At 69.1% G+C, this 57,671-nt stretch carries 51 protein-coding genes and 1 tRNA gene (2 of these 52 only partly in view); 28 read left to right on the top strand and 24 right to left on the bottom strand.

The features are described 5' to 3' along the window. Positions 1-67, top strand: partial view of a histidinol-phosphate transaminase gene (gene hisC / locus VF557_07045; GenBank protein HEX8079949.1) — the 3' end only. The gene continues 1,022 nt to the left of window position 1, outside the view; the window shows 67 of its 1,089 coding nt (coding positions 1,023-1,089); the start codon falls outside the window, past its left edge; the stop codon is at positions 65-67. 40 nt (positions 68-107) lie between these two features. Next, the gene (locus tag VF557_07050; protein HEX8079950.1) at positions 108-455 is read left to right on the top strand and encodes a hypothetical protein; all 348 of its coding nucleotides are present in this window, start codon (positions 108-110) and stop codon (positions 453-455) included. A 72-nt stretch (positions 456-527) separates the two neighbouring features. On the opposite strand, the gene VF557_07055 is transcribed toward VF557_07050, so the two are convergent. Next, positions 528-1,973, bottom strand: coding sequence for an NAD-dependent malic enzyme (locus tag VF557_07055; GenBank protein HEX8079951.1), 1,446 nt, complete (start codon positions 1,971-1,973; stop codon positions 528-530). 238 nt (positions 1,974-2,211) lie between these two features. Here VF557_07055 and VF557_07060 point away from each other — a divergent pair, with 238 nt between their 5' ends. After that, entirely contained in the window at positions 2,212-7,035 is a 4,824-nt protein-coding gene (locus VF557_07060) for an NAD-glutamate dehydrogenase (protein HEX8079952.1), read from the top strand. Positions 7,036-7,062: 27 nt separating this feature from the next. Here VF557_07060 and VF557_07065 read toward each other — a convergent pair whose 3' ends face one another. The 3 genes from VF557_07065 to VF557_07075 form a co-directional block, all read right to left on the bottom strand. Next, positions 7,063-7,485, bottom strand: a complete 423-nt coding sequence (locus VF557_07065) for an ATP-binding protein (GenBank protein HEX8079953.1) — start codon at positions 7,483-7,485, stop codon at positions 7,063-7,065. Positions 7,486-7,603: 118 nt separating this feature from the next. Continuing rightward, positions 7,604-8,536: a glycerophosphodiester phosphodiesterase family protein gene (locus tag VF557_07070; protein HEX8079954.1), complete on the bottom strand. Its 933-nt coding sequence runs from the start codon at positions 8,534-8,536 to the stop codon at positions 7,604-7,606. 104 nt (positions 8,537-8,640) lie between these two features. Next, complete coding sequence (locus VF557_07075) at positions 8,641-9,528, bottom strand: DNA-formamidopyrimidine glycosylase family protein (protein ID HEX8079955.1); 888 nt, start codon at positions 9,526-9,528, stop codon at positions 8,641-8,643. Between the two features lie 389 nt (positions 9,529-9,917). On the opposite strand from VF557_07075, the gene VF557_07080 reads away from it, so the two are divergent. From VF557_07080 to VF557_07095, 4 genes are read left to right on the top strand one after another with little or no spacing between them, the layout of a single operon-like run. Continuing rightward, positions 9,918-11,468: a class I SAM-dependent DNA methyltransferase gene (locus tag VF557_07080; protein ID HEX8079956.1), complete on the top strand. Its 1,551-nt coding sequence runs from the start codon at positions 9,918-9,920 to the stop codon at positions 11,466-11,468. Beyond that, the gene (locus VF557_07085; GenBank protein HEX8079957.1) at positions 11,465-12,751 is read left to right on the top strand and encodes a restriction endonuclease subunit S; all 1,287 of its coding nucleotides are present in this window, start codon (positions 11,465-11,467) and stop codon (positions 12,749-12,751) included. The genes VF557_07080 and VF557_07085 overlap by 4 nt, the downstream gene beginning before the upstream one ends. Then, positions 12,752-16,072: a type I restriction endonuclease subunit R gene (locus VF557_07090; protein HEX8079958.1), complete on the top strand. Its 3,321-nt coding sequence runs from the start codon at positions 12,752-12,754 to the stop codon at positions 16,070-16,072. It abuts the gene before it with no gap. Next, positions 16,069-16,518 (top strand): hypothetical protein, encoded by a 450-nt coding sequence (locus VF557_07095; GenBank protein HEX8079959.1) that lies wholly within the window; start codon positions 16,069-16,071, stop codon positions 16,516-16,518. Before VF557_07090 ends, VF557_07095 begins: the two co-directional genes overlap by 4 nt. 200 nt (positions 16,519-16,718) lie before the next feature. Here the strand turns inward: VF557_07095 and VF557_07100 are convergent, their stop codons facing one another. After that, on the bottom strand, positions 16,719-17,870 hold the full coding sequence (locus tag VF557_07100; protein HEX8079960.1) for a methyltransferase: 1,152 nt from the start codon (positions 17,868-17,870) through the stop codon (positions 16,719-16,721). A gap of 127 nt (positions 17,871-17,997) precedes the next feature. Here VF557_07100 and VF557_07105 point away from each other — a divergent pair, with 127 nt between their 5' ends. Genes VF557_07105 through VF557_07115 form a run of 3 tightly spaced genes read left to right on the top strand, consistent with a single transcriptional unit; the run spans position 17,998 to position 20,068 of the window. Next, complete coding sequence (locus VF557_07105; GenBank protein ID HEX8079961.1) at positions 17,998-18,624, top strand: AIM24 family protein; 627 nt, start codon at positions 17,998-18,000, stop codon at positions 18,622-18,624. Then, positions 18,621-19,310, top strand: coding sequence for an AIM24 family protein (locus VF557_07110; protein HEX8079962.1), 690 nt, complete (start codon positions 18,621-18,623; stop codon positions 19,308-19,310). The genes VF557_07105 and VF557_07110 overlap by 4 nt, the downstream gene beginning before the upstream one ends. Further along, positions 19,307-20,068 (top strand): AIM24 family protein, encoded by a 762-nt coding sequence (locus VF557_07115; protein HEX8079963.1) that lies wholly within the window; start codon positions 19,307-19,309, stop codon positions 20,066-20,068. Before VF557_07110 ends, VF557_07115 begins: the two co-directional genes overlap by 4 nt. Positions 20,069-20,138: 70 nt before the next feature. Here VF557_07115 and msrA read toward each other — a convergent pair whose 3' ends face one another. Further along, complete coding sequence (gene msrA, locus VF557_07120; GenBank protein HEX8079964.1) at positions 20,139-20,801, bottom strand: peptide-methionine (S)-S-oxide reductase MsrA; 663 nt, start codon at positions 20,799-20,801, stop codon at positions 20,139-20,141. A 46-nt stretch (positions 20,802-20,847) separates the two neighbouring features. On the opposite strand from msrA, the gene VF557_07125 reads away from it, so the two are divergent. Further along, positions 20,848-21,273, top strand: a complete 426-nt coding sequence (locus VF557_07125; GenBank protein ID HEX8079965.1) for a DUF6191 domain-containing protein — start codon at positions 20,848-20,850, stop codon at positions 21,271-21,273. Between the two features lie 72 nt (positions 21,274-21,345). On the opposite strand, the gene VF557_07130 is transcribed toward VF557_07125, so the two are convergent. The 3 genes from VF557_07130 to VF557_07140 all read right to left on the bottom strand — a co-directional run bounded on the left by VF557_07130 (position 21,346) and on the right by VF557_07140 (position 26,075). Then, positions 21,346-23,016: an acyl-CoA dehydrogenase family protein gene (locus VF557_07130; GenBank protein HEX8079966.1), complete on the bottom strand. Its 1,671-nt coding sequence runs from the start codon at positions 23,014-23,016 to the stop codon at positions 21,346-21,348. A 166-nt stretch (positions 23,017-23,182) separates the two neighbouring features. Continuing rightward, positions 23,183-24,613 (bottom strand): trypsin-like peptidase domain-containing protein, encoded by a 1,431-nt coding sequence (locus VF557_07135; protein HEX8079967.1) that lies wholly within the window; start codon positions 24,611-24,613, stop codon positions 23,183-23,185. A gap of 145 nt (positions 24,614-24,758) precedes the next feature. Further along, positions 24,759-26,075 carry a GGDEF domain-containing protein gene (locus VF557_07140; protein ID HEX8079968.1) on the bottom strand — a complete coding sequence of 439 codons (1,317 nt, stop codon included), beginning with the start codon at positions 26,073-26,075 and terminating at the stop codon, positions 24,759-24,761. A 489-nt stretch (positions 26,076-26,564) separates the two neighbouring features. Between VF557_07140 and VF557_07145 the strand changes: the two genes are divergently transcribed. The 3 genes from VF557_07145 (at position 26,565) to VF557_07155 (ending at position 28,635) form a co-directional block, all read left to right on the top strand. Beyond that, positions 26,565-27,440 carry an alpha/beta fold hydrolase gene (locus VF557_07145; GenBank protein HEX8079969.1) on the top strand — a complete coding sequence of 292 codons (876 nt, stop codon included), beginning with the start codon at positions 26,565-26,567 and terminating at the stop codon, positions 27,438-27,440. A gap of 323 nt (positions 27,441-27,763) precedes the next feature. Then, positions 27,764-28,384, top strand: a complete 621-nt coding sequence (locus VF557_07150; GenBank protein HEX8079970.1) for a DNA starvation/stationary phase protection protein — start codon at positions 27,764-27,766, stop codon at positions 28,382-28,384. Continuing rightward, positions 28,381-28,635, top strand: coding sequence for a hypothetical protein (locus VF557_07155; GenBank protein HEX8079971.1), 255 nt, complete (start codon positions 28,381-28,383; stop codon positions 28,633-28,635). Before VF557_07150 ends, VF557_07155 begins: the two co-directional genes overlap by 4 nt. An 8-nt stretch (positions 28,636-28,643) precedes the next feature. Here VF557_07155 and dnaN read toward each other — a convergent pair whose 3' ends face one another. Further along, positions 28,644-29,777 carry a DNA polymerase III subunit beta gene (dnaN, locus tag VF557_07160; GenBank protein HEX8079972.1) on the bottom strand — a complete coding sequence of 378 codons (1,134 nt, stop codon included), beginning with the start codon at positions 29,775-29,777 and terminating at the stop codon, positions 28,644-28,646. A gap of 133 nt (positions 29,778-29,910) precedes the next feature. Next, complete coding sequence (locus VF557_07165; GenBank protein ID HEX8079973.1) at positions 29,911-31,284, bottom strand: amino acid permease; 1,374 nt, start codon at positions 31,282-31,284, stop codon at positions 29,911-29,913. Positions 31,285-31,478: 194 nt separating this feature from the next. Here VF557_07165 and uvrA point away from each other — a divergent pair, with 194 nt between their 5' ends. Continuing rightward, a complete protein-coding gene (gene uvrA, locus VF557_07170; protein ID HEX8079974.1) occupies positions 31,479-33,938 on the top strand; it encodes an excinuclease ABC subunit UvrA in 2,460 nt (819 codons plus the stop codon). 39 nt (positions 33,939-33,977) lie between these two features. Here uvrA and VF557_07175 read toward each other — a convergent pair whose 3' ends face one another. Genes VF557_07175 through VF557_07185 form a run of 3 tightly spaced genes read right to left on the bottom strand, consistent with a single transcriptional unit; the run spans position 33,978 to position 37,397 of the window. Further along, complete coding sequence (locus VF557_07175) at positions 33,978-34,679, bottom strand: TrkA family potassium uptake protein (protein ID HEX8079975.1); 702 nt, start codon at positions 34,677-34,679, stop codon at positions 33,978-33,980. After that, complete coding sequence (locus tag VF557_07180; protein ID HEX8079976.1) at positions 34,672-36,039, bottom strand: potassium transporter TrkG; 1,368 nt, start codon at positions 36,037-36,039, stop codon at positions 34,672-34,674. Before VF557_07180 ends, VF557_07175 begins: the two co-directional genes overlap by 8 nt. After that, complete coding sequence (locus VF557_07185) at positions 36,036-37,397, bottom strand: ATP-grasp domain-containing protein (GenBank protein ID HEX8079977.1); 1,362 nt, start codon at positions 37,395-37,397, stop codon at positions 36,036-36,038. Before VF557_07185 ends, VF557_07180 begins: the two co-directional genes overlap by 4 nt. A 101-nt stretch (positions 37,398-37,498) precedes the next feature. On the opposite strand from VF557_07185, the gene VF557_07190 reads away from it, so the two are divergent. Beyond that, positions 37,499-38,650 carry a winged helix DNA-binding domain-containing protein gene (locus VF557_07190; GenBank protein ID HEX8079978.1) on the top strand — a complete coding sequence of 384 codons (1,152 nt, stop codon included), beginning with the start codon at positions 37,499-37,501 and terminating at the stop codon, positions 38,648-38,650. A gap of 65 nt (positions 38,651-38,715) precedes the next feature. Continuing rightward, positions 38,716-39,897 (top strand): acyl-CoA dehydrogenase family protein, encoded by a 1,182-nt coding sequence (locus tag VF557_07195; GenBank protein HEX8079979.1) that lies wholly within the window; start codon positions 38,716-38,718, stop codon positions 39,895-39,897. A gap of 254 nt (positions 39,898-40,151) precedes the next feature. On the opposite strand, the gene VF557_07200 is transcribed toward VF557_07195, so the two are convergent. From VF557_07200 to VF557_07215, 4 genes are all read right to left on the bottom strand, one after another. Next, positions 40,152-40,634: a GNAT family N-acetyltransferase gene (locus tag VF557_07200; protein HEX8079980.1), complete on the bottom strand. Its 483-nt coding sequence runs from the start codon at positions 40,632-40,634 to the stop codon at positions 40,152-40,154. 15 nt (positions 40,635-40,649) lie between these two features. After that, positions 40,650-41,090 carry a hypothetical protein gene (locus tag VF557_07205; GenBank protein ID HEX8079981.1) on the bottom strand — a complete coding sequence of 147 codons (441 nt, stop codon included), beginning with the start codon at positions 41,088-41,090 and terminating at the stop codon, positions 40,650-40,652. Between the two features lie 169 nt (positions 41,091-41,259). Then, entirely contained in the window at positions 41,260-41,508 is a 249-nt protein-coding gene (locus VF557_07210; protein HEX8079982.1) for a hypothetical protein, read from the bottom strand. A 157-nt stretch (positions 41,509-41,665) separates the two neighbouring features. Beyond that, positions 41,666-42,424: a DUF3800 domain-containing protein gene (locus VF557_07215; protein HEX8079983.1), complete on the bottom strand. Its 759-nt coding sequence runs from the start codon at positions 42,422-42,424 to the stop codon at positions 41,666-41,668. Between the two features lie 218 nt (positions 42,425-42,642). Between VF557_07215 and VF557_07220 the strand changes: the two genes are divergently transcribed. After that, entirely contained in the window at positions 42,643-42,813 is a 171-nt protein-coding gene (locus VF557_07220) for a hypothetical protein (protein ID HEX8079984.1), read from the top strand. Between the two features lie 183 nt (positions 42,814-42,996). Here the strand turns inward: VF557_07220 and VF557_07225 are convergent. After that, positions 42,997-43,082, bottom strand: a tRNA-Leu gene (locus VF557_07225). Positions 43,083-43,261: 179 nt separating this feature from the next. On the opposite strand from VF557_07225, the gene VF557_07230 reads away from it, so the two are divergent. The 6 genes from VF557_07230 to pknB all read left to right on the top strand — a co-directional run bounded on the left by VF557_07230 (position 43,262) and on the right by pknB (position 51,029). Then, positions 43,262-44,185 (top strand): DUF3662 and FHA domain-containing protein, encoded by a 924-nt coding sequence (locus VF557_07230; GenBank protein ID HEX8079985.1) that lies wholly within the window; start codon positions 43,262-43,264, stop codon positions 44,183-44,185. Between the two features lie 23 nt (positions 44,186-44,208). After that, positions 44,209-44,658: an FHA domain-containing protein gene (locus VF557_07235; GenBank protein ID HEX8079986.1), complete on the top strand. Its 450-nt coding sequence runs from the start codon at positions 44,209-44,211 to the stop codon at positions 44,656-44,658. 25 nt (positions 44,659-44,683) lie between these two features. Then, the gene (locus VF557_07240) at positions 44,684-46,075 is read left to right on the top strand and encodes a PP2C family serine/threonine-protein phosphatase (GenBank protein ID HEX8079987.1); all 1,392 of its coding nucleotides are present in this window, start codon (positions 44,684-44,686) and stop codon (positions 46,073-46,075) included. Positions 46,076-46,106: 31 nt separating this feature from the next. Then, a complete protein-coding gene (locus VF557_07245; GenBank protein HEX8079988.1) occupies positions 46,107-47,510 on the top strand; it encodes an FtsW/RodA/SpoVE family cell cycle protein in 1,404 nt (467 codons plus the stop codon). Further along, complete coding sequence (locus tag VF557_07250) at positions 47,507-48,997, top strand: penicillin-binding protein 2 (protein ID HEX8079989.1); 1,491 nt, start codon at positions 47,507-47,509, stop codon at positions 48,995-48,997. The genes VF557_07245 and VF557_07250 overlap by 4 nt, the downstream gene beginning before the upstream one ends. A 136-nt stretch (positions 48,998-49,133) precedes the next feature. After that, positions 49,134-51,029: a Stk1 family PASTA domain-containing Ser/Thr kinase gene (pknB, locus tag VF557_07255; GenBank protein HEX8079990.1), complete on the top strand. Its 1,896-nt coding sequence runs from the start codon at positions 49,134-49,136 to the stop codon at positions 51,027-51,029. Between the two features lie 195 nt (positions 51,030-51,224). Here pknB and VF557_07260 read toward each other — a convergent pair whose 3' ends face one another. The 4 genes from VF557_07260 to VF557_07275 form a co-directional block, all read right to left on the bottom strand. Then, complete coding sequence (locus VF557_07260) at positions 51,225-52,739, bottom strand: DUF222 domain-containing protein (protein HEX8079991.1); 1,515 nt, start codon at positions 52,737-52,739, stop codon at positions 51,225-51,227. 202 nt (positions 52,740-52,941) lie between these two features. Next, complete coding sequence (locus VF557_07265; GenBank protein ID HEX8079992.1) at positions 52,942-54,108, bottom strand: acyl-CoA dehydrogenase family protein; 1,167 nt, start codon at positions 54,106-54,108, stop codon at positions 52,942-52,944. 153 nt (positions 54,109-54,261) lie between these two features. Next, complete coding sequence (locus VF557_07270; GenBank protein ID HEX8079993.1) at positions 54,262-54,432, bottom strand: hypothetical protein; 171 nt, start codon at positions 54,430-54,432, stop codon at positions 54,262-54,264. 72 nt (positions 54,433-54,504) lie between these two features. Continuing rightward, positions 54,505-54,777 (bottom strand): DUF2630 family protein, encoded by a 273-nt coding sequence (locus VF557_07275; protein HEX8079994.1) that lies wholly within the window; start codon positions 54,775-54,777, stop codon positions 54,505-54,507. Between the two features lie 165 nt (positions 54,778-54,942). Here VF557_07275 and paaI point away from each other — a divergent pair, with 165 nt between their 5' ends. After that, positions 54,943-55,401: a hydroxyphenylacetyl-CoA thioesterase PaaI gene (gene paaI / locus VF557_07280; protein ID HEX8079995.1), complete on the top strand. Its 459-nt coding sequence runs from the start codon at positions 54,943-54,945 to the stop codon at positions 55,399-55,401. Between the two features lie 98 nt (positions 55,402-55,499). On the opposite strand, the gene VF557_07285 is transcribed toward paaI, so the two are convergent. Beyond that, positions 55,500-55,904: a hypothetical protein gene (locus VF557_07285; GenBank protein HEX8079996.1), complete on the bottom strand. Its 405-nt coding sequence runs from the start codon at positions 55,902-55,904 to the stop codon at positions 55,500-55,502. Between the two features lie 141 nt (positions 55,905-56,045). On the opposite strand from VF557_07285, the gene VF557_07290 reads away from it, so the two are divergent. From VF557_07290 to VF557_07300, 3 genes are all read left to right on the top strand, one after another. Beyond that, positions 56,046-56,441 (top strand): hypothetical protein, encoded by a 396-nt coding sequence (locus VF557_07290; protein HEX8079997.1) that lies wholly within the window; start codon positions 56,046-56,048, stop codon positions 56,439-56,441. Positions 56,442-56,516: 75 nt separating this feature from the next. Beyond that, positions 56,517-57,233, top strand: coding sequence for a response regulator transcription factor (locus VF557_07295; protein HEX8079998.1), 717 nt, complete (start codon positions 56,517-56,519; stop codon positions 57,231-57,233). Further along, a protein-coding gene (locus VF557_07300; GenBank protein ID HEX8079999.1) for a GAF domain-containing sensor histidine kinase crosses the window boundary here: on the top strand, positions 57,230-57,671 show its start. Its footprint extends 797 nt past the window's final position; only the first 442 of its 1,239 coding nucleotides appear in the window; it begins with the start codon at positions 57,230-57,232; its stop codon lies beyond the right edge, outside the window. Before VF557_07295 ends, VF557_07300 begins: the two co-directional genes overlap by 4 nt.

Genomic DNA, 57,671 nt, shown 5'->3' on the forward strand with positions numbered 1-57,671 from the left:
AACCGCCGCCGAGAACGACAAGTTCCTGGCCGCTGCCATGGAGCTGCGCGGGTCACCCGCCGGCTGAGGTACCGCTGCAGTCACCGTCCAAGATTCTTGGATGTGCTTTGCATTTCTATGCGGTGCGGGCCCGGGGCGTCCAGCTACGCCGGCAGCTGGCGCAGCGCTTCGCCGACACCGACTCGGTCGGCGACATCCGCGGCCGGGGGCTGTTCGTGGGGGTGGAGTTCGTCACCGATCGCCAGACCCACGCGCCGCGCACCGGCGGCGGCGCGCTGTCGGCGGCGATCAAGGGCGAGGGCTTCAAACAGGGGCTGCTGCTCTACCCCGGCTACGGCACCGTGGACGGCAAGCTAGGCAACCACGTGCTGTTCGCGCCGCCGTTCATCGCCACCGAGTCCGATATCTCGGAGATGGTGAGCCGCTTCGGCGACGTGGTGGACGCCTGCCTGTAGAACGTCGCGGACGCGTATGCATTTCGACCGCCCCGGCGATCACAACGCATACGCGTCGCAGCAGACGAGCGCTCACTCCATGCCGCGGTCGCCCCGAGCCCGTTCCCGCGGCTTGGCCGCCTCCCGGACGGCTGCCGCCACCGCGGTGGGCACCGACGGGTCGAACACCGACGGCACGATGTAGGCGGGGTTGAGCTGCTCGTCGCTGACGCAGTGGGCCAGCGCCGAGGCCGCCCGCAGCAGCATGTCGGTGCTCACCTGGCTGGCCTGGGAGTCGAGCAGGCCGCGGAACACCCCGGGAAACGCCAGCACGTTGTTGATCTGGTTCGGGTAGTCCGAGCGGCCGGTGGCCAGGATGGTGGCGTACTGGCGGGCGGCGTCGATGTCGGTCTCCGGATCGGGGTTGGCCAGCGCGAAGACCACCGGGTCCTCGGCCATGTCGGCGATCCACTCGGCCGGCAGCACGCCCGGCGCGGACACCCCGATGAACACGTCGGCCCCGCGCAGTGCGTCGTGCAGGTCACCGGTGACGCCTTCGGGGTTGGTCCGGTGCGCCAGCGCCAGCTTGGACGGGTTCAGGCTCTGGTCGGTCGGTGACAGCACCCCCTCGCGGTCCCAGACCAGCACGTGGCGCACCCCGGCGGCCAGCAGCAGGTCCACGATCGCGGTGCCGGCCGCGCCGCCGCCGGCGACCACCACCCGGATCGAGCCGAGCCCCTTGTGGACGCAGCGCAGCGCGTTGGTGAGCGCGGCCAGCACCACGATCGCGGTGCCGTGCTGGTCGTCGTGGAAGACCGGGATGTCGAGCAGTTCGCGCAGCCGGGCCTCGATCTCGAAGCAGCGCGGCGCGGAGATGTCCTCGAGGTTGATGCCGCCGAAGCCGGGCGCGATCAGCCGGACGGTCTGCACGATCTCCTCGACGTCCTGGGTGTCCAGGCAGATCGGCCAGGCGTCGATGTCGGCGAACCGCTTGAACAGCGCCGCCTTGCCCTCCATCACGGGCAGCGCGGCGCCCGGGCCGATGTTGCCCAGCCCCAGCACCGCCGAGCCGTCGGTGACCACCGCGACCGAGTTGCCCTTGATGGTCAGCTTCGAGACGTCCTCCGGGTGGGCGGCCAGTGCCAGGGAGACCCGGCCGACGCCCGGCGTGTAGGCCATCGACAGGTCATCGCGGGTTCTCAGGGGCACCTTGGACTCGACCGAGATCTTGCCGCCCAGGTGCAGCAAAAAGGTGCGGTCCGAGACCCGGTGCACCTCCACCCCCGGCAACGCCCGCAGCGAGGCCACGATCTGCTCGGAGTGCTCGCCGTTGACCGCCGAGCAGGTGACGTCGATGGTGATCCGGTCATGCCGGGACTCCGAGACGTCCACCGCCGTCACCAGCCCGCCGGCCTCGGACACCGCGGTGGCCAGCCGGCCCACGACCGAGGAGTCCGGGACCGCGTACAGCCGGACCGTGATCGAGTAGGACGCCGAGGTCGGCGCGGGACGGGGTCGGGCGGAATCAGGCATGGCCATGGCGGTCATCGTCTCAAACGCTGCGGCGGACACGACGACAGCTACCGCCCTGAGGTGGCGTGGCGCCCCCTAGGCTGGGCAGGCTCGACGGATCACGCACAGGATCACGCGCGGAGAGGCGGCAGGTGATGGTCTCAGGGAACCGGCGCGCTCGCTGTGGTCCAATTAAGTCAGGGCGCGATGCCAGGGGCAGGCATCCGGCCCGAGTCAATGCCCGTCACAACGAGGTGACATCGCGATGACCGAGCTTTCCGCGGACGCGGGACCGACCGATGACGCGGGACCGACCGATCCCGCCACCGGACCGCCGGATGAGGACGTGTTCCTGCGTCGCTACCTGATGCGGGCCCCGGTGCAGCTTCCCGGCCGGCCGGCCCGCGCGCTGACCGAGCTGGCCCGCCAGCACTTCCAGGCGGCGCGCACCCGCGAGCCGGGTGAGACGGTGGTCTGGATCGCCGATCTGGACGGCGAGGGGACCAGCATCGACCTGGTCACCGAGGACGCGCCGTACCTGGTGGACTCGACCCGGGCCGAGCTGGAGCGCACCGGCCACATCATCGAGCACTTCCTGCATCCCCAGATCGTGGTGTGCCGCGACGCCGACGGGGTGATCGTCCAGGTGCTGGACCTCGAGGACACCGCCGAGGTTCCCGAGGGCGCGAGCGCCGAGTCCTGGATGCACATCGAGACCACCCTGATCCCGGACTCCGAGCACGACCGGGTGGCCGCGGACCTGCGCCGGGTGATCACCGACGTGCACAACGCGGTGGCCGACGCCCCGGACCTGTACCGGTTGATCCGCGAGCTGGCCGACCGGATCGAGGCCGACCCGGGCGAGTTCGACCGGGACACCTCGTGCGAGGCCGGCGAGCTGCTGCGCTGGCTGGCCGACGGCAACTTCATGATCCTGGGCCACGCGGCCTACTCGGCCAACGAGCTGACCAACCCGTCCCGGTCTTCCACCTCGACCAGCACCGAGCGCGGCGTGCTGCGCGGCGCGGCCAGCATCTCGCCGCTGGAGCTGCTGCCGGCCTACCGGTCCGGGGCGCCCCTGGTGATCTTCAAGTCCCCGATGGTCTCGACGGTGCGCCGCTCGACCCGCTATGACTGCGTCACGGTGATCGCCCCGGCCCGCGACGGCGAGGCCCCGAAGATCCACGTCTTCCTCGGCCTGATCACCGACGAGACCGACGGCACGGTGGGCCGGGTGCCGGTGGTCCGGCGCCGGATCGCCGAGGTGCTGCACCGCTCCGGCGCCCGGGCCAACAGCCACACCGGCCGGCAGCTGCTGGCCGCGCTGCGCACGCTGCCCCGCGACGAGCTGCTCGAGGCGCCCGCGCCGGACCTGCTCAAGCTCTCGCAGCTGGTGGTGGACCGGGCCGAGCGCGGGGGCATCGGGGTGTTCGCCCGGGTGCACCTCAACCGCGACTTCGTCACCGTCCTGGTCTACTTCCCCGGCGACCGGCTGGGCCCGGAGACCCGGCGCAAGGTGCGCGAGGTGGTGCTGACGTACTGGCCCGGCAAGATCATCGGCCGCGACGACCGGATCGTGGAGCTCGGGCTGGCCCGGATGCAGTTCCTGATCGCGCTGCGGGCCGGCGAGGAGGTTCCCAACCCGGATCGGGCGGCGGTCGAGTCCAAGGTCGCTCAGGTGACCCGCCGGTGGAGTGACGATCTGGCCGACCTGCTCACCGTCGGCGTCGGCGAGCAGGAGGCCGACCGGTTGCTGCGCCGCTACTCCGGGGCGTTTCCCGAGGCGTACAAGGAGGATTTCGGCGCCTCCACGGCCGTGCTCGACCTGCGCCGGCTGGAGGGGCTGCCCGACGTCGACGGCCTGAGCTTCGAGGTCTACACCCCCGCCGCCGACGATCCGGCCGACCGCCGGCTGAAGATCTTCCGGACCGGCGCCCCGCTGTCGCTGGGCCGCACGTTGCCGATGCTGGAGCTGATGGGCATCGAGGTGCTCGACGAGCGGCCCTACGAGGTCGAGCGTGTCGACGGGACGACGTCCTGGATCTATGACTTCGGGCTCAAGCTCGGTGAGGGGGTGGACTTCTCACCCGAGCGCTCGGCGGCCGTGATCGACACCCTGCGGGTGCTCTGGGCCGGCGGCGTCGAGCAGGACGGCTTCAACGCCCTGGTGGTGCGAGCAGGGCTGACCTGGCAGCAGGTCACCGTGCTGCGGGCCTACGCCAAGTACCTGCGCCAGGCCGGCACCACCTTCAGCCAGGGCTACGTCGAGGAGGCCCTGAGCCAGCACCACGCGATCGCCGCGCTGCTGGTGGAGCTGTTCGACGCCCGGTTCAACCCTGAGCGCGAGGACCCGGCCGACCCGTCGGGCGCCAAGCTCCAGGACGGCATCCGGGCCGAGCTCGACCTGGCGCTGGCCGAGGTGTCCAGCCTGGACCAGGACCGCATCCTGCGCTCGCTGCTCAACCTGATCACCGCCACCCTGCGCACCAACTACTACCGCCGCGACGAGGCGGGCGCGGGCCCCGCGACCTTCGCGGTCAAGCTCGACCCGCAGGCCATCGGCGAGCTTCCCGAGCCGCGTCCGAAGTACGAGATCTGGGTCTACTCGCCCCGGGTCGAGGGCGTGCACCTGCGGTTCGGGTCGGTGGCCCGGGGTGGCCTGCGCTGGTCTGACCGCCGCGAGGACTTCCGCACCGAGGTGCTCGGCCTGGTCAAGGCGCAGATGGTGAAGAACACCGTGATCGTGCCGGTCGGCTCCAAGGGCGGCTTCGTCGCCAAGCGGCTGCCCGACCCGGCGGTGGACCGGGACGCGTGGCTGGCCGAGGGCATCGCCTGCTACAAGAGCTTCATCACCTCGCTGCTGGAGCTGACCGACAACTTCCGCCGGGATTCCGAGGGCAACCAGTACGTCGCCAAGCCGCCGGCCACCCGCTGCTACGACGGCGATGACCCCTACCTGGTGGTGGCCGCCGACAAGGGCACCGCCACCTTCTCCGACATCGCCAACGGGATCGCGATCGAGCGCGGCTTCTGGCTCGGCGACGCCTTCGCCTCCGGCGGCTCGGTGGGCTATGACCACAAGGCGATGGGCATCACCGCCAGGGGCGCCTGGGAGTCGGTGAAGTACCATTTCCGCGAGTTCGGCACCGACACCCAGGCCGAGGACTTCACCGTGGTCGGCATCGGTGACATGTCCGGTGACGTGTTCGGCAACGGGATGCTGCTCTCGCGCCACATCCGGCTGGTGGCCGCCTTCGACCACCGGCACATCTTCCTCGACCCGGACCCCGACCCGGGTGCCTCCTTCGACGAGCGCGCCCGGCTGTTCGCACTGCCCCGCTCCAGCTGGGCCGACTACAACGCCGAACTGCTCTCGGCCGGCGGCGGGGTGTTTCCCCGCACCCAGAAGAACATCGAGGTCTCGGCCGAGGCCGCCGCGGCGCTGGGCATCGCGGCGGGTGCGGTCACGATGACCCCGACCGCGCTGATCCACGCGATCCTGACCGCCCCGGTGGACCTGCTGTGGAACGGCGGCATCGGAACCTACGTCAAGGCCTCCACCGAGTCCGACGCCGACGCCGGCGACAAGGCCAACGACGCCCTGCGGGCCGACGGCAACCAGCTGCGGGCCCGGGTGGTCGGTGAGGGCGGCAACCTTGGGTTCACCCAGCGCGGCCGGATCGAGTTCGCCCGCTCGGGCGGCCGGATCAACACCGACGCCATCGACAACTCCGCCGGCGTGGACACCTCCGACCACGAGGTGAACATCAAGATCCTGCTCGACCACGCGGTGCAGGCCAAGCAGATCGACGTGGCGCACCGCAACAGCCTGCTCGCCTCGGTCACCGACGAGGTCGCGGCGCTGGTGCTGCGGGACAACTACGAGCAGAACGTCCTGCTCGGCATCGCCCGGCACGGCGCCAAGTCGCTGGTGTCGGTGCACCGGCGGCTGATCAAGGAGCTGGAGAAGGCCGGCGAGCTGCACCGCGACCTGGAGGCGCTGCCCACCGACAAGGAGTTGGCCGCCCGGGAGGCTGAGGGCGTCGGCCTGACCTCACCCGAGCTGGCGGTGCTGACCGCCTACGTCAAGATCTCCCTTGCCGAGCGGCTGGGCGCCTCCACTCTGCCCGACGAGCCCTGGTTCCAGCGGGCGCTGCGGACCTACTTCCCGCGCGCGATCGCCGAGCAGTTCGCCGACAACCTGGCCGCGCACCCGCTGCACCGCGAGATCATCACCACCTGGGTGGTCAACGACCTGGTCAACCGGGGCGGCTCCAGCTTCGTGTTCCGGGCGCAGGAGGAGACCGCGGCCGACGCCGCCCAGATCGCGCGGGCCTACACGGTGGTCCGGGAGGTGTTCGGCCTGGAGAAGATCTGGGCCGACCTGGAGGCGCTGGACAACCAGGTCAGCACCGACGCCCAGCACATCGGCTACCGCGAGGTGCGCCGGACGATGGACCGCGCGGTGCGCTGGCTGGTGGACGTCCGCTTCCCGATCAGCGACGTGACCGCTGAGATCGAGCGGTTCGGCCCCACCGTGGCCGCGCTGACACCGAAGGTTCCCGAACTGCTGCGCGGCCGGGAGCGGGAGAACCTCTACGCCGAGGTCGACCGGCTGGTCGGGCACGGGCTGCCCCGCGATCTGGCGCTGCAGATCACCTACCTGCTCACCTCGTTCCTGCTGCTGGACGTGGTCGAGATCGCCGTGGCCAACAACCGGCCGGCCGCCGAGGTGGCCGACCTGCACTTCGCGCTGTCAGAGCGGTTGAGCGTCGATGACATCCTCTCCGCCGTCACCGCCCTGCCTCGCGATGACCGGTGGTCAGCGCTGGCCCGGGCGGCGATCCGGCATGACGTCTACGCGGCGCTGGCCGCCGTCACCACCTCGGTGCTCAAGGACACCGACCCGTCGCTGCTGGCCACCGAGCGGCTGACCAACTGGGCCGAACGCAACCCGGAGCGGATGGAGCGGGCCACGGCCACCTTCGCCGAGGCGCTGTCGCGGGACCGGGTGGACCTGGCGACGCTGTCGGTGGTGCTGCGGGTGATGCGCGGCTTGCCGTCCTCGGCGGTCAAGTCAGCGCACTGAGCGGCTCGGCTAACCGAACGGCTCGGCTTACCGAGCGGCGCAGGCGGGCGTGCTGGCGCGAGCCCAGACGGTGGTGGCGCCGTCGTCATCGGTCGCCACCCCCCAGCTGTCGGCCAGCTCGGCCACGATCCGCAGGCCGCGGCCCGCGGTGTCCCGGGCACCGGCCTGCCGGGCCGAGACGCCGCCGGTCAGGCTGTCGGGGTCTGACATGCCGCCGCCGTCGGTCACCGAGATCTGGTAGCCCTCGGCGTCGAGGACCCAGCTGACGGCGAGCTGTCCGGACGGCAGCGGCGAGGCATGGCGGACCGCGTTGCCGACCAGCTCGCTGGCGATCAGCGCCGCGTCCAGGGCCGGCTCGCCGGTCAGGCCCGCGTCGTCGAAGGCGGCCAGCACGCTCCGGCGGGCGAGCGCGGCGCTGCTCGGGGTATGGCCGAGCCACAGCGTCGACACCCTGGAACCACTCCCACAGCCGGGGCAGCGGGATGGGTCCGCGCTGCCGATGTCAGGTTTGTACCCAGCCGCGCGTCCCGGTAAACCTTGACCGCGCTTGCCCAGGTACGCCAGGCGATCAGCCCTCGTCGGGCCGCAGCTGGGCCAGCACTGCCGCCGGGCGGTTGGTGATGATCGCGTCCACTCCGAGCCGGCGGACCAGCTCGACGTCCTCCGGGTGGTCCACCGTCCAGCAGAACACCCGGTTGCCGGCCTGGTGGGCCCGCTCGACGTAGTCCGGCTCCGAGCGCAGCACCCGGATTCCCGGCCCGCTGATGTGCACCCCGGCCGGCAGCGTGCCGTCCCGGCGCAGCGGCGGTATCCGGCGCTCGTCGGCCAGCAGGGTCAGCGGCACCGACGGCGCCAGCAGCCGGATCCGGCGCAGGGCGGTCGGAGCGAAGCTCATGATCGTCACCGGCTCGTCGGCCTTCAGCTCGCCGTCGGGCCCGGCGTCAGCCCGGGCCGCTTGGTTGCCGGCCCCGGCCCAGCCGAAGCGGCGTAGCAGCCGCACCAGCTCCTGCTCCACCAGCCCGCCGTAGCGGGTCGGATGCTTGGTCTCGATCAGCAGCCGCAGCGGCCGGCCGGCGTCGGCGACCACGCCCAGCAGTTTCTCCAGGGTCAGCACCGCGGAGCTGCCCGGCATCTCGTGATCGGGGGCGACCCCGGCCAGGTAGGGCGAGTCGGCCACCAGCTCGTCGGCCGAGCTGGGCAGCTCGTCGTGCCAGGACAGGAAGTCCAGCTCCTGCAGGCCCGCGAGGTCCAGCTCGCTGACGATGCCGCTGCCGTTGGACGTGCGGTTGACGGTGCGGTCGTGCACGCAGACCAGGTGACCGTCGCGGGTCAGCCGGACGTCGCATTCCAGGCCGTCCACGCCGGTGTCGATCGCCGCCAGGTAGGCGGGCAGGGTGTGCTCGGCGACACCGTCGGAGGCGCCGCGGTGGGCGATCACCAGCGGGTTCGGGTTCGGCCCCAGGGCCGGACGGCCGCGGGAGCGCGACAGCGGGCGTGCCATGGCGTCAGACCTGGCTCGGTCCGAGTTCACTCACGGTGCCTAGTCTGCCCTCATCGCTTCGGCTAGGGCACCCCGCCTCGCCGCAAAACTTCCTTACAGCGTGCTCACTTCACCAGCCGGGACAGCCGCCGATCGGCCAGGTTCTTGCCGCCGGTCTGGCAGGTCGGGCAGTACTGAAGCGACTTGTCGGCGAAGGACACCTCGCGCACCGTGTCACCGCACACCGGGCACGGCAGCCCGGTGCGGGCGTGCACCGCCAGGCCGCTGCGCTTCTCCGACTTCAGGGTGGCGGCCCGTTGGCCCACCGACCGGGCCACCGCGTCGGTCAGGGTGGCACGCATGGCGCTGTAGAGGGCGCTGACCTGGGACTCGGTCAGCCGGGCGGCGATCGCGAACGGCGAGATCCTGGCCGCGTGCAGGATCTCGTCGGAGTAGGCGTTGCCGATGCCGGCCAGCACCGACTGGCTGGTCAGCACCCCCTTGATCTGGGCGCGCTCGCCGGCCAGTAGGGCGGCAAAGGCATCGAGGTCGATCTGCATCGCGTCGGGCCCCAGCCGGGCGATGCCGGGCACCTCCAGCGGATCGCGCACCAGGTAGACCGCCAGCCGTTTCTGGGTGCCGGCCTCGGTCAGGTCGAAGCCGGCCGGCGGGGCATCGGGATCCTCGTCGGAGTCGACCCCCGGCGCCAGGTGCAGCCGGAAGGCCAGCGGCCCGCGGCCCGGCTTGGGCGGCGCCGGTGACAGCTTCTCGCGCCACTGCAGCCAGCCCGCGCGGGACAGGTGGGTGACCAGGTGCAGGCCGTCCACCTCGAGGTCGAGGAACTTGCCGTACCGGCCGGCGCCGGTGACGGTCAACCCGTTCAGCGCGGTCAGCGGCGGGTCGAAGGTCTTGATGACGCTGAACGCGGCCACGTCGGAGCGAACCACGGTCCGCTCGACGGCGTGCTCGCGCAGGAACGCGGCCAGCGCCTCGATCTCCGGTAGCTCCGGCATGCGCCTCAGCCTACTGGGGCGGGTCCGGGTCGCTGATGGATTCGACGTAGCGGGTCGTCGCCTTCGCCGGCAGGCGGCCGGCCCGCGGAGTCGAGGTGAAGGTGGTTGTAGCGCCATTCTGGGCCACCGTGCGGCAGGTCGTCGTCGGATTAGCCCAGCGTCGTCTCTCCAGCCCCGGGTTGGAAGCGTCGGAAGCCGGGACGGTGGTCTGCCTGCCGAGGACGTCGTAGGTGCACTGCCAGACCCCGAGGCACCGGCCGGCGCTGTCGTAGCTCCAGGGGAGAGGGCGTATGGAAAGAAATCGGGGAACCGGGCGCTGCCCTCGGCACACCGGGCCAGGTGGCGATAACCTTCCCATGTCGATCAATCCTATGTGCGAGAGGCCGCGAGTGAAGAGCACTGACCTGGCTGCCGTACGACGGACCCTGTGGGCTGCCGCGGACGAGTTGCGGGCCAACTCGAAGCTCACCGCGGTCCAGTACCGTCAGCCGGTCCTCGGCCTTATCTTCCTCGCTTACGCCGAGCACCGCTTCGAGGAAGTTCGGCCGGGGCTCGAGGCGCAGGTAACCGCCCGTCGGCCGGTGACTCCGGGTGACTATCGCGCCAAGTCTGTACTGTTTGTCCCCGAGTTGGCGCGTCTGTCGAATCTGGTGAACCTGCCTGAGGGTGAAGATGTCGGCAAGGCCGTTGACGGAGCGATCAAGGCGATCGAGAACGCGAACCCGGACCTGAAAGACATCCTCCCTCGCGGATACCAGCGCCTCGACCGCTCGACCCTCATCGAACTGCTTCGGCTCTTCGCACCACTGCCCCGTCAGCTCTCCGGCGACGCCTTCGGCCTGATCTACGAGGACTTCCTGTCGAATTTCGCCTCGCAGGAAGGTCGACTGGGGGGCGAGTTCTTCACGCCATACTCCATCGTTCGGCTGATCGTAGACGTGATTGAGCCCTTCCATGGCCGCGTGCTCGACCCGGCCTGCGGGTCTGGCGGCATGTTCGTCCAATGCGCGAAGTTCGTCGAGCGGCACCACGAGTCGGCTACCAAAGCGCTCTCGATCTTCGGCACGGAGAAGACCGAGGAGACCGTGCCGCTGGCGAAGATGAACCTCGCGATGCACGGCCTGTCCGGCGACATCCGCCTGGCGAATACCTACTACGAAGATCCGCACAGCGTCACCGGCACGTTCGACTTCGTTATGGCGAACCCACCCTTCAATGTGGATAAGGTCGACAAGACCAAGCTCGGCGCACTCGAACGGTTCCCGTTCGGCCTTCCGAAGTCGGACAACGCGAATTACCTCTGGATTCAGCAGTTCTACTCAGCGCTGAACGGCACCGGTCGGGCCGGCTTCGTCATGGCGAATTCAGCCGGGGACGCAGGGCACTCCGAACGCGACATCCGTAGGAAACTCATCGAGTCCGGCGCGGTCGACGTGATGATCGCGATCGGCACTAACTTCTTCTACACCGTGACCCTGCCGGTGACCCTGTGGTTCCTCGACCGCGGCAAGGCCGGCGCCGAGCGCGAGGATCAGGTGCTGTTCATCGACGCCCGGCACTGGTACCGGCAGGTCGACCGTGCGCACCGCGACTTCATGCCCGAGCACATCGAGTTCCTCGCCAACATCGTGCGCCTCTACCGAGGCGAGGAGGTTGAGACGATCGACGGCAGCGAGACGCTGCTCAAGGAGAACTTCCCGGACGGGAAGTACGCCGATGTTGCCGGGCTTTGCAAGGTATCGACCCGTGTCGAGATCGAGCACCAAGGCTGGAGCCTCAACCCTGGCCGCTACACCGGCACCGCCGCCATCAAGGACGACGGCGAGAACTTCAACGAGAAACTCGCTGAACTTTACGAAGAATTCTCGCGCCTGTCCGATGAAGCCGACCTCATGCGAGCCAAGGTCGACACCGCGATCCAAGGGATCCTCGACGCATGACCGAGTGGTCCAATGTCACGGTGGCGGAGATAGCAAGCTCTGATCCGCACGCTCTTGCTACGGGCCCATTTGGATCTGCTATAAGCGCGAAAAACTTTGTCAGCGACGGGGTGCCGGTGATCCGCGGGTCGAATCTGAGCCTAGACGTCGGCGTCCGCTTGAACGATGAGGGCCTCGCCTTTCTGACTGCGGCCAAGGCTGCGGAGTTCAAGCGGAGCTTCGCCCGAAAAGGTGATCTGGTCTTTACTTGCTGGGGGACAGTCGGCCAGATTGGGCTGGTCGACAAGCGATCTCGATATGATGCATATGTCGTGTCGAACAAGCAAATGAAACTTACGCCCGACCCGAAAAGGGTCGACTCGACATTCCTCTATTACCTATTGTCGAGCCCCGAATTGGTTCGCGCGGTGACTGGCCAGGCGATAGGAGCGGCCGTTCCCGGCTTCAATCTGGGTCAGCTCAAGGAGGTCCGCGTCCGGCTGCCTTCGCTCAGGACTCAGCAACACATTTCAAGAATTCTCGGCCTGATCGACGACCTGATCGAGAACAACCAGCGGCGCGTTGAGGTGTTGGAGGAGATGGCGCGGGCGATCTACCGCGAGTGGTTCGTCCACTTCCGCTTCCCCGGCAACGAGGACGTCGATTTCGTCGACTCCGTTCTTGGGCCCATCCCCGACGGATGGGTGCTCGGCACACTTGGCGTCCTCGCCGTAGAGATCAGAAACGCGGTATCCCCGTCCGCCGCCACAGCAGAGCTTCCGTACGTACCGATCGATGAAATCGACCGCCGATCGGTTACGTTGAAGGCATTTCGCCCTGGCAGAGAGGCCGCGAGCAGTCTCAGACTGTTCACCGCCGGCGACGTTCTGTTCGGTGCGATGCGTGCCTACTTCCACAAGGTCTGTATTGCGCCATTTGACGGCGTCACGCGGTCAACATGCTTCGTCCTGCGCCCGGACCCAGAGCGATACCACTACGCGGTCATGACGCTAGCCGATGATGGGACGGTCGCATACGCCGCGAGCCATTCATCAGGCAGCACGATCCCATATGCGAAGTGGTCGAAGGTGCTGAGTGAAATGGCGGTGGTCCTGCCACCAGTGTCAATCGCTCAGAGCTTCGGCGATGCTGTCGAGCCACTTTTGACGCTTGCGCAGATGCTCGCTATGCAGTCCGCACATCTCGCGAGTATTCGCGACGCTTTGTTGCCGAGGCTTGTGACCGGGCAGATCGACGTCTCGTCCCTCGATCTAGATGCGCTGCTTGAGGGTGCGGTGGCGTAGATGGCCGGTGCGTACACCGAAGCGGGGTTGGTTGAGGGGCCAAGCCTGGAGCTGCTAGAAGAGCTCGGGTGGACGCACGTCAGCGCCTTCGGCGAGACCTTCGGTCCGGCCGGCACCCTTGGCCGAGACTCGGCTCGCGACGTCTTTCTCATGCACCGTCTCCGTGACGCGTTACGCGACCTCAACCCGCTCGTCCCTGAGGCCGTTCGCGAAGAAGCGCTCACCGCGATAACCCGGGACCGATCCCTCATAGACCGCGTGCGCGCGAACCGCGAAGTTTATGACCTCCTCCGTGACGGTTTCAAGGGTGAGTGGGAGGAGAGCGGTGATCGGCAGTACGCGACGGTGGCGTACATCGACTTCCGGGACTCGACCAAGAACGACTGGGTCGCCGCCAGTCAGATCTGGATCACCGGTGACTTGCACAAGCGTCGCCCCGACACTGTCTTATTCGTCAACGGCATCCCTCTTGTGCTGTTGGAGTTCAAGGAACCCAACAAGCCGGTGAAGCACGCATACGACGACAACCTCACTGACTACCGCGACACCATCCCGGCACTGTTTATCCCCAACGGCCTCGTGTTGCTCTCCAACGGCAGCGAGGCGAAGGTCGGCTCCTCGTTCGCGCCGTGGGAGTTCTTCTCCGACTGGAAGGTCATCGACGCCGCAGGCAATCGCGGCGTCATCGCCCTGGACACGGCACTGCGGGGCACCTGCACGCCGCACGTACTGCTGGACCTCATCGAGAACTTCCTCGCCTACATCGAGCGGCCCGGCGGTCTCATCAAGGCGGTGGCTCGTAGCCACCAGTATCACGGCGTCAACGCCGCGATCGACAACCTGTACAAGGTGCGCTCCACCGGCGACAAGCGCCTCGGTGTTTTCTGGCACACCCAGGGCTCCGGCAAGTCCCTGTCCATGCTGTGGTTCACCCAAAAGGTGCTCCGGCAGATTGCCGGCAAGTGGACCTTCGTCATGGTCACCGACCGCAAGGAACTGGACGACCAATTGCACGGGGAGTTCGCCGACGCGGGCGCGATCGCCAAGGAGGCCCAGGTACACGCCGGCTCAATCGCGAACCTCCGTGAGCTGCTCTCCGCTGACCACCGGTATGTGTTCACGCTCATCCAGAAGTTCCAGACCACCCGCGACGAAGCGCTGATGCCGGTGCTGTCTGCTCGGGACGACGTCATCGTCATCACGGATGAGGCACACCGTAGCCAGTACGACACTCTCGCGCTGAACATGCGTCGGGCGCTGCCCAACGCCTCGTTCATGGGCTTCACCGGCACGCCCCTGGTTGCGGGTGAGGAACTCACCAAGCAGCAGTTCGGTGACTACGTCAGCGTCTACAACTTCCGCGCGGCCATTGAGGACGGCTCGACCGTCCCGCTGTACTACGAGAACCGCATCCCCGAGCTGCAGCTGGTCAACGCTGACTTCGCCGACGAACTCGAGTCGCTGCTCGAGACGGCTGAGGTCGACGAGGAAGCCGAGGGCGAGCTCGCCAAGAAGTTCGGCAAGCAGTACACCCTGCTCACGCGACCTGAGCGCCTACAGAAGATCGCGAAGGACCTCGTCGCCCACTTCGTCGGCCGAGGCTTCACCGGCAAGGCCATGTACGTCGGCCTCGACAAGGCCGCCGCCGTGCGCATGCACGACCTGGTGAAGGATGCCTGGGCAGAGCACCTCGCCGAGCTGCGCACCCAGCACGACGCGCTGCCCGAGCTGGAGCGGCCATGGCTGGCCAGTCGCATCGAACTGATGGAGACGACCGACATGGCGGTCGTCGTCTCCCAGAGCCAGAACGAACTCAGTCACCTCGACGCGCTCGGCCTGGACATCCGACCTCACCGCGCCAGGATGAACACCGAAGACCTCGCCGAGAAGTTCAAGGACCCGGACGATCGGCTGCGTCTGGTCTTCGTCTGCGCCATGTGGATGACCGGATTTGATGCCCCCAGCGTGTCGACCATCTACCTCGACCGGCCGATGCGCAATCACAGCCTCATGCAGACCATCGCCCGAGCCAACCGCGTCTTCCCAGAGAAGGACAACGGACTCATCGTCGACTACGTAGGCGTGTTCCGGAACCTTGAAAAAGCTCTGGCGATCTACGGCGCCGCGAACACTGGTGTGGATGTCGGCTCGCCCATCGAGATCATCGACGAGCTTGTCGCCGCCCTGGGCGAAGCCGTGAACCAACTCTTCACCTTCTGCGCGGCGCAAGGTGTCGACCTGCCCACCATGCGCGACGCACAAGGCTTCCAGCACGTCGCGCTGCGCGACGCCGCAGTGGAAGCGCTACTGGTGGATGAGGAGACCCGCACGACCTTCATGGCTGGCGCTCGGCACGTACGCAAGCTGTTCAAGGCGCTACTCCCGGACCCCACGGCCGCGGCACAGCAGCGCACCGTAGCCGCGATCCGGGTCGTGGCCGAGCGCATCGCCGATGTCACCCGAACACCGAAGGCGGACATCGCAGAAGTCGCCGACGCCGTCGAGAAGCTGCTCGACCGATCAGTCGGGGCCGAGGAGTACGTCATCCGCGCAGCTGCGGACGGGAGCAACCCGGATCCGCTGATCGACCTGTCCCAGATCGACTTCGACGGGCTGGCGAAGAAGTTCGCTGGCCGTAAGCGCGCCGAAACCGACCGCCTCGCCCAGCTGCTGAAGCAGCGGGCGATCGGCGCAGCGACTCGCAACCCCACCCGGTACGACCTCGTGGAACGCATCGAGGCCCTGATCGCCGACTACAACGCCGGAAGCATCAACATCGACGAGTATTTGCGTCGCCTCATCGAGCTGTCGAAGACGCTCACCGACGAGGAGCAGCGCGCCGGCCGCGAGGGACTCACCGAGGAAGAGCTGGCCATCTTTGACCTGCTCACCAAACCTGACCCGGTCCTCACCGACGAGCAAGCCGAGACCGTACGGGGAAGCGCGAAGAAGCTACTCACTCACCTGCACGACAAGCTCGTCCTCGACTGGCGCCGCAAGGCCGACGCCTCCGCCAACGTCCTCGTCACCATCAAGCGTTCGCTGGATGAGGACCTGCCCGCTGACCCGTACCCGCCGACCGTCTTCGACCTCAAGGTCGAGGCGGTCTACAACCACGTCCTCACCGCTTACGGCGACGATGGATCGAGCGTCTACTCGATGCGCGCATTGCCGGCCGGGGACGGGACGCAGTCCGGGGTCCCTGCCGGGCCTCTCGACGTGAACCGGATCTCCGTTGCAGTGGTCGAGCGGATCCGCAGCGATCCGCAGTTCGCGGCGCGGGTAGCCGCCGAGCTCGACGCACCGGGCAGTGACTCATGAGCGCGGGTCGCGAAGCCGCGAACCCGGGCGCCAAGCCTCAGACGGTGAAGGTTTCTGAAATGTCACCGCCCGCGGCTCGGTGTGAGCACGACCTGCTTCCTGGGCAATGCGCACCCTGCTCCGAGGTCCGGGCACGCCGGAAGTCGCTGGCCACGCCCGAAGGGCGGGCCGCGACGCCGCAGATGCGTCGCCTGATCGAGGCACTGCTTGTGCAGCGGCGCGGGACCGGGAAGTCGAAGTCCGTCCGCAAGGTGGAGGCCGCAAGCGTCCGCGAGGCGGAGGCACTGCTGAGCAAGGCCGATCGTCGGCTGGCCCGGCAGATCGCCACGGAGCGGCAACCCCGACTGCGTCCGACGCGCGCTCAACTTGTGCATGAGGACAAGCTTGCGGGCATTCACCGGCCGTGGGTGTCGCCGCAGAACGTTGGGCGCGGTAAGCGCAGCTAGGCAGGAGGCGTCAACACAGACGCGTCCCACCTTCCCTAAGACCGACCCGCATTCGGACGTTCCAGGAACAAGGGTGGCCGCATTCCAAGAGTTGGTTGACCGCGTCTCCGAGTCGTCCATCCACTCGGATTCGGCAACGAGGGGACCTGTCCGGGGTAGGCCAGCTCGCCGCCTAGAGCGAACAAGCTCGGCTGACCTACTCAGCGCCGGACCGACACCGTCACGGTGAACTTGGTATCGCGATGCGCCTGCCGGGTGCTGCCGATGTGGCGTTCCAGGCTGCGCCGGTGGTCCAGGTGCGAGTTGTACACGGTCCACAACTGTCCGCCGGGACGCAGCACCCGCCCGGCTGCTCGGAACAGCTTGAGTGCCGCGGCCGGGTTGACGGTGGCGCCCACGTGGAACGGCGGGTTGCAGACGATCAGGTCGGCGCTGGCGTCGGCGAGCCCGCTCATCGCGTCCTCGCGCCGGACGCTGACCCGGTCGGCCACCTCGTTGGCCAGCATCGTCGCCCGCGCCGAGGCCACCGCCGCGGCGGACTCGTCGGTGGCGATCACCCGAAGCCCCGGGCGGGCCTTGGCCAGCGCCGCCGCCAGGATCCCGGTGCCGCAGCCGAGGTCGACCGCCGTGTCGGCTTCGGGCGCCATCCGATCCAGCATCGCCAGCAACTGCCGGGTGCCGAGGTCGAGCTTGGTGTCGGCGAAGACCGCCCCGTGCGCGCACACCCACAGGCCGGCTTCGGCCAGGAACTCCCGGCGCGGAAAGCCTGATCCGGCCACCTCCCGGCGCGGTTCGCGCGCGGTGATCACCCGCGACTTCTGTCGCGCCAAGCCCGCCCGGACGTCGCCGAAGCAGGCCCGCAGCACGTCGTTCATGCTCAGGCTCAGGTGCTTGACCCGCCCGCCCAGGTAGACCGTCACGTCCGGGTCGGCGTGCCGGGCGATCAGCTCGACGGCCTCGCGCAGCGCGTCGATGCTCTTGGGCGCCTGGATCAGCACCACCTCGGCGGCGCTGAACAGCTCTGCCGCCTCGAACAGCGCTGCGTCCAGCGGCAGCTGGTGGTACCGGCCGGTCAGTCCCAGCCGTTGCGCGTTGCCGGCCAGGGCCAGCTCACCCGACAGCGGATCCTGGTGCACCCGCAACCGGTCCAGGCCGTGCTGGGCGGCCGCGCCCAGGGTCAGCGCGCCGTAATGGTCGTTGACCAGCACCACCGAGCCCGGCGTGGCGGTCCGCAGCCGGGGCGCGGCCTCGTCCAGCAGCAGCCGGTCGGTGGCGTCGACGGCGAACAGGTTGGCCGCCTCCACATCGGGGTGGCGGCGAAGCGAGTCGAAATCGAAGTCCGGACCGGTCACCGGGCGAGCATGTCACCCCGGCCCTGGCCGTTCTTAGGCACCGGGAGCCGCTGGGCTGCTAGCGTCGCTGGCGTCGAGGCGGGGGCTCACCGACGGGCCCGTCGACCGGGCACCAGGGGGAGTGTCGATGAGTCAGCTGAGAACCAACGGGCGACGGGTGCTGGAGGCCCACCTGCAGAACACCGGCATCCGCGCGATCAGCGGGTCGATGGTGGCCTATGACGGGCAGGTGCAGTTCAAGAGCGCCGGCATGGGCGGCGGCGAGGGCATGATGGCCGGCCTGAAGCGCAAGGCCACCGGCGAGTCGCTGTCCCTGATGGAGTGCACCGGGTCGGGGGTGGTCTACTTCGCCCTCGACGCCCAGGACATCACGCTGGTCGAGCTGAACAACGAGACGCTGCAGATCGAGTCGCGCCAGCTGCTGGCCCTGGTGGGCCAGCTGCGGATGGACGTCAAGTTCGCCGGAGTCCGCGGCGCGGCCACCGGGCAGGGGCTGTTCACCACGACGGTGACCGGGACCGGCCAGGTGGCGATCCTGTCGGCCGGCGGCCCGCTGATCGGCCTCGAGGTCTCCGCCCAGTACCCCCTGGTGGTCGACCCGGACGCCTTCGTCGCGGCCCGCGGTCAGTTGAACCAGTCCTTCATCACCGATATCTCCTGGGCCTCGGTGGTGGGTGAGGGCAGCGGCGAGCCGTACTCCCTGCGCTGGGAAGGCCAGGGTGTGGTCTACATCCAGCCCGCGGAGCGACCATGACATTCGAGAAGGTCAATTCCAAGGTGGTCAGGATCAACCTGGCCGCCAGCGGCGACGTGCTGGCCCGCAAGGGCGCGATGCTCTTCTACACCGGTGACGTCCGGTTCACCCCGCACGGCCCGGGCGGCGCGGCCGGTGGCGGCGCCATGGGAGCCATGGGCGGGCTGGTCGGCATGGCCGGACGGGCCATGGCCGGCGAGCACCAGATCATGATGGTCGCCACCGGCAACGGCGAGGTCCATTACGGCCGGGCCGGGCTGCACGTGACTGTGGTGCCGCTGCGCGGTGACCGGCTGGTGGTCGAGTCCAGCCGGCTGCTGGCCCACACGGCGAACCTGCAGTCCGCGGTGGTGCCGCTGTCCTCGGGCGGCTCGGGCGGCGGCGGGCTGCGCGGCATGGTCCGCGGCGCCGTCACCGGCCAGGGCCTGTTCACCACCCAGCTCTCCGGCCAGGGCGCGGTGGTGCTGCTCAGCCACGGCGGCACCATCGAGCTCCCGGTCCGGGCCGGCGGCGGCACGTTCGTCGACCCGCAGGCCTACGTGGGTCACGTGGGCAACGTCGAGGTCAAGCTCGCGGCCAAGGTCGGCTGGCGCGACGCGGTGGGTAAGGGAGGCGGGGAGGCCATGCAACTGCAGCTGAGCGGTGACGGCGTCGTCTACGTCCAGGCATCGGAGCAGAAGCTATGACGATCGCGGTGCACAGCGCGATGTCGCTGCCTGACAACGACAACGTGCCGGACAACCCGTACGCGTACTCGCTGGAGATCACCCAGCCCTGGTTCATGACCAAGGGCGCCATGATCGCCTTCTACGGCTCGCTGAAGTTCGTGGCCGTGCGCGGTCGCGGCCTGAGTGGGCACATCTTCCAGATGGTCACCGCCCAGTTCTCCTCGCCGCTGTACGCCCAGGACTGGGTGGTGGCCGAGGGCCACGGCAAGCTGGTGCTCGGAGACCGGGGCTACGAGATCAACTCCTACGACCTGGACGACGGCAACCTCACCATCAAGGCCTCGAACCTGCTGGCCTTCGAGGGCAGCCTGGCGCTGCAGCAGTCGATCGTGCCCGGCTTTCTGACCCTGGTCGGGACGGGCAAGTTCCTCGCCTCGTCCTCCGGGGCGGTGATGTTCGCCGAGCCGCCGCTGCGGGTCGACCCCGAGGCGCTGCTCGGCTGGGCGGACTGCCCGGCCCCGAGCCACCGCTATGACGCGGGCTGGATGGCGGGCTTCCTCGGCTCGGCGATGGCCATGATGGGCGCCTCCTCGGGTGAGGAACGCCAGTTCGACTTCACCGGCGCCGGAACGGTCCTCATCCAGTCCAGCGAGGCGGTGCGGTCTGACCGCGACATCCTGCAACTGGTCGAGAGCCAGCTACCGCTGGTGGGCCCGACCGGCCTGCAGCGGCTGCAGCAGTCCATCCAGCAGCGCCTGGCGCAGCAGAGCACCTAGCCGGACGCAACCTCCCGCCCGAACCGCGACCCGGGCTCAGGAGGACGGCGTGCTCAGGAGGACAGCGTGCTCAGGAGGACGGCGCGAACAGCCCGACCGGGCAGCTCACGCCGGTGGCGAACACCGGGCAGTAGCCGTTCGGGTTCTTGGCCAGGTACTGCTGGTGGTAGTCCTCGGCGTAGTAGAACTGGCGCAGCGGGGCGATCTCGGTGGTGATCGCGCCGTAGCCGGCCTCGGCCAGCCGCTGGCCGAACGCCTTGGCCGCCGCCTCGGCCTGCTCGCGCTGGGAGTCGCTGGTGTAGAAGATCGCCGAGCGGTACTGGCTGCCGATGTCGTTGCCCTGCCGCATCCCCTGGGTCGGGTCGTGGTTCTCGAAGAACACGCTTAGCAGTTCCGGGTAACTGATCCGGGCCGGGTCGAAGATCACCCGGACCACCTCGGCGTGGCCGGTGAGTCCGGTGCAGGTCTCCTCATACGTCGGGTGCTCGGTGTAGCCACCGGCATAGCCGACCGCGGTGGACCAGACGTTCTCGTGCTGCCAGAAGTCCTTCTCCGCGCCCCAGAAGCAACCCATGCCGAACACCGCGGTCTGCAGGCCGTCCTGCTCGAACGGCTCGCGGATCCGGCGGCCGGTGACGTGGTGGGTCTCAGGGACGCTGAACCGGTAGTCGGTCCGGCCGGGCAGGGCGGTCTCGGCGGTGACCATCCCGGTTCTGGGGCGCAGGAAACTCATTCCTCAAGGCTACGTCGGGCGCGCAAGCGACGCGTAGTCTGAAACCATGACGCAGTGGGGAATTGACACCCTTTTCAATCCAGGCAAGCGCCACATGGATGAGGAGAAGCGCCGGCTGCAGTCAACCCGCGAAGAAATCGGGGACTCCTCCGGCGGCCGTCGGATCGATCTCGAATCCGGCACTGTGACGATTCCTCGGCGCGGCAAGGGCGGGCCGGCCGACGCCGCGTCTGAGTCAGGCGAGGCCGAGGCAGGCGAGGCCGACACCGCGCCCGAGGCAGGTGAGGCCGAGCTCGACGAGGCCGAGCTCGACGAGGCCGAGGGCAATGCCGAGCCAGCCGAAGCCGAGCCGAACGTGAATGAAGCCGAGCCGACCGCGGACGAGGCAGTAGCGGAGTCCGACGCAGCCGAGGCCGAGCCCAAGACCTTCGGGACCGGGGCACAGGCAGCCGGGATTGATCTGAGGCACTAACCACCGTTACGTCACATTTGTGACCTAACTCACTACCGCTTCGCCAGCCGGGAGCCAGGATCCGTGGCCCGGTCAGCGCCGGCCGCCGCCTCGATTCGGATCGCAGTATTCGAGCACCGCCTCGATCACGGGCCGACCCAGGCCGGCGCCTGCCGAGCCGAACACGCCGGGTCCGGAGCCGCTGGATCGGCTGGCCAGGAACGCCTCGGCGACCGCGGCGGCGCCCGGGTCCGCGTCAGGTGACCCTGCCGCCCTGACCAGCAGGCTGGCCTGCAACGTGCGGGCCAGCAACCCGGCCAGGCCGCGGGCCGAGCGGGCATCGGCGTCCGGGTCCGCGCCCAATCCGGCTAACCGCTCGGCCAGCTGGTCGGTGGCCGCGTCGAGCCGGCGGTCAGCCCCGGCGGACAGCGCCAGCTCGTCCTGCAGCGCCTGCACCGAGTCGGGCTCGCGGCTCGCCGCGCGCACCACATCCAGCGCGATGACGTTGCCCGAGCCCTCCCAGATCGAGTTCAGCGGCGACTCGCGAAAGTACCTCGGCAGCGGGGACTCCTCGACGTAACCGGCGCCGCCCAGGCACTCCAGGGCCTCGCCGACCACCATCGGAGTGCGCTTGCAGACCCAGAACTTCGCCGCGGCCAGGGCCAGCCGCAACAGCGGCGTCTCGGCACGGTCTACCGCCGTGGCCAGTCGCAGGAACAGCGCCGCCGCGGCCTGCGCCTCGACCGCGAGATCGGCCACCACCTCTTGCATCAGCGGCTGGTCGGACAGCCTGGCGCCGAAGGCGTCCCGGCCGGCGATGTGGTGCATGGCCTGGGTCAGGGCGGCTCGCTGCACTGCCGCCGAGCCGATCACGCAGTCCAGCCGGGTCATGCCGACCATCTCCAGGATGGTGCGCACGCCGCGTCCCTCAACGCCCACCAGCCAGCCGGTGCTGGCCTCGAACTCCACCTCGGACGAGGCGTTGGACCGGTTGCCGAGCTTGTCCTTCAGCCGTTGCAGCGCGAAGACGTTGCGGCTGCCGTCGGGCAGCACGCGGGGCACCAGAAAGCAGCTCAAGCCGGATTCGGCCTGCGCCAGCACCAGGAACAGGTCGCACATCGGCGCCGAGCAGAACCATTTGTGGCCAGTGATCGAGTAGCTGCCGTCGGCGTTGGGCACTGCCCGGGTGGTGTTGGCCCGGACGTCGGAGCCACCCTGCTTCTCGGTCATCGCCATGCCGGCCAGCAGGCCGGACTTGGCGGCCGGCGCCCGCAACCCGAAGTCATAGCTCAGGCTGGTCAGCCCGGGCTCGTACTCGGCCGCCAGCTCGGGGCTGTGCCGCAGCGCGGGCAGCACCGCGTAGGTCATCGAGATGGGGCAGCCGTGGCCCTGCTCGAGCTGGCCCCACACGTAGAAGCCGGCCGCCCGGACCAGGTGGGCGTTCGGGCTGGGATCTGTCCAGGGCGCGGCGTGCAGGCCGTTGGCGACGGCCACGCCCATCAGCTGGTGCCAGGACGGGTGGAACTCCACCTCGTCGATGCGGTTGCCGTACCGATCGTGGCTGCGCAGCACCGGGGGGTACAGGTTGGCCAGCCGCGCCCAGTCCTGCGCCTCGGGGCTGCCGGCCTGCCGGCCCAGCAGGCTCAGCCGGCGCAGTTGACCGGCATCGGCCCCGGACAGCGCCGCCGACAGCGCGCGGTCGTCGTCGAAGAGGTTGACCCCGTCCCACGGCGCGGGGACGTTGAGGACCTGGTGGGTGGGCACGGGCCGAGGTTACCCGCCGGTAGCCTGCGGCGTCACGACTGCTGAGCGCTCAGAAATTGGCCGCAGCCGGGCCGCGAGAATCTCGCGGCCCGGCTGCTGGGAACGACGCCCGGGCCTGGTCGGCCTGGGTTGTGCCTCAGGTGGACCGGGGGCGGGCGTCGGTGGCTCAGCTGGTCGTGGAACCCAGTGTGACCTCGATCTCGGCAGTCTTGCCACCGCGAATGTAAGTGATCTTGACCCGCTCGCCCGGCGCGTGGTTGCGGACCGCCGCGATCAGCGAGTCGGCGGTGGTGACCCGCTGACCGTCGAGGGAGGTGACGATGTCGCCCTTCTTCAAACCGGCCTTGGCCGCCGCTCCGCCGTCGGTCACCGCGCGCAGCGGCACGCCAGGCTGGGACTGGGTGGTGTTCTGCATCCCGCCGACCTCGACGCCCAGCACGGCGCGGGTGGCCTTGCCGGTGGCGATCAGCTCGCTGGCGATCCGGCTGGCCTCGTCGGAGGGGATCGCGAAGCCGATGCCGATGTTGCCGGCCTGCTGGCCGGGGATCTGCAGGCCGCGGGAGTTCTCGGTGGCGATTGCGGCGTTGATGCCGACCACCGAGCCGTTGAGGTCGACCAGCGGGCCGCCGGAGTTGCCGGGGTTGATCGCCGCGTCGGTCTGGATCGCCGCGAACACCGCCTCACCGTTGTCACCGGCGCGCACCGGCCGGGACAGGTTGCTGACGATGCCGGCGGTCACCGTGTCGGACAGGCCCAGCGGCGCGCCGACCGCGACCACGCTCTGCCCCACGCTCAGCGAGCTGGACTTGGCGAAGGTCGCCGCGGGCAGGTTGCTGAGGCCCTCGACCTTGATCACGGCCAGGTCGTCAGCGGGGTCCCGGCCGACGATCTTGGCCGGGGCGGTGCGCCCGTCGGCCAGCATGACCTGGATCCTGCCGGTCCCGTTCGCGGTGGAGACCACGTGGTCGTTGGTGAGGATGTAGCCGTCCGGGCGGATGATGACGCCCGAGCCGGTGCCGGACTCCTGGCCGCTGGTGACCCCGATGGTCACCACGCTGGGCCGGATCTTGGCCGCAGCAGCCCCGATCGTGCCATCCAGCTGGGCGGCCGGCGCGCCGGTGGCGTTGGTGATCCGCAGGCCGGTGTTCACCGAGGCGCTGTCGTCGCGGTCGGCCAGCGCGACCACCCCGCCGCCGACGCCGCCACCGAGCAGGGCGGCGAGCAGGGCGGTTACCAGCAGCGACCGGCCGCGCCGGCGGCGGCCGGTGGGCTCGGCCGGTGGCGGGCCGTCCAGGCGAGGCAGTTGCTGGGTGTGCTGGACCGGCTGGTAACCCTGCGGCGGGGGTGGGTAGCCGTGGTGGGCGAAGTCGCCACCGCCGTACGGAGTGGGCGGCTGAAAGGCGGGCGCCGGCGGGTAGTACGCCTGCTGGTAGCCGCCGGCCTGCGGCGACTGGCCGGGCTGGTAACTGTGGGTCGGCTGCGTTGCGGGCTCGACCCGCTGCGCGGCGGGCTCGACCCGCTCCGGCGCGCGCTCCGGCTCGGGCGCGGCCGAGTTCTCGCCAGCTGAAGGCGGTGGCGGGTACTCGTGGGAGCTCATGCCCACACTCTGGGTCGTGTCGCTGTGCGATGGCTGTGAGGGTGTGCAGCTTGCGATATGACTGCCTGCAGGACGCTCAGCCAGGCAGGCTCAGCCTCAACCAGGCAGGCTCAGCCAGGCAGGCAGGCTCAGCCAGGCAGCCCGCTCAGCCCGGCCCGGCACAGTCAGGCAGGCTCGGCGGCAGCCCGATCCGGTCGCGGCCGGACTGCTTGGCCAGGTAGAGCGCGTTGTCGGCCTGCTCCATCAGCTCGGTGAGGAGCTGGCCGTGCTGGGGGTAGGCCGCGATCCCGATCGAGGCGGTGAGCCAGATCCGCTGGCCGGCAGCGGTCGAGTTGATGACCAGGCCGCGGATCCGGCTCAGGATCCGCTCGGACACCTGGCAGGCCTCGTCCATGCCGAGGTCGTCGAGGAATATCACGAACTCCTCGCCGCCGAACCGGGCGACGGCGTCATAACCGCGCAGCTCGCGTTTGAGGGCGTCGCCGATGGCTTTGAGCGCGGCGTCGCCGGCCAGGTGGCCCGCGGTGTCGTTGACCCTCTTGAAATGATCCAGGTCCATCAGCAGGACGGCGCACGGGGTGCTTTCCCGCTGGGCGCGCAGCAGTTCCCGCTGGGACAACTCCTGCCAGGCCGCCGCGTTCAACAGCCCGGTCTTGGAGTCGGTGGTCGCCGCGACTTCCAGCTGGGAGACCAGCGAGCTGCGCTGCAGCAGCAACATCAGGATCAGCACGGTAGGCGTCAGCCAGGCCAGTCGCAGGATGATCTCGGCGGTCATCACGCCGAGCACCAGGGTCGCGGCCTCCAGCCCCAACTCCTCCTTGGCCGGCAGCAGCCCGGCCAGCGACTGGGCGCCGGAGGCCAGGTAGATCACCATGACCACCAGCCCGGTGTTGATCAAAAAAAAGGTCACGGCGGCGGTCGAGACGGCCACCGCGGTCAGCGCGCCGGGCGCGAGCTCCTCGATCCGGGGCTGGATCGAGGTGGCCACCACCTTGGCGGCCAGGGCGGCGATCACCACGGTGGCGCCGGTGTAGGTGAGCCGGTAGACGACCGCCTTCTGCTGCCGCCGGCGCATCGCCGCCACCAGGAACAGGCCCCATGCCAGGGCCGCGGTGTACCCGATCGGCAGGATCAGCACCCCGGCGAACGCCCACACCGACTGCAGGCCGATCAGCACCGCTCCACCTACGAGGTAGCGGCGCATCCGCTGCATCCGGTAGGTGATCTCGGAGTAGGCGATGCTGAGCAGCAGCAGGGCGACCAGTCGTGCCGTCGCCGTCGCGGTCAGGCACTCGCGGTAACTCACGGCCAGGCTCAGCGCGGTGGCGACCACCGTGATCAGCTCGACGCCGACGATCAGCGCCAGTGCCCTGGGCGGCACCGTCCACAATCGCCAGCCCCTCAGCCAGCCGAGCCGGCCGCGCGCCAGCCCGTCCGCCGGGTCGAGGCTGGGGGCTGACATGGCGCCGATCGAGCTCCAAACGTCTGGAGGAGGAGGGATGAGACGACTCGACAGTGTGTGGCCGCACCGTGGCGTCATACGTTTAACGCAGCTCAGTAGTAGCAAAAAGTATGCCGCAAGATTGTCGGACTGAATTGTCACAATGCTGTCACTGTCAGCAACCAACGGCGGCACGTACCTGGTCTTGTCAGGTTCCACAATATGCGAAACCCACCCAGATCGACCAAGATGTCTACCAGTAAGATCCAGACGCCTGGCGTCGTAGATTCGCGCGGTGAATGACCTCATTCGTCGCGCGCCAGCAGCTGAACCCACAGCTGACAAGGGAGGTGCTCACCATGCTGCACGCCGAATGGCCGTAACCTCCCACCGGTCCTGACAAGACCACCTCTCAACCAGCGCCGGCGCCGCGTCGATCCAAGCGGCGCCGGTCATGCTGGCTTGTGCCGGCTGTGCTGCTTGTGACCGCGCGTGAAGGGGTGATGCCGTATGACTCCCAGCTGGGTGAAGGCGACCGACGGCTTGGAACTGGCGGTGTACGAGGCAGGCGATCCCGGCGCTGCCACCATCGTCGCGATTCACGGCTACCCCGACAACGCCTCGATCTGGAACGGGGTTGTCGAGCTGTTGCGCGAGAAGTACCACGTCGTCAGCTACGACGTGCGCGGCGCCGGCCGATCAGGCACCCCTGGCAGCCGCGCCGGTTACCGCCTCGACCAGCTCGAAGCCGACTTCAACTCGGTCATCGAGGCCGTCAGCCCGGATCGTCCGGTGCACCTGCTGGCTCATGACTGGGGATCGATCCAGGGCTGGCAGTGCGTCACCAGCACACGGCTGCAGGACCGGATCGCCAGCTACACCTCCATCTCAGGGCCGGGCCTGGAGCAGGCCGGCCGCTGGCTGCGCTCCAAGCTGCGGCCCTCACCGCGCGAGCTGGCGACCCTGTTCCAGCAGCTGGGCCGCTCGTTCTACCTGCCGCTCTTCCAGGTTCCCGGGCTGCCCGAACTGGGCTGGCGCAGCGGGGTGCTGGACCGGCTGATGGGCCAGCGGCGGTCGGCCGCCGACGAGCGGTCACTGGCCGACCGGATCAACGGACTGGAGCTCTACCGGGCCAACAGGCGTCCACAGCGCTCGCCCTCGGCACGCGCGCGCGCCGGCATGCCGGTCCAGGTGCTGGCGCCGACCGGTGATCCGTTCGTCAGCGTGTCGCTGCAGACCGAGGCCCCGGTGCCCTACGCCAGCGACCTGCGCATTCACACGGTGGCGGGTGGGCACTGGATCATGCGGCGCCATCCCGAGGTGGTGGCCCAGGCCTGCGCCCAGCTGGTAGACGAGGTGGAGCGCGGCGACCGCCGGCAGGGCTGAGCCCTAGCTCGACTCATAGTGCGACGACACCAGGGTGCGACGCCGGGCCGGTGCGCGTCGCGGGGGGCTTGACGTAGGTCGCGGCTCCGGCGCCGCACACCCCTTCAACGGTTGACTGCACGGTTTGGTGCCTGGATCCGCTCGCTTTAAAAATGCCGAACAGCTCGGTACGGTCGGGACATCGGCTCAACCCGGCAGCCGAGCGACCCGCGCCGATGCGCCGACCGCGGCAGTGGCCGAACCGTGAACGGACTTCGCGAGCGTCCAGCGCTGTCAGGGGCCGAGTGCGTCACCGTAAGACAACTCGAAGGACGTGCCAGCACATGTCGACCGACTCTTCCCCCGCCGCACGCCAGCGGACCGCCTACACGATTCCCGGCATCGCCCAGGGCGACGCCGATGACCTGGTGGCCCTGCTGCAGGACCGGCTGCACGCGTTGAACGACCTCGCGCTGACCCTCAAGCACATCCACTGGAACGTGGTGGGCACCCACTTCATCGCGGTGCACACCATGCTGGACCCGCAGGTCGACGCGGTGCGGTTGATGGTGGACGACACCGCCGAGCGGATCGCCACGCTGGGCGGCTCGCCGATCGGCACCCCGGGCGCGCTGGTCGCCGGGCGCAGCTGGGATGACTACTCACTCGGCCGGGCCACCGCGCTGGAGCACCTGGCCGCCCTGGACCTCGTCTACGGCGGCGTCATCGAAAGCCACCGCAAGGCCATCGAGGCCACCGAGGAGCCGGATCCGGTCAGCCAGGACATGCTCATCGGCCAGGCCAGGTTGCTGGAGCAGTACCAGTGGTTCGTCCGGGCGCACCTGGAGTCCGCGGACGGCCGGCTCACCACCGCCGGCGCCCACACCGAGCAGCAGGCGGCCGACTCCGCGCCGGCCGACGCCGTGCAGTCGGCCATCGACCCGGCGCAGGGACAGCCCTCATGACCGATCCGATCGCACCCAGCCCGACGGTGCCCCCGATCGATCCGGGCCCGACGGTGCCCCCGATCTCGCCGGAGCCGAGCCCCACGGAGCCCGAGCCGGTTCCGGGGCCGACCCCGCCGCAGCCGATGCCTGGGCCCGGTCCGGAGCCAGGCCCGCCGGCGCCGAGCCCGGCGCCCAGCCCGCCGGAGCCCGGCCCGCTGCCGGATCCGGGCCCGCTGCCGGATCCCAGCGGGCCCGGCCTGGTCGGTTAACCGGCCGATCAGCCTTCGGGCATCCGCACCGACATCACGACGTAGCGGAAGCCGGGGATGACCTCGCCGTTGTCGTCGGCCGGCAGCATCATCACCGGCTTGTGGGTCGAGACGAAGGACAGGATCACGTTCGGGGAGCCGACCGCGCCCAGGCCGTCGAGCATGAACTGCGGGTTGATGGCGATCTTGAGGGTCTCGCCCTCGAGCTTGGCCTCGGTGGCTTCCCGGGCCCGGGCCGAACCCAGCCCGCCGGCCTCGATCACCAGCTCGTCCTCATTGACCTGCAACCGCAGCGGGTTGCCGCGGTCGGTGACCAGCGCGATCCGGTGCACCACGTCGGTCAGGTCCTTGGTGGCGATGGTCAACCGGCTGTTGTGGCTGGTCGGGAAGATCGCCCGCACGTTGGGGTAGGGCCCGGACATGATCCGGGAGGTGGTCTGGCGCGACTGCGAGCCGAGCCCGACCAGGGACTGGTCGGTGGACACCGGGTCCAGGTGCAGCTGCACGTCACCGCCGGCGGCGCCCAGCGCCCGAGCCGTGTCCGACAGCGCCTTGGCCGGGATCAGCGCGCTCATCTCGAGGTCGGGACGCTCGGGCTGCCAGGCCAGCTCGGTCATCGCCAGCCGGTAGCGGTCGGTCGCCGACATGGTGATCCGGTCACCGGCCATCTCGACCTGCACGCCGGTGAGCATCGGCAGCGTCTCGTCGCGGCCGGCGGCGATCGTGACCCGGCTGACCGCGGTGCTGAACTCGGCGGCCTTGATGGTGCCGGCCAGCTCGGGCATCGGGGGGAGGCGCGGGTAGTCCTCCAGCGGCAGGGTGGGCAGCGTGAACTGGGCGCCGCCGCAGGTCAGCTCGACGCTGTCACCGACCAGTTCGACGTCCACCGGCTTGGCCGGCAGTGCCTTGGTGATCTCGGCCAGCAACCGGCCGGCGACCACCGCCGAGCCCTCCTCGAAGAGCTGGATGTCCAGGTCGCACCGGGTCGAGACCTCGTAGTCGAAGCCGGACAGCTGCAGCTGGCCCTCCTTGGCCTGCAGCAGCAGGCCGGCCAACACCGGCACCGGCAGGCGGGTCGGGATGCTGCGGGCGGTCCAGGCGACGGCCTCGGCGAACTCTTGCCGCTGTAGTCGAAACTTCATCCGTGGCCTCCTAGGCACTCAACGCAAGTCTGCACCGCGGCACATCGAGCACCTGCGTCAGGGCATGGTAATCCCAACCGGGCGACGGCAAGCGCTCGGCTCAGTCCTGCTCGGCGCTAGTCCTGCTGGGCGCTCAGTCGGCCTGCTCGGTGCCGGTGCCCACCGCCGGGACGGGCTCCGGCCAGTCAGCGGGGCCGTCACCGGCAGCGCCGGCCGCCGCGGCCGGTTCGGTGGCGGTGCCGGCGGCCGGTTCCGCGGCTGCCCGCCGCTTGGACCCGCTGGTCGCCGTGTACAGCGTCGCGGCCAGCGCCAGGCCCACCGGCAGGGCGAGGAAGAAGCCGGAGAACAGCAGCACCACTGCCATGGCGAGAGCGGCGAAGATCGCGCCCCACCACATCGGCCGGCCGTTGGGAAGCAACTTGAAGCCCGCGGCCAGGCCCGCCACGGTCACGGCGAGCAGGCACGCCGAGGTGGCCAGGATGATCTGGCCGAGGTCGGCCCCGAGCAGGCCGGCCACGATCGTCACGGCGGTGGCGCTCAGCGCGATCACGGCCAGGCTGCGGCGCGGCACCTCGCCGGGGGCGCCTCCCTTGGCCAGCCACACCGGCAGCGCGCCGTCCCGGGCCAGCGCCGCGCCCAGCCGGGACGTCCCGGCCAGGTAGGAGTTCAACGCGCCGAAGGTGAGCACGGCGGCCAGCGTCGCCGTCACGGCCGAGGCCGCGTCGCCGAAGCTGAGCTTCAGCAACTCCGCCAGCGGCACCGTGGTGTCGGCTAGCCGCGGGCCCAGCACCAGCACGCAGGTCAGCGCCAGCCCGACGTACAGGACTCCGATGGACACCAGGGTCAGGGCGGTCACCCGGCGCAGGTCGCGCTGGGGGTTGCGGAACTCACCCGACAGGTGAGTGACCGCTTCCCAGCCGGCGAAGGAGAAGAACAGCAGGCTGGCGGCCTGGCCGATCGCGGGGTAGCCGTGCGGGGCGAACGGCGTCAGGTTCTCCGAGTCCGCGCTGCGCAGCGCTGCCACGCAGGCCACCAGCAGCATCACCGCCAGCAGCCCGACCAGGATCAGCTGGATCCGGGCCGACACCTGCAGCCCGAACACGTTGGTCGCGAAGGCGGCGGCCAGCAGCAGGGCCGAGGCGATCACGGCGGTGGTGGTGCCGCCGCCGAGGGCGTCGGCGATGTAGAGCCCACCGACGTACGCGGTCGCCGGCCCGCCCACCGGCCAGGCGAAGTAGAACCAGTAGCCCACCACGGCCGAGGCCCGCCGGCCGAAGGCCTTGTAGACGAAGGTCGCGATGCCGCCGCCGTCGGGGTAGCGCGAGCCCAGTGCCGCGAAGGTGGCCGCGACCGGCACGCACAGCAACAGCAGCAGTCCCCAGGCCAGCACCGACGCGGGGCCCGCCACCTCGGCGGCCAGTGCCGGCAGCGCGAGCAGGCCGGCGCCGAGGATGGCGCCGACGTAGATCGCGGTGCCCTGGGCCACGCCGATTCGTCCTGTGCTCACGTTTTCTCCTCGCTTGAGATAGGCGGTAATTGTGTACCGCACGGGAGCGCAGTGGGAACCCCTGCAGTCACCTGAATAAATATTCCGCAGTCAGGTCTATTGCCGCCCTGCATTCCTCCGGTCCGCGGTGACAGTGATGGCGCACCAGGGCCGAGCGCTCAGCGGCCCGGCGGGGGTACTGCGAAGATCGACGGATGCGCAGGACTGGTGATGCGGTGATCCGCGTGCGGGGCGCGCGGGTGCACAACCTGCGCGCCGTCGACGTCGACATCCCGCGCGATGCCTTGGTGGTGGTGACCGGCGTCTCCGGCTCGGGCAAGTCGTCATTGGCGTTCGGAACGGTGTACGCCGAGGCGCAGGCCCGCTACCTGGAATCGGTCGCCCCGTACGCGCGCAGGCTGATCGACCAGATCGCACTTCCGGACGTCGGTGAGATCACCGGGTTGCCGCCGGCGGTCGCGCTGCAGCAGGCACGCGGCACACCGCAGTCGCGGTCCACGGTCGGCACCGTCACCGCGCTGTCCAACTCGTTGCGGATGCTGTTCTCCCGGGCCGGTGATTACCCCACCGGCGCGGACCGGCTCGATTCCGACGCCTTCTCGTCCAACACCCCGGCCGGCGCCTGCCCGCACTGCCACGGCCTGGGACGGGTGCATGAGGTCACCGAGGCCTCGCTGGTGCCGGATCAGAGCTTGTCCATCCGGCACAAGGCAGTGGCCGCCTGGCCCGGCGCGTGGCAGGGCAAGAGCTACCGCGACATCCTCGCCGCCCTCGGCTACGACGTGGACCGGCCCTGGCGCGAGCTCCCGCAGGCGGAACGCGACTGGATCCTGTTCACCGACGAGCAACCCGTCGTCACCGTCCATGCCGAGCGGGAGGCGCACCGGATCCAGCGGCCGTACCAGGGCACCTACCAGAGCGCCCGGCGCTACGTGCTGCACACCCTGGCCAACTCTCAGAGCGCGACGCTGCGCCGCAAAGCCCTGCAGCACGTCGAGATCCGCCCCTGCCCGGTCTGCGGCGGCGCCGGGCTGCGACCCGAGGCGCTGGCCGTCACGGTTGCCGGCGCCAGCATCGCCGAGCTCACCGCGTTGCCGCTGACCGCGCTCGCGGCCCGGTTGGACACGGCGCCGGGCAGCGACGTCGCGCGCGGCATCGTGGCAGACCTGCGCGCCCGCATCGACGCGCTGACCGGGCTCGGACTCGGTTACCTCTCGATGAGCCGCGCCACACCGACCCTGTCCTCCGGTGAGCTGCAGCGGCTCCGGCTGGCAACGACGCTGCGATCGAGCCTGTTCGGTGTCGTCTATGTCCTGGACGAGCCGTCGGCCGGACTGCATCCCGCCGACACCCAGGACCTGCTGGAGGTGCTCGATCGGCTGCGCGAGGCAGGTAATTCGCTGCTCGTCGTCGAGCACGAGCCGGACGTGATCTCCCACGCCGACTGGCTGATCGACATCGGCCCGGGCGCCGGGACGCACGGCGGCCTGGTGCTCTACAGCGGGCCGCCGACCGGGCTGGAGCGGGTCGCGGGTTCGGTGACGGGTCGCTATCTCGCCAATCCGCCCAGGGAGCAGAGCCGCCAGCGGACGCCCGCCGGTTTTCTCGAGCTGCGGGGGGTGCGGCACCACAACCTCGACGGGGTCGATGTCGACGTGCCGCTCGAGGTGTTCACCGCGGTCACCGGAGTGTCCGGCTCGGGCAAGACGACTCTGGTCACCGCGGTGCTCGCCACCGCCGTCCGGGATCACCTCGGCCTGGCCAGGGACGCCGCGGCCAGGGACGCCGCCACCACCGACGAGCAGGAAGGCGACGACGTTCCGGTCACCGCCGCCAGCATCGGCCGGCTCAGCGGCCTGGACGCGATAGACCGGCTGGTGGAGGTGGATCAGAAGCCTATCGGGCGCACGCCGCGGTCGAACCTGGCCACCTACACCGGCCTGTTCGACGGGGTCCGCAAGCTGTTCGCGGCAACCGATGAGGCACGACGGCGCGGCTACTCGGTGGGCCGGTTCTCCTTCAACGTCGAGGACGGTCGCTGCCCGAACTGTCAGGGCGAGGGATTCGTCGCGGTGGAACTGCTGTTCCTTCCCGGGGCCTATTCACCGTGCCCGGTCTGTCACGGGGCTCGGTACAACCCCGAGACACTCGAGGTGCGCTACCGCGGCAACTCCATCGCCGACGTCCTGGCGCTGAGCGTGGACGCCGCCACCGACTTCTTCGCAGACGTGCCAGCCGTCGCTCGCAGTCTGGCCACCCTCGGCGAGGTGGGCCTGGGCTACCTGACCCTCGGCCAGCCGGCGACAGAGCTTTCCGGCGGCGAGGCACAGCGGATCAAGCTGGCCACCGAGCTGCAGCGCGCGTCGCGCGGTCACACCCTGTTCGTCCTGGACGAACCCACCACCGGCCTGCATCCGGCCGACGTCGACCGGCTGATGCGGCTGCTGCACGCGCTGGTCGACGCGCGTAACACGGTGGTCGTCATCGAACACGACATGGACGTCGCCGCCGCGGCCGACCACGTTGTCGACCTCGGGCCGGGCGGAGGTGACCAGGGCGGCCGGATCGTCGCGACCGGCACCCCGGCCGAGGTCGCCGACACTGCCGCGAGCCGCACCGCCGCCTACCTGCGAGCGGTGCTCGACCGCCCGTGAGCGGTCACCGCGGGGTGGGTGCCGGCGGCTCGCTGCCCGCTACCGCAGCTGGGCGAACCGCTCGGCGGCCGCGGTCCGACCGGACACGATGACGGTGTCGCCCTCCTCCAGGACGGTGTCGGCCGTGGCGTAAGTGAAACCGGCGCCCGTGTGGTGCACGGCCACCACGGTGACGTCGTGACGGGAGCGCACGGCGGTGTCACCGAGGCGCTTGCCGACCAGCTCGGCCGGCACCACCGTCTTCACCATCGCGAAGTCGTCCTCGAACTGGATGTAGTCCAGCATCGCCCCCCGCACCAGGTGGGCCACCCGCCGGCCCATGTCGTGCTCCGGGTACACCACGTGCTCGATGCCGATCTGCTCCAGGATCCGCCCGTGCGGCAGGCTGATCGCCTTGGCCCAGATGTTGGGCACCTGAAAGTTGAGCAGCAGCGACCCGGTCAGGATGCTGGCCTCGATGTCGGTGCCGATGCCCACCACGGCCCGGTCGAACTCGTGCACGCCGAGCTGGCGCAGCGCCTCCTCCTTGGTGGAGTCCGTGCGGACCACCTGGGTGAGCTGGCCGTTGAGTGACTGGACGATGTCCTCGTCGTCGTCGATTCCCAGCACGTCGGTGCCGGCGGCCATCAGCTCCAGCGCGAGAGCGGTGCCGAACCGGCCGAGGCCGATCACCACGACGGAGTCAGCCGCGGCCAGCCGGGAGCCGGCGGTGGACTTGCCGAGCCATGTGGACCTAGCCAATGATGGGTCGCTCCTTCGGGAGTTCGTACAGCCTGGTCGTACGCCGCAGAGCCAGCCCGGAGGCGAGGATGACCGGTCCGACCCTACCCAGGTACATCAGGATCACCACGATCATCTGGCCGGCCAGCGGCAGGTCGGGGGTGATGCCGGTGCTCATGCCCGCCGTCGAGAACGCTGCCACCACCTCGAACAGCACCTGGTCAAGGGTGAACTCGGTCATGACCAGCAGCGCCAGGGTCGCGACCACGACCACCGCGACCGAGACCAGGGCGACGGTGATCGCCTGGCGGTGCGCCGAGCGCGGCAGCCGCTTGCCCAGGGCGTTCACCGCGCCGTCGCCGCGCAGCTCGGTGTAGATGATGAAGAACAGCACCGCGAAGGTGGTGACCTTCAGGCCGCCGGCCGCACCCGCCGGGCCGCCGCCGATGAACATCAGGACGTCCATGCCCAGCCAGGTCGCGGGGTCCAGCGCGCCGATGTCGACGCTGTTGAAACCGCCGGTGCGGGTCATCGTCGACAGGAAGAATCCGTTGAGCAGCCGGCTGCCGAAGCTCAGCTCGCCCAGGGTCCGGTCGTTGTTCCACTCCATCGCGGTGATGAAGGCGGTCCCGCTGACCAGCAGCACGGCCGAGGCGGCCAGCACCAGCCGGGTGTTGAGCGTCCAGAAGCGCGGGTGCAGGAGTTCCCTGCGCAGCTGCAGCAGCACCGGAAAGCCGAGGCCGCCGGAGATCACCGCGAAGGCGACCGGCAGGCAGACCCAGGGGTCGTCGGCGAAGGGCACCAGGTTGTCGCGGAACAGTGAGATGCCGGCGTTGTTGAACGCCGACACCCCGTGGAACACCCCGAGCCAGAGCGCCCGGCCGGCCGGCTCGTCATAGCCGAAGTAGAACCGCGCGGTCAGGGCGAGGGCGGTCACCGCCTCGAACGCGAGGCTGATCCGCAGGACGCTGGCGATCACCGAACGGACGTCGCCGATGCCGAGGCTGCGGGTCTCGACAGCGGTGGTGATGCGGGTGCGAAGGCCTATCCGACGCGACACCAGCATGCCCAGCAGGGTGGCCATCGTCATGACCCCGAAGCCGCCGATCTGGAACAGGACGAGGATCACCACGTGGCCGAACGGGCTCCAGTACGTCGCGGTGTTGACGATCAGGTGCCCGGTCACGCACACCGCCGAGGCGGCGGTGAACAGCGCCTCCCAGAAGCTGGCGCGCTCCGGGCCGGCCGCGGCCACCGGGAGCGCGAGCAGCGCGGTGCCCACTGCCGTGACTCCGGTGATGGCCAGGATGATGACCAGCGCCGGGCTGCGCGGGCGGTGAACGCGGCGGCCGGTGGGCACGGCCGGGCTCCGAACGCTCATTCGTCGATGCTATCGACCGGGCGGACGCTCATCGCTGGCGCCGGACCATCGGCGCGGGCCGTCCGGTACAGCGCCGCGGCGCTGGGCAGTTCGGATCCGGTCAGGGTCAGGGGTGGCTCGCCGCCGGTGTCGAAGCTGAAGCGCATCAGCTCCAACGCCGCTTTGATCACCTCCAGCATGTCGGCATGGTCGGCTGCCGTGCCCCGGATCAGGTCCAGCTCATAGGTCGAGACCCCACCGGCCAGCTGGTCACCCGGCCGGTAGTTCATCCAGTAGGACGTGACTCCGCCCAGGCGCTGGACCTCGGCCACGCCCGAGCCGGCGAGCAGCCGCGCGGCGTCGTCGGGCGGCAGGTTGTTGAAGATGTAGCTGACCTGCTCGGGTGGGCTGACCGGGACCGGCAGCGACTGCCGGCCGAGCGCGATGTCGGCCGCGAGCCCGATCATGCTCAGCCCGCAGGAGCGCTTGAGGACGTCGTGGACGTAGCCGCCCAGCCGGCCGTTGACCTCGATGATCCGCGGCCCGGTCGGGGTGAGTTTCAGCTCGGTGTGGCATACCCCGTCGGTCACCCCCAGGGCGGCCAGTGCCCTGCTGGTCAGCTCCGTGACCTGGGCCTGCTCAGCCGCCGACAGCGTGGACGGCCAGTAGGAGCACGTCTCCCGGAAGGGCTCGACGAGCGGCAGCTTGCCGGTCACGGCCAGGTGCTGCGCCACCCCGGCGACCAGCATGCTCTCCACGGAGACGTAGTCCCCGAACGGCCAGCTCGGGCGGCCGACCAGCAGTTCCTCGGCGATGAGCTCGGTTTCGCGCGGCGGCTGGCCGGGCCGGGTCCCGAGCAGTCGCCCGATCAGCTGATCGCCCTGGGCGGCCGAGTCGACCCGGTAGGTGTTTCGGCTGCCTTCGCCGCGGATCGGCTTGACGACGCAGGGCAGGCCCACGTGTGACACGGCAGCCGGCCAGTCCTCGCGGGCCCGGATGGGGTGGAAGCGGACGGCGTCCACCCCGGCGTCGCGCAGGAGCCGGCGCTGCAGCTCCTTGCTCGTCAGCGCCTCGGCGGTGATCGCTGAGTGATAGATCAGTCCCAGCTCGGCGGCCAGCGTCGCAGCCACCGGGATGAGGCTTTCGCTGAAGGTGACCAGGCCGGTCGGGTGATGCGGCCGCAGTCGGGCGAGTAGGGCGGGTAGGGCAGCCGGGTCCAGCGGGTAGGTGGCGTCGGCGTCTGCGAACAGGCTGACGCTGGGATCGTCCGGATGCCTGGCCAGGATCACCAGATCGGCCAGCTCCGGCAACTCGGTCATGATGTCGACCGGGCCGGCCGAGCCGCGGTCATATAGCACCAGCAAAACATCGTCGGCCATAAAACATGCTCGCCTTCGCCGGTGTCGCGTCAGCCGAATCTACTCATAACTAATTCGCACGCCTAGACAGACACAGCCCGCGGGTGGATGAGAATCGTGGCATGAGCCTGACCGCCCGGCAGCTGAATCGGGCCACCCTCGGCAGGCAGTTGCTGCTGCGCCGGGAGCCGCTGGACGTGGTGACCGCGGTGCGCCGGGTGGTGGCGATCCAGGCGCAGGAGGCCGCGTCGCCCTATCTGGCGCTGTGGAACCGGGTGGCCGGCTTCGACGCTGCCGAGCTGGACGCCGCCTTCACCGACCACGCGATCGTCAAGGCCAGCTTGATGCGGATCACGCTGCACGCGGTGACCGCCGAGGACTATCCGGTCTTCCACACCGCGATGCTGACCTCGTTGCGTGCCTCCCGGCTCTATGACCGGCGCTTCACCTCGATCGGGCTGAGCACCGCCGAGGCCGACGCGCTGATGCCGCACCTGCTGGAGTTCGCGACCCAGCCCCGCAGCAACGCCGACTTCGAGGCGCTGCTCAACGAGCGGCTCGGCGAGCGGCTGGGCCCGGTGCCCAAACCGGGGCCGTGGTGGGCGCTGCGGACGTTCGCGCCGCTGGTGCACGCCCGGACCGGCGGGCCCTGGTCGTTCGGGCCGCGTCCCAGCTACGTCGCGGCCAGGACGCGACCGCACCAGGGCGATCGTGAGGAGTGCATCCAGCGACTGGTGCTGCGCTACTTGGAGGGGTTCGGCCCGGCCACGGCGGCCGACGTCGCGCAGTTCACCCTGCTCACCCGTTCGACGGTCCGCGACGCCCTCGCCGCGCTGGCCGGCTCGCTGGAGCGGTTGTCGGGTCCGGACGGGGTGGAGTTGTTCGACGTGCCCGGTGGGGTCCTCCCGTGCTCGGAGGTCTCGTGCCCGCCGAGGCTGATGGCGATGTGGGACAGCACGCTGCTCGCCTACGCCGACCGCAGCCGGGTCATCCCGCCGGACTACCGCCGGCTGGTTATCCGGCAGAACGGGGACGTGCTGCCGACGCTGCTCGTGGACGGCTACGTGGCCGGGGTCTGGCGCCCTGTTGACGGCGGTATCGAGGCCACCGCGTTCCACCGGCTGGGCGACCAGGCCTGGCAGGGGTTGGCGGACGAGGCCCGGCAGCTGACAGCCTTTCTCGCCGACCGCGACCCGGCCGTCTACCGCCGCTACTCCCGCTGGTGGGACGCGCTGCCCAGTGCCGAGGTCATCACGCTGCCTGCGGTGTCTTGACCGATCAGCGCTGCCCGAACAGTGTGAATAGGTACTGGCCCGAGGCCTACCTCCAGGAGGATCAGATGCGCATCGCCGAAGCGCCTTCCGGAACAGAACTCATCGGTCGTGCCTCCGAACTGGCGCCGCTGCTGCGGAAGAACGCCCTGTGGTCGGAGGAGAACCGGCGGCTGCCGGAGGAAACCATCCAGGCCGTGATCGACGCGGGCATTCTCAGAATGCGGCTGCCGGCCCGCTACGGGGGTTATGAGTCCGACATGCGCACCGTGGTGGACGTGATCGCCCAGCTCGGCCGGGGTGACGGCTCGGCTGCCTGGACCGTTTCTACCTGGGCAGTCAGCTCCTTCGTGGTGGGCCTGTTCCCCGATGAGGTGCAGGACGAGGTCTTCGCCGACCCCGACGTCCGGGTGAGCGGCATTCTCAGTCCGACCGCGATGGCCGTCCCCGCCGAGGGCGGCTATGTCGTCAGCGGCCGGTGGTCGTTCAACAGCGGATGCCTGCAGAGCCAGTGGACGGTCAACGCGGTGCTCATCGGGCAGCCGGACGGCAGCTTCGAGCCGGCGACCGCCGCCATCCCGCTGGCCGACCTGCAGATCGTGGACGACTGGCACACCGCGGGCCTGCGAGGCACCGGAAGCGTCAGCACGGTGGCCGAGGAACTCTTCGTGCCGGCGGACCGGATGCTGCCGATGATTCCGCTGTTGCAGGGCCGGCACCGTTCGATCCTGAACGCCGGGTCCCGGGTGTACCAGATGCCGCTCATGCCCGCCGCCTGCACGATGGTCAGCGCTCCGGCCGTGGGGCTGGCGAAGGCCGCGCAGGAGGCGTTCTTCGAGCGGCTGCCCGGACGCAAGATCACCTACACCGACTACGCAAGGCAGAGCGAGGCGCCGCTGACCCATCTGCAGGTGGCAGAGGCCAGGATCAACGCCGACGAGGCGGAGTTTCACGCCCACCGCGCGGCCGACCTGCTGGACAGCAAGGCACTAACCGGAGCGCCGTGGACGGTAGAGGAGCGGGCCCGGGTGCGGCTGGACCTGGGCGCGGTCTGCCTGCGGGCCAAGAAGGCCGTGGACATCCTCAACTCGGCCAGCGGGGGGTCTTCGATCTACAGCGACGTCGCTATCCAGCGCATCGAGCGCGACATCCAGGCGATCAACCTGCACGCCATCCTGCACCCGGACACAAACTTCGAGTTGTACGGCCGGATCGCGTGCGGGCTGGCGCCGAATACCCAGTACCTGTAAGCGGAGCTGCCGGGATCAGCCTGCTGCGCGTCGAGGCCCTCACCAATTAGCCGAGGCGCCTGCTGGTCTATCGACGGTGCTGGCCGGTGAGTATGAGTGGGGTGTTCGCGAAACTCTGGAGCGCTCGTGATCGCTGAGCCTCGTTGGACCGGGTGCGGACAGATCCTCCGCTAAGCCGCCGCAAATCCTCTCGGTTCCGAGCGGTCAGATCGTGCGGCATGAGGGCTCCTCGGGCGTCGCGGTGGTCTGGTAAATCAATCGGCTGACGCGGGACGCGGGCCGGGCTGGATGAACAGCGGCCGGTAGTGGTCTGGATCGGTGGCATTGAGGAATCGCTCCCATCCGAGTGAGACCCAGAACTCGTCGGCTTCCTCGCTGAAGGCGACGAACCTGCGGTCCGGATGCTCCGCGACGAGGGAACGGATCACGGCGGTGCCGATGCCACGGCGCTGGTGAGCGGCCGACACCTCGAAGAACGCGATCTCCAGACCCGACCCGCCGAGGTCAGGCACGCCCGCGTAGTGGTCGATGTGGACTTCGGGGTCGAGATTGACGCGAGCCACGTCCTCGCCGTCGAGCAGAGCCTGGACGAACCAGGGGTCGTCGTCGAGGTATGGCGGGTCGTCCCACCAGGCCGAGGTGAACTGGTCGCTCGGCTCGAACGGCACCCAGGTGTACTTGTCGTCGCCTGGGTCGCGCCGCCTGTCGACGAGGATCGGCGGTGGCAGGTCGATCAATTTCGTTGCTCCAGATCAGGAGTCGGTGCGCGGGTACCCGTCGTTCTCGTCCCGCAGATCGCGAAGCATGGCCCTCTGCCTTCGTATCTCGGCGAGGTAGCGATCATCCACCGCCGTCTCGCGATCCTGGAGCCATCGACGGAAGGCGTCCTCGGTCGAGATGACGTGGGCCTCATCGGCGAAGTAGTCGAACACCCGATAACCCTCCATCTCGCCGTGGACGATCAGCACCGCTCCTCCGCCAGGATCGCCGAAGCACCATGCGGCGTCCAGACCCTCATCGGAGTTGAAGATCGCGAACCGCCAGCCCTTCCGGCCTTCGAGAACCGCGCCGAGGTACTTCCAGTGCTCTGTGGTGTCGCTGCCCGCCTCGGAGAAGCCTTCGGAAATGGACAGGTAGTCACTATCGACGTGCACGGTCACATCGGGGACGGGACGGCGCGGAGGTCGTGTCATCGAGATGATCCGATCGGTTGACGTCGGCTGCAGATCACAATTCGTTCGAGCGTCCTGTTCACCTACGGGGTGTTCGGGAAGCTGGAGCACCCGTAATCGCTCGGTCAGATGATCGCACCGAATGACGCATACTTCATTGTGGATCAGAAATCGTCGTTCAAAATCCGAGCTAGCCGCCGCCGTCGGTTTGGAGAGATGTTCTGGGGTTGGGCTCGGGCGAAAGCTCCTGGCTGCGCCCGTGCTCGTAGCGGCGCTCGACGACCTCATCCGGGATCAGAAGCAGCACTCCAGGGTCGTCGTCGCTGCGTCGCCAATGAAATTGATCGCCTGCCTGGACACGCATCTCGCGCGCCAACTTGGCGGGCAACTTGATTTGCATCTGAGAGCTGACCCCGTACGGACCATGCATCGATGCCATGTGGGGACTGTAGATCTCATTTATTTGGTTTACAACACGCCGAGAGCGGTGCGCCGAACGGTCGGCAGATCGGGCTAGATTTGTAGCAAGTGCTGACCCGGGTCCTTTTGACCCGGTTAGGCACTTTCCGCCCCCTGGCTTCGGCCAGGGGGCCTCTCTACCTCAGAACGATTCCTGGGGCAGCACGCGGACGGAGTCCGGATACGGCTGTGTGGGTTGCAGGGCCGATCTCGTGCCACATGGTTTGTGGGCAAACTCGGCTGATCCCGGCTCCTGGTGCGATGACAGATCGGAAGGCGGCATAGGCGACGAGATCAGCCGCCTGAATCAGGTAGCTGTGATCGGATCGTCTAGCGACCGGATCGTCAATTAGAAGTGCGGCTGCCCCTCGGATCGCCCCAGGGCCGTAAGCGCTCCCGGCAGTGAGGTAGCGCCGCGCGCGTCGCACCCACTTGCGCACAGCATCATTTTCCCCTTCGTCATGCACGAGCATGAAAGTCGCTCGCTCCTTCGTGCTCGTCCGTTCGAGCCGTTGCAACAAGCCTTCCCAGGCAAGGTCGAAGTACCCGGCGGGCGTGTGAGAGTCGGCTCGCTTATCGACCACGATCGCGAACGCTCGGGCGGGGAGTTGCTCCAGGATGCGTAGGTGAGAGCGGTAGATCATCTGGCGCGCTCCTGGTCCGAGTGCCAGGCTGCGCAGTGCTCCCGAGTTGCGAAGCAGGTAATTCGCCTTGAGTTCCGCTCGCATTGGTAGCCCGTAGGTTTCACGGATACGACGGCGATAAGCCAACAGTTCGTCGAATGCGGTCGGCCAGAGGTCCGCGTCGATGAGCACGCAACCGAGCGTGTAAGTCAGAGACCCGCCCACACTCACAGATCCGGTGTTCCCGGACTCGTCGACGTATGCGAGCAGCACCCGATAATGTTGCCCTTACCCATCGTGCTGACGGGGTTCATCCCTCGGCGCGTCGCGTTCGACATCGACGAGTGCGGACCCCTCCGACCTGGTGATGGCCGTTCCTTCTCATCCTCCAGGCTTGGTGTATCCGCTGACGACTCGCTACAACACATTGCCAAAAGTCAGGCTGACGGGAGCTGAAGACCTTCGCTATCTCGCGGCGCAGCCCTGCCAGCGTGCCGTCGACCATCGTCCAGAACCCGCCCGAGCACCCCGGCAAGATCTGCACCAACAAGACATCGGTGTCGTTCCCGCCGTCGGCCGGGGCCAAGTACCGGCAAGAACTCCAGTACGGCAGCGATGAAGGCGGCCTACTCGACGCCTCGCAACACCGTCGAGGGCCTTAACGGCATGGTGAAGGATGGCGGCTACGAGGCCCTTGACGATCCGTCCCGCAGACGCGCTCGTGGCTACACGGCGCGGGTACCTGCTCTCGGCGTTTCTCGTCGCCTCAGCTAACATCCGCAAGAACGAAAGACCCCGAACCCCCGTGAGGGTTCAGGGTCGTTCCGATCTCTTGAGAGATCACATGGTGGGCAAGGGGGGAGTTGAACCCCCACGTCCTTACGGACACACGGACCTGAACCGTGCGCGTCTGCCATTCCGCCACTTGCCCGAGGCGCCTGAAAAGACGGCCTAGATTAGCACGACGACTTGGACGTACCTGCGGGCCCCGGACCCCCTCGCAGATACCATCAACGGCGTACCCGGGCTCAGCCAGGCCATCGGCACAGGTCCGGGGAGCATCATGCCGGCAACCGGCCCGTTGACCAGCGAGGAGAGGAGGACGCGACGATGAGTCTCGCCCAGCGTTTCGAACGACGGCTCGAGGGCATGGTCGGCGCGGCCTTCGCCCGGGTGTTCAAGGGTCAGGTCGAACCGGTCGAAATCGGAAACGCCCTGCAGCGTGAGGCCATGGACAAGAAGGCGGTGATGGGCAACGGCCAGGTGCTGGTGCCCAACCGCTACCGGGTCACCCTCGGCTCCTCCGACTACGAACGGCTCTCGCCCTGGGAGGTCCAGCTCACCCGGTCCCTGGCCGAGCTGATCCAGGAGTACCTCGACGACAACCGTCTGGCCACCATCGGCGACATCGAGGTCTACCTGGCCCACGACCCGGCCCTGCACACCGGCGTCTTCGGGGTCGCCTCCCGGATGGAGCCGCAGGCCCCGCCGCGCCGCCGGCCGATGGACTCGATGTCGATGCCGGTGGTCGCCGGCCGGCCCGATGAGTACCTGCAGCCTTACGGCTCACCACCCCAGGGCCCACCCGCCCAGGCCCCCGTCCCGGGTCAGGGCTCTCAGCAGGCCGCGGTCGCCGCCGCCCCGCCGGCCCCGGCGCCGCCCAGGCAGGACGAGCCACCGCCCACCCAGTTCTCACCCGCCGCCCAGCCTCAGTCGCACTACGCCCAGCCGCCGCGCCGGCCGGCCTACCAGGCGCGGCTGGCGGTGGACGGCACGCCGCGGGTGGTGCACCTCAGCCCGGGCAGCAACATCATCGGCCGCGGCACCGACGCCGACCTGCAGCTGCTGGACCAGGGCGTCTCACGCCGGCACGCCGACATCCACATCGCCGACGGCCAGGCCACCGTCTATGACCTCGGCTCCACCAACGGCACCTCGGTCAACGGCCACAGCGTGCGCAGCCAGCAGTTGCGCCACGGCGACGTGATCCGGGTGGGGCACACCCGGCTGGTGTTCCACGAGGACAGCTCTTGACCTCGCCACTGGCGATCCAACTGATGCGCTTTGCCTTTCTGGCACTGCTCTGGCTCTTCCTGTTCGGCATGATCCGGGTGATCCGGCTTGAGCTGCGCACCGCCGGCGCCCCCCGGGTGCCGGTGCCCGCCAAGCCCAAGTCCAAGAAGGCCCGGGCCGCCGCCGAGAGCCGTCCCGGCCGGGGCGCGCTGTCGCAGTTGATCGTCACCGAGGGCAGCCTGGCCGGCACCCGGGTCGCGCTGACCGGCAAGCCGATCCTGATCGGCCGGGCCAATGACTCCACCCTGGTGCTGACCGACGACTACGCCTCCACCAGGCACGCCCGGATCAGCGAGAACAACGGCGTCTGGTACCTCGAGGACCTCGGCTCCACCAACGGCACCTACGTCGGCCAGAGCAAGGTCACCGGCCCGCTGCCGCTGGAGGCCGGCGTGGTGATCCGGATCGGCAAGACCGCCATGGAGCTCCGATGAACGCCGTGACCGGGGCGATCCGCGCATGGCGCTGACCCTGAAGTACGCGGTGCGCTCGGACCGCGGCCTGGTCCGCGGCAACAACGAGGACTCGGTCTACGCCGGGCCTCGGCTGCTGGCGATCGCTGACGGGATGGGTGGCCACGCGGCCGGCGAGATCGCTTCCAAGATCGTCATCGGCACCGTCGAGAGCCTGGACGAGGACCGGCCGATCGCCGACCTGATCGGCTCGCTGCGCGACACGGTGGCCGACGCGACGGCGGCGCTGGCTCACGCGGTCAAGGAGAACCCGGCCTTGGAGGGGATGGGCACCACCCTCACCGCGATCCGGTTCGCCGGCAGCCGGATCGCGCTGGTGCACGTCGGGGACTCCCGCGCCTACCTGCTGCGCGGCGGCCAGCTCAGCCAGATAACCCACGACGACACCTTCGTCCAGTCCCTGGTCGACTCGGGCAAGCTCACCGCCGACGAGGCCTCCCACCACCCGCGCAAGTCGGTGATCCTGCGGGCCCTCAACGGGACCGACGTCGATCCCGACATCTCCATCCGCGAGGCCCGCAAGGGCGATCGGTACCTGCTCTGCAGTGACGGCCTGAGCGACGTCGTCACCGCGACCACCCTGTTGGAGGCGCTGGCCTCCGGTACCCCGCAGGACTGCGCGGACCGGCTGATCGAGCTGGCGCTGCGCGGCGGCGGCCCCGACAACGTCACCTGCATCGTGGCCGACGTGGTGGATCTGGCCGAGGGCGATGACATGCCGATCGTGGGCGGGGCGGTGACCGACCGGGCTGACACGACGGATTCCGGCTCGAACTCCGCGGCCGTCCGGGCAGCGCGGATGTCGAGCCCGGAACGCCTCGACCCGCCGGTGGCGCCCCGGCGGGGCAAGAAGCGCTGGCTGGCCGGCGGCCTGGCCGCGCTGCTGTTGGTGGCCGCGGCGGTCGCCGGCTACCTGTGGACCCAGAAGCAGTACTTCGTCGGCCGGGACGGTGACGAGGTCGCCGTGTTCCGGGGGGTCAACGCGGATTTCGGGCCGATCACCCTGTACTCGGTGATCCAGGACAGCGACCTGCGGGTGGCTGACCTGACCCAGTCGGCCAGCGGACAGGTGCTCAACGGCATCACCGCCAACAGCCGCTCGGACGCCGACGCGATCCTCAAGCGGCTGGCCGCCGAACTCAAACCGCCCTGCCCGGTCGCCGGCGCATCGCCCTCACCCACCGCCTCGGCGCCCCTCACCGCGACCCCGAGCCGGACGGCGACGGCGACCCGACCGGCGAGCCGGCCCGCGACCACCGCCGCCCCGACCACCGCCGCCCGGACCACTGCTATCCGGACCACCGCGCCGCCCAGCAGCACCGCCGCCACGGCCGCCTCGCCCTCGGACACCCCGGTCCAGGGGGTGGACTGCCGATGAGCGAGCATCGCGCGAACAGCGAGGCCTGCCCGTGAGCCGGCCCTACCGGTACGCGACCCGGCGCGGCACCGAGCTGATCTTCGTGTTCGCCGCGGCGCTGATCGTCGCCTGCGCCGAGGCGTTCGTCGAGATCACCCGCAACAACCAGCTGTCCGGCCACGTGGCGACCTACCCGCTGGTGGTGCTGGCGGTCGGGCTGGCCTGCCACCTCGCGATCCGCAAGACCGCCCGCTACGCCGACCCGTTGCTGCTGCCGTGCGCCGTCCTGCTGGTCGGTCTCGGGCTGGTGATGATCCACCGGCTGGATCTGGGCCTGGCCCAGCAGGCCGCCGAGAACGACGCCACCTACACCGGGGTCGCCGCGGCCAGCCAGGTGGTCTGGGCGTTCGTAGGCCTGGCTGTCTTTCTGGTGGTGCTGCTGGGGATCCGCGACCACCGGGCGCTGAGGCGCTATGCCTACACCCTGGCGCTGGTCGGGCTGTTCCTGCTGGCACTGCCGGCGGTGCTGCCCGCCCAGTACAGCGAGGTGAACGGCGCCCGGATCTGGATCCGGGTGGCCGGCTTCTCCATCCAGCCCGGTGAGATCTCCAAGATCGCCCTGACGATCTTCGCCGCGTCCTACCTGGTCGACAAGCGCGACGTGCTGTCACTGGCCGGCCGCCGGTTGCTGGCCATCGACCTCCCGCGCGGCCGGGACCTCGGGCCGGTGCTGGTCGCGTGGCTGATCAGCATCGGGGTGCTGGTGCGCAACCGTGACCTGGGCACCTCGCTGATGTTCTTCGGGCTGTTCGTGGTGCTGCTCTACATCGCCACCGAGCGGGTCAGCTGGGTGATCATCGGCGTCCTGCTGTTCGCCAGCGGCTGCTACGTGTCCTACCAGCTCTTCGGCACCGTCAAGGAGCGGGTCAGCGTCTGGCTGCACGTCTTCGACTACCAGCAGGACGAGGGCTACCAGATGAGCCAGTCGCTGTTCGGCCTGGGCACCGGCGGGCTGTTCGGGGCCGGCCTGGGTGGCGGCCGTCCTGAGCTGGTCCCGGTCGCCAAGTCCGACTTCATCCTGGCCGCCTTCGGCGAGGAGACCGGCCTGTTCGGCCTGGTCGCCATCCTGGCGCTCTATCTGGTCCTGATTTCGCGTGGCTTCGCCACCGCGCTGGCGGTCCGGGACTCGTTCGGCAAGCTGCTGGTCACCGGCCTGTCGTTCTCCTTCGGCCTGCAACTGTTCGTGGTGGCCGGCGGCATCTCGCGGCTGCTGCCGGTGACCGGCCTGACCACCCCGTTCCTGTCCTACGGCGGCTCGTCGCTGGTGGCGAACTTCGGGCTGCTGGCGCTGCTGCTGCGGGTGTCGGACGCGGCCCGCCGGCCGCCCACCACGCCACCCTCGGCGGTCACCACCGAGAGCGGCCCGGTGCCGATCACGGCAGGGGACAACTCGTGAACCGGCCTATCCGGCGGGTCGGGGTGTTCGTCGGCATCCTGCTGCTGGCGGTGGTGCTGAACCTGAACTGGGTGCAGGTGATCAAGGCCGACCATTACAAGGACAACAGCGCCAACCGGCGCGTCGTGCTGGATGAGTACAAGCGCCAGCGGGGCTCGATCGTCCTGCAGGGCTCGGGGACGCCGGTCGCGGAGTCGGTCGCGACCAAGGACGCGCTGATGTACCTGCGCAAGTACTCCAACGGCCCGGTGTACGCCCCGGTGACGGGTTTCAACTCGCTGTACTACGGCAACACCGCGGTCGAGGCGGTCGAGAACGGGCTGCTCGCCGGCACCGATGATCGGCTGTTCGTGCAGCGGCTGACCAACCTGCTGACCGGCCGGGACACCCGGGGCGGCAACGTCCTGCTGACCATCAACAAGCAGGCCCAGACGGCGGCCTACCAGGCGATGGGAACCCGGCGCGGCGCGGTGGTGGCGCTGGACCCGGCGACCGGAGCGATCCTGGCCGCGGTCAGCACCCCCTCCTTCGACCCGAACACCCTCAGCTCGCATTCGCCGGAGAAGATCCAGGCCGCGTACAAGAGGTACAACGCCGACCCGGACAACCCGCTGGTCAACCGCGCCTTCAGCGTGACCTACCCGCCGGGGTCGGTGTTCAAGGTGGTGGTGGCCAGCGCCGCGCTGAAGAACGGCCGGACGCCGCAGACCCGCGTCCCGGCGCCGAACTCCCTGACCCTGCCGCAGACGCGCACCCAGCTGCGCAACTTCGGCGGTCAGCAGTGCGCCGACGGCAGGACCGACACGCTCATCCACGCGCTCACCATCTCGTGCAACACCGCCTTCGCCCAGCTGGGCATGGATCTGGGCACCGAGACCCTCAGGCGCGAGGCGGCGCTGTTCGGCATCGACGACAGCGGCTTCGACATCCCGCTGAGCGTGGTGGGCTCCTCCATGGGGCCGATCGTGGACCAGGCGTCGCTGGCCCAGTCCAGCATCGGTCAGCGAGACGTGCGGATAACGCCGTTGCAGGCCGCGATGCTCTCCTCCGCGGTGGCCAACGACGGCAAGCTGATGAAGCCCTACCTGGTCGCCGAGGAGCAGGCGCCGAACCTGGCGGTGCTGAGCCATCCGGACCCGGAGCAGCTCAGCCAGGTGATGAACTCGACCCAGGCCGATCAGCTGACGGCGATGATGGTCAGCGTCGTGAACGAGGGCAGCGGCTCGACCGCCCGGATCCCGAACATCCAGGTCGCCGGCAAGACCGGCACGGCTGACAACGGCCCGCAGAACTCCGAAGGCGTCTACGTCAACTCGCCGCATGCCTGGTTCTCCGGGTTCGCGCCGGCGGACAACCCCAAGATCGCGGTGGCGGTGATCGTCGAGAACGGCGGCAACCGCGGCAGCGAGGCAACCGGCGGCAAGGAAGCCGCACCCGTGGCGCAGGCCGTGATGAGGGCTTATCTGGCCTCGATCGGGGTTAAATGAGGAGATTTGCACGGCAGCAGAACGGGGTTGCGGCGCGGCGGAACGGGTCGGCAGGCCAGCGGGGGACGGCTAGGCAGCGGGAGACAGCAGGGCAGTGGGGCGGTATGGCAGGGCAGCGAGACAGTGAGGACGGCCGATGACGGCAGCAGCACGGCTGATTGGCGGCCGTTACGAGATCGGGGAGCTGCTCGGCTACGGGGGCATGGCCGAGGTGCACAAGGGCCGGGACGTCCGGCTCGGCCGCGATGTCGCGGTGAAGGTCCTGCGGGCCGACCTCGCGCGTGACCCGTCGTTTCAGAACCGGTTCCGTCGCGAAGCCCAGGCCGCTGCCGGGTTGAACCACCCGTCCATCGTCGCGGTGTACGACACCGGAGAGGACGACGGGCCGGAGGGCCACACCCCGTACATCGTGATGGAGTACGTCGAGGGGCACACGCTGCGCGAGGTGCTCAAGACCCAGCAGCAGGTGCCGCCCCAACAGGCCATGGAGATCACCGCTGAGGTGTGCGCGGCGCTGGACTTCTCACACCGTTCGGGCATCGTGCACCGAGACATCAAGCCGGGCAACGTGATGATCACCAACGCCGGCGCGATCAAGGTGATGGATTTCGGGATCGCCCGGGCGCTGGCTGACAACGCGGCGACGGTGACGGCCACCGCGGCGGTGATCGGGACGGCGCAGTACCTGTCGCCGGAGCAGGCCCGCGGTGAGTCGGTGGACGCCCGCTCGGACGTCTACTCGACCGGTTGCCTGCTGTACGAGTTGCTCACCGGGCACCCGCCGTTCACCGGTGACTCGCCGGTGGCGATCGCCTACCAGCACGTCCGGGAGAACCCGCAGGTGCCGTCCTCGGTGAACCAGATCGTGCCGCCGTCGCTGGATTCGATCGTGATGAAGGCGCTGGCCAAGAACCCGCTGAACCGGTATCAGACGGCCGCCGAGATGCGGGCCGACCTGCAGCGGGCGCTGAGCGGCCAGGCGGTCGAGGCGGAGTCGGTGATGACCGACGCACAGCGGACCCAGTTCATCGCCGCGGCCAAGCCTGCCACCCGGCAGGGCGTGCTGACCCCGACCTACGAGGACGAGGACGACACCGCGCATCACCGTGGCGCGGTGATCTGGACCGCGGTGGTGCTGGCGCTGTTGTTGGTCATCGGCGGTGCGGCGCTGTACCTGCTGAAGCGGGACAACAGCCCGAACACCCCGGTGCTGTATCAGGTTCCGGCGTTGGTGGGGCTGTCACCGGCTGCCGCGATGGACACCCTGCGCAGCAATCACCTCATTCCCGCGCCCGGCAAGCCGGAGGGCAGTAATGGTCCGTGCAGCGCCGGGGGCGACGCGGTGCCGTTGAAGAACCCGAGCAAGGGGCAGGTCTGCACCCAGAACCCGCCGGCCGGCAGGGAGGTGACCGACGGGACCATTGTCAGATTCACCGTCTACGCCGGTCCGGCCGATGTGCTGGTGCAGAACGTGGTGGGGCTGTCCTACAGCGAAGCCCAGAAGGCGCTGGCGTCTGAGAGGCTGGGGGCCAGCCGGGTCGATGTCGACAGCGCCAAGCCGGCCGGACAGGTGATCAGTCAGGACCCGCCGGCCAATGCCTCGGTGCCGCCGGGCACCACCGTCAAGCTCCAGGTCGCCAACGGCAAGGTGAAGTTGCCCGACGTCACCCGGCTGACCGAGCAGCAGGCCAGGGTGAAGCTCAACCAGCTGGGATTCACCACCATCGCGCGATCGAACACCGCACCGGTGCAGCCGGGCTACCAGGTGGGTCAGGTGATGGCGATCGATCCGACGCCGGGTATCTTCTACAACCCGTCAACCACGATCACCCTTACCGTTGCGGTGAAACCGATCTGCCCGACACCAACGCCGACGCCGACGCCTACGCCGACCCCGTCGGCCTCGCCGTCGCCCAGTGCGTCCGGTTCGGGCACCGGCACGGCCTCGCCCACCCCGAGCGTGAGCAGCACACCGCCGCCGTCCAGCAGCTCGGCCGCACCGACCTCGAACCCGTCCTGCACGCCTGCCTGAACGCCGACGTGAGCACCAGGCTTGAACCTGTGCAGCTGGCCTAGGTCGGTGCCCTGGGCCTAGGCCCGCGCCGTTGAACCGCACCGGTTGAACCGCACCGGTTGGACCGCACCGGTTGGACCGCACCCTGGTTTGGACCCGCACCGGTTGGGCCGCGCCGTGGAAACCGCACCGGTTGGACCTTGCACATTCCGGCTAGAAGGGCGGTGGTATGCGCTCCAGCGGGGCCTCGGCGACCGGTTGCGGCCAGCGTTCAGGTGGCTTCGCGCGGTACTGCCGGCCTGTTGGACTGGTCCACCGGGTGCTACCGGTGCTGGGATCTCGCTCGGCCTGCCAGCCTGCCTCGGTCTTGGCGTTGTGATGCCTGCGGTGCAGCGGTTGCAGGTTGGCGGCACTCGTGCTGCCGCGCGGGTAGGCGACGACGTGATCGAGATCGGACCGGCGGGCGCGGTGCCCGCAGAATGGGAAAGCGCATTCGCCGTCGCGTTCGATGACGTGATCGCCGAGGTGTCGCGGCGGCCGGTATCGAGTGGCGCCGTAGTCCAGCAACTGACCGCTCACCGGGTCGGTGACCAGCCGCCGCCACGTCCCGGTCGGATCATGCGCGAGTTGTCGGGCGTACCCGGCGGTGATGGGGCCGTAGCCGTCGAGCCAGCCCGGCTCCTCACTTTGGCCGGTCAGGCTCGACAGCGAGACCGTGACGTTGATGGTCGGCCGGCGGCCCTGCGAGGTGGGCAGCTCGCCATTGATGCCGTTGAGAACCGCGTTCACCAGCGCGTCGGCTCGCAGCTGATCCATCGTCCGGACGTCATCGGCCGGCGCCATCCGAGCGGCGGCGTCGATCTGGTCATAGAACAGTTGGGCTTGGGCGGCGGGCAGCAGTGCCATCAGCCAGGACGTCCCGTGGTCGGCCGGTGCGATCCGGATATGCCGATCGCTCACCGAGCGCTGATGCTTGAGCTCGGCCGATGCCGGGTCAAGCCGGAGCGCGGCTCGCTTGGCGGTACGCCTGAGCTGTGCTGTCGACTGCTGATGCGCGTCTTTCAGCACTCGAGCCTGGTAGTCGACCAATACTTCGTCTGGCAAGGGGTAAGACGCCTCGGCGATCGCGGTCGCCTGAGCCATGCCAATTCGCCCCTCGGACAGCGCGCTCAGGGTGGCAGGCAACTGGCGACACAGCCGCTCGGCGTTCTTGAGCAGATTCTGTGCCGCTGGGCCGGAGAGGCTTAGCGCGCAACCGATCTCTTCGACACACCAGTGTCGCTGGGTGGAATCCTGCGCTGAGATAAGGCTCAGCAGGGATAGCTGGCGTGCTGCCAACCAGGCCTGCTGCCGTTGCAGATCGGCTGCGGCGGCGATGCGTTCGGCAGAACTCAGCTCGTGGTACTTCAAGGAGGCCAACCGGGCTATCTCGGTGAGCCCTGGTCGCCGCCATGCCAAGCCTTGAGCCAGCAGATCATCAAGACACTGAGCAGTATCAGAAGCCTGAGCAGTATCAGAAACCTGAGCAGTATCACAAGCCGGTGCGGGATGACACAGTGCGATGTCGGCGGGATCGGCGAAGATGATGGCTGCTGCCGGTTCTGCCGGTGCCTCCGGTTCTGCCCATACGACCAGGACCACGGTGGCAGGCGGTTCCTGCGGCAATGCGGCGTCGTCCAGCGGTGGCAAGAAATCCCACTCGTGGAGGTCGACGTCGGCTACGGTCATTCTTCTAGAGTAGAGGATCCCACTGACAACCCTGCGAAATGATTAGCCTTGTGGACAAAGGGCATCAGGAACCACAGAGGAGCAATAGCGGCTACTCGACTACGCGGACTCGGCCGTGAACAAACCCCTCAGAACAAAGCACATCAAGAACCGGCGAGGTGCGATAGCGACCACCCAGCGTGGCTCGATCCCAACTCCAACCTCAGTAGGACTTGGGCAGTCCCAGCGAGAACTGGGCCACGAAGTTGAGCAACATCTCTTTGCTGACCGGGGCAATCCGCATCGCTCGTACGACACCGAGTAGTGCGCCGAGGCCGTATTCGCTGGTCAGACCGTTGCCGCCGTGCGTCTGGATCGCCGCGTCCAGCGCATTCCAGGCCGCCTCGCCAGCGGCATACTTCGCCATGTTGGACGCCTCCCCGGCGGCCATCGTGTCACCCGCGTCATGGGCGCCGGCAGCTTTGTACACCATCAGCTTGGCCAGTTCGGTCTCGATGTAGGCCTTGGCCAACGGATGCGCGATCGCCTGATGCGCTCCGATCGGCTGCTTCCAGACCGTCCGCTCGTTGGCATAGCGGGCGGCCTTGCCCAGCGCGAACCGCGCGGTGCCGATCGAGAACGCCGCCACGGTGATCCGCTCGGGATTGAGGCCGGCGAACAGGGCGGGCAGCGCGGCGTCCAGCGAACCGCCGATCACATTCTCGTTCGGCACCCGCACATCGTCGAAGTAGCAGAAGAACTGCCGTTCCGGCGAGACGATCTCCATCTCGATCGGCCGGTACTCCAAGCCCGGCGCGTCGGTCGGCACCACGAACAGCGCCGGGCGGATCTGGCCCCCCTCGCGCGAGGCCGGGGACTGCCCGACCACCAGGATGTAGTCGACCTGGTCGACGGCGGAGATGTAGTACTTGCGCCCGTTGACGGTGTAGCTGCCGTCGGGCTGCCGAACGGCACTGGTGGAGATGTTGTGCGAGTTCAACCCCGCGTCGGGCTCGGTGATCGCGAAGGCCATCTTGATCGTGCCGTTCGCCATTCCCGGCAGCCACCGCTGCTTCTGCTCCTCGGTGCCGCTCTGGGCGATGATGGTGGCGCAGATCGCGGGTGAGACGACCAGCAACAGCAGTGGCGCCCCGGCCGCGGCGAGTTCCTCGCAGACGATCGCCAGCTCGGTGATGCCCGCCCCGCCGCCGCCGTACTGCTCGGGGGTGTTCACCCCGATGAACCCGAGGGCAGCGGCCTTCTCCCACAGCTCGGTGGTCACCTCGTGCTTGCGTGCCTTGGCCAGCCAGTAGTCCACTCCGAACTCGCGGCCGAGGTCCGCGACGGCCGCGCGCAACGCCAACTGCTCGGCGGTTTCGGCAAAATCCACGATCGGCTCCTCGCAGCGTCGGGCTGGATGGCCCAGACGCTACCGGCGTGGGCTGGTTGCCGTCACCGGCTCGAGGCTCACCAAGTCGCCGGCCGCAGCACCCCGACCAGCAATCCAGGCGCGATGTCTCGCGACACCCGACACCCGGCAGGCTCAGTGCCCACCTTCCAGAGCGGCCTGGACGGCGTAGTACTCGTCATTGGCCGAGCCGGGAGTGGGATCGGCGGCCAGGCGAAGCAGCCGGTGCTTCCTCAGCGACCGGAGCGCGCGCAGCGCCGTGTCGCGGTCGGCCGGCTCAGAAGTCCTCCAGAAACGCAGTCGCACCGGAACCTCCTCAGGGGGTCACCCTGAGGCCAGGTAAGGCCCAATCGGCGGTGGCGTTCCGAATTTCGCGTCTCATATTTCCAGATCGTCGTCGGAGCGATCGAAGAAGCGGTCGGAGCGGTCGGTTTCCTCAACTGTCCGGGCAGCGTCGGCGCCGTACTCCTCCTCCGCCCGCCGGTGCCGCAGCAGGTCCCAGCACCGGTCGAGCTCGCGCTCGATGGCCTCCAGCCGGCCGCGCTCGGCGGAGTTCAGGCCGATGCCGGTGTGCGTCGAGCGCAGCTGGCGCTCCTCGGCGACCAGGTCGTGGATCTGGTGCAGGATCGGTTGCTCACTCTCGTGTGACATCGCTGGCATCCCTTCGAGTCCGGACCGCTAGCCCACCGACGTCAACCCTACGGCCGGTCGTGGCCGGTCGTGGCCGGGCGGACCGGTCGACGCGGGTTGACACGGGTCGACGCGGGTCGACGCGGGTCAACGCGAGCCAACGCGAGTCGACGCTAGCGTGAGCCCATGACCGACACCCTGCCGGCCGATGACGCCGCTCACGAGCTGGCCCAACGTTGTATGCGCGCCATCCTCGATGCCGACGTGGCCTCGGCCTCGCTCGGCATGCGGGCGCTCTGGGTCACCCCTGGCCAGGCCGAGGTGGCGATGAGGGTGACCCCGATGATGCTCAACGGCCACCAGATCGGGCATGGCGGCATGATCTTCGCCCTTGCCGACACCGCCTTCGCGGTCGCCTGCAACAGCTACAACCGCACTACCGTGGCAGCCGGCTGCGACATCGACTTCGTTGCCCCGGTCCGTGCCGGGGACGAGCTGCGAGCGCTGGCCCAGGAGCGTTACCGGCAGGGCCGCAGCGGGCTCTACGACGTCACGGTCCGGCGTGGCGACGGTGTGGTGGTAGCCGAGATGCGGGGGCGGAGCCGCGAGATACCGGGCACGCTGGTGCCCGATCCCGCCCGCTGACAGCGACACGCGGCTGACGGCGACACGCGGCTGACGGTGACATGCGGCTGACGGTGACATGCGGCTGACAGCGGGCTGCCAGCGGGTGGGAGAGCCGCTCAGGCCGAGCTGGAGATCAACTGCAGCAGGGCGAGCGCATAGGCCTGCTCGGGGTCGGGGTGCTGCACCTGCACGGGCGCGGAGTTGATCTCCAGCCGTACCCGCCAGTCCTGCTCGACCCGGTCCAGGCCGCGAAACGTCCCGGCGAGCAGTTCGCGCAGCTGGCCTTCGCGCGGTAGCCAGACCGCGTCGCGGTCCTCCACCGAGTCCAGGGCCCATTCGGTGGTGCCGTTGAACCCGATGACCTGGCCATGCTCGAGCTGGTGCACCTCGACGGTCATGTCGCTGAGCACGAACACGTCCTCGTCCATGCCGCGGTCCACCACCACGAACCGGTCGCCGGCGGCCGGGGTCCAGCGCAGTCCGGCGTCGCGAAGCAAGCGCGCGGTTTCGATCGAGATCACCTCTCCAGTATGGCCAGCTCTGGCCGTCTCAGATCTTGAGGCAATCTTGAGCGCAGGCTCCAGGTGAGATTAATGTGAGATTGGCAAGGTAATGAGTGGCCGAGACCTGCTTTCGGCCCGCCAGCGCGATCAGATCACCGGATGGGAAGGGACGAGGGCGCGATGCGGATACGAACCGCTGCCGCAGTGCTTCTCGCCGCAACCCTATGGGCCGCGCCGTCGGTGGCCGAGGCCAGCTTCAACCAGCAGGCTGCCTCGGCCCAATCGGTAAGCACCGCGATGCTGCATCCGCCGACGAATCTGACCGGTTCGCGCCAGAACTGCAACCTCACGCTGACCTGGACTCCGACCGTGGATGCCAGGGCCACCGGTTATCAGTTGTTAAACGGGGCCAGCCTGCTGCAGACCATCACCCCGAAGACGGTCAGCACCCGGACGATCGCCCTCACCAAAAACGCGAACTACTCCCTGACGATGCGAACCGTGTACCTGAACTGGACCAGCAGTGCCACCTCGGCCGTGACCGCCAGGTGCTGAACGCCGGAACAGCTCGAGCCCTCGGTTCTGGCGTTTCACTGTGCTGGCACGGGGTCGGTCACCTACCGTAACTGTGTGCTGGTTGAGAGAGCGTGGTCCGCTGTCATCGTCGATGACGACGCCGACATCCGGGCCCTGATCGGGGAGCTGCTGCGGCAGTCCGGCTTCGAGGTCACCGAGGCGGCTACGGGCGCCGAGGGGATCGCCGCCGTCCGCGAGGTCGAGCCCGACGTGGTGACCCTGGACCTGAACCTGCCCGACCTCGACGGCATCGAGGTGTGCCGGCGGATCCGCGAGATCACCGACGCCTACGTGGTGATGCTGACGGCCCGCCCGGATGAGATCGACCGGTTGATGGGCCTGGAGATCGGCGCCGACGATTACCTCACCAAGCCGTTCAGCCCGCGCGAGCTGCGAGCCCGGATCGCGGCCATGCTGCGCCGGCCGCGGTCGGTCAGCGGGTCGGCGGCCGAGTCGGGTTCGCCCCACGAGACGGTGCGCCACGGCGGTCTGGAGATCGACATCGAGGGACGGCTGGTGATGCTGGACGGGGTGGAACTGGACCTGACCCGGACCGAGTTCGACCTGCTGGCCACCCTGCTGTCAGGCCCCCGACGGGTCTGGCCCCGCGAGACGCTGCTTCGGACGGTGTGGGGCACCGAGTGGGTCAGTGACGGCCACCTGGTCGAGGTGCACATGGCCAACCTGCGCCGCAAGCTGGGCGACGACCCGCGCAGTGGCCGCTACATCCGGACGGTCCGCGGCGTCGGTTACCGGCTCGGCGTCGGATGACGGCCGCCAGCCCGGTCACCGCGGCCGATCGTGAACGGGACCGGATTGCCGCACTGCGCGAGTACGGCATCCTGGCCCGGCTGCCGGTCCAGCGGCTCAGCGTCGGCGACGAGGTGACGTTGGCCGGGTTCACCGAGCTGGCCGCCCAGGTCTGCGGTGTGCGCAGCGCGGTGCTCAACCTGATCGACGACCAGCACCAGTTCCAGCTCGCGGCCCACGGGTGCGAGCCGATGGTCACTGACCGTGCCGACTCGATGTGTGAGATCACCCTGCGCCTCGGCGACCAGCTGGTCGTGCCCGACACCAGCCAGGATGAGCGGTTCGCCACCAACCCATGGGTGACCGGCGAACTGGGCCGGGTCCGGTTCTACGCGGCCAGCCCGTTGCGCGCGCCCGGCGGCCACCTGGTGGGAACCATCTGCGTCTTCGACACCGAGC

Source organism: Jatrophihabitans sp. (assembly GCA_036389035.1).
GTDB lineage: Bacteria > Actinomycetota > Actinomycetes > Mycobacteriales > Jatrophihabitantaceae > Jatrophihabitans_A.

Excerpts from the sequence above, each read along its gene's own strand:
- VF557_07055 (HEX8079951.1), bottom strand. The coding sequence starts at position 1,973 with ATGGCCATGCCTGATTCCGCCCGACCCCGTCCCGCGCCGACCTCGGCG.
- VF557_07060 (HEX8079952.1), top strand. The coding sequence starts at position 2,212 with ATGACCGAGCTTTCCGCGGACGCGGGACCGACCGATGACGCGGGACCG.
- VF557_07070 (HEX8079954.1), bottom strand. The coding sequence starts at position 8,536 with ATGGCACGCCCGCTGTCGCGCTCCCGCGGCCGTCCGGCCCTGGGGCCG.
- VF557_07075 (HEX8079955.1), bottom strand. The coding sequence starts at position 9,528 with ATGCCGGAGCTACCGGAGATCGAGGCGCTGGCCGCGTTCCTGCGCGAG.
- VF557_07085 (HEX8079957.1), top strand. The coding sequence starts at position 11,465 with ATGACCGAGTGGTCCAATGTCACGGTGGCGGAGATAGCAAGCTCTGAT.
- VF557_07090 (HEX8079958.1), top strand. The coding sequence starts at position 12,752 with ATGGCCGGTGCGTACACCGAAGCGGGGTTGGTTGAGGGGCCAAGCCTG.
- VF557_07095 (HEX8079959.1), top strand. The coding sequence starts at position 16,069 with ATGAGCGCGGGTCGCGAAGCCGCGAACCCGGGCGCCAAGCCTCAGACG.
- VF557_07105 (HEX8079961.1), top strand. The coding sequence starts at position 17,998 with ATGAGTCAGCTGAGAACCAACGGGCGACGGGTGCTGGAGGCCCACCTG.
- VF557_07110 (HEX8079962.1), top strand. The coding sequence starts at position 18,621 with ATGACATTCGAGAAGGTCAATTCCAAGGTGGTCAGGATCAACCTGGCC.
- VF557_07115 (HEX8079963.1), top strand. The coding sequence starts at position 19,307 with ATGACGATCGCGGTGCACAGCGCGATGTCGCTGCCTGACAACGACAAC.
- msrA (HEX8079964.1), bottom strand. The coding sequence starts at position 20,801 with ATGAGTTTCCTGCGCCCCAGAACCGGGATGGTCACCGCCGAGACCGCC.
- VF557_07125 (HEX8079965.1), top strand. The coding sequence starts at position 20,848 with ATGACGCAGTGGGGAATTGACACCCTTTTCAATCCAGGCAAGCGCCAC.
- VF557_07135 (HEX8079967.1), bottom strand. The coding sequence starts at position 24,613 with ATGAGCTCCCACGAGTACCCGCCACCGCCTTCAGCTGGCGAGAACTCG.
- VF557_07140 (HEX8079968.1), bottom strand. The coding sequence starts at position 26,075 with ATGTCAGCCCCCAGCCTCGACCCGGCGGACGGGCTGGCGCGCGGCCGG.
- VF557_07145 (HEX8079969.1), top strand. The coding sequence starts at position 26,565 with ATGACTCCCAGCTGGGTGAAGGCGACCGACGGCTTGGAACTGGCGGTG.
- VF557_07150 (HEX8079970.1), top strand. The coding sequence starts at position 27,764 with ATGTCGACCGACTCTTCCCCCGCCGCACGCCAGCGGACCGCCTACACG.
- VF557_07155 (HEX8079971.1), top strand. The coding sequence starts at position 28,381 with ATGACCGATCCGATCGCACCCAGCCCGACGGTGCCCCCGATCGATCCG.
- dnaN (HEX8079972.1), bottom strand. The coding sequence starts at position 29,777 with ATGAAGTTTCGACTACAGCGGCAAGAGTTCGCCGAGGCCGTCGCCTGG.
- uvrA (HEX8079974.1), top strand. The coding sequence starts at position 31,479 with ATGCGCAGGACTGGTGATGCGGTGATCCGCGTGCGGGGCGCGCGGGTG.
- VF557_07180 (HEX8079976.1), bottom strand. The coding sequence starts at position 36,039 with ATGAGCGTTCGGAGCCCGGCCGTGCCCACCGGCCGCCGCGTTCACCGC.
- VF557_07185 (HEX8079977.1), bottom strand. The coding sequence starts at position 37,397 with ATGGCCGACGATGTTTTGCTGGTGCTATATGACCGCGGCTCGGCCGGC.
- VF557_07190 (HEX8079978.1), top strand. The coding sequence starts at position 37,499 with ATGAGCCTGACCGCCCGGCAGCTGAATCGGGCCACCCTCGGCAGGCAG.
- VF557_07195 (HEX8079979.1), top strand. The coding sequence starts at position 38,716 with ATGCGCATCGCCGAAGCGCCTTCCGGAACAGAACTCATCGGTCGTGCC.
- VF557_07205 (HEX8079981.1), bottom strand. The coding sequence starts at position 41,090 with ATGACACGACCTCCGCGCCGTCCCGTCCCCGATGTGACCGTGCACGTC.
- VF557_07210 (HEX8079982.1), bottom strand. The coding sequence starts at position 41,508 with ATGGCATCGATGCATGGTCCGTACGGGGTCAGCTCTCAGATGCAAATC.
- VF557_07230 (HEX8079985.1), top strand. The coding sequence starts at position 43,262 with ATGAGTCTCGCCCAGCGTTTCGAACGACGGCTCGAGGGCATGGTCGGC.
- VF557_07235 (HEX8079986.1), top strand. The coding sequence starts at position 44,209 with ATGCGCTTTGCCTTTCTGGCACTGCTCTGGCTCTTCCTGTTCGGCATG.
- VF557_07240 (HEX8079987.1), top strand. The coding sequence starts at position 44,684 with ATGGCGCTGACCCTGAAGTACGCGGTGCGCTCGGACCGCGGCCTGGTC.
- pknB (HEX8079990.1), top strand. The coding sequence starts at position 49,134 with ATGACGGCAGCAGCACGGCTGATTGGCGGCCGTTACGAGATCGGGGAG.
- VF557_07260 (HEX8079991.1), bottom strand. The coding sequence starts at position 52,739 with ATGACCGTAGCCGACGTCGACCTCCACGAGTGGGATTTCTTGCCACCG.
- VF557_07275 (HEX8079994.1), bottom strand. The coding sequence starts at position 54,777 with ATGTCACACGAGAGTGAGCAACCGATCCTGCACCAGATCCACGACCTG.
- paaI (HEX8079995.1), top strand. The coding sequence starts at position 54,943 with ATGACCGACACCCTGCCGGCCGATGACGCCGCTCACGAGCTGGCCCAA.
- VF557_07290 (HEX8079997.1), top strand. The coding sequence starts at position 56,046 with ATGGGAAGGGACGAGGGCGCGATGCGGATACGAACCGCTGCCGCAGTG.